The organism is Pseudomonas sp. UYEF17 (genome assembly GCF_040546125.1).
Lineage (GTDB): Bacteria > Pseudomonadota > Gammaproteobacteria > Pseudomonadales > Pseudomonadaceae > Aquipseudomonas > Aquipseudomonas putida_Z.
In genome coordinates this window covers 171,021-221,972 of the sequence record NZ_JBEPNE010000008.1, presented here as the reverse complement: position 1 = coordinate 221,972, position 50,952 = coordinate 171,021, and the positions used below count along the sequence as shown (strand labels likewise).

Here is a 50,952-nt window from a genome sequence, read left to right as displayed (position 1 = left end):
CACAGCGGCCCCGGCAATCTCTGCAGCGACGCTGAAACCTGGGGCTGCTGCGCAGCCCTTTCGCGACGCAAGGCCGCTCCTACAAGGGATCGCGTCAGATTGCCAAATCCTGTATCGCCGCACAGTTCGTCAGATCCCGCTACCTGCCAGCATCCACCGTCGGCCGGTGGACGAGGTTCTTGTAGGAGCGGCCTTGTGTCGCGAAAGGGCCGCACAGCGGCCCCGGCAATCTCTGCAGCGACGCTGAAACCTGGGGCTGCTGCGCAGCCCTTTCGCGACGCAAGGCCGCTCCTACAAGGGATCGCGTGAGATTGCCAAATCCTGTATCCCCGCACAGATCGTCAGATCCCGCCACCCGCCAGCAATTGCGTCATCACCTCGGCCAACGCCTTGACCATCACATCCGCCGTCGGCCGGTGGACGATGACGATTTCATAGCTGTCGACCTCCGGCAACCCTTGCCCTGCCCCCAGCACCCGGTGCTCACCAGTGGCCGCCCGTGGCGGCAGCAGGCTGATACCCATGCCATCGGCGACCGCTGCCTGGATGCCGCTGAGGCTGGAGCTGGTGAAGCTGATGCGCCAACGCCGGCCCATGCCTTCGATGGCGGTGATCATGTCGTCGCGGTACAGGCCGCGGGGCGGGAAGGTCACCAGCGGGATCGGGTCCAGTTCGAAGGCGGGCGTGCGCGCGCTGTCGATCCACTGCAGGCGTTCGGGCCAGCAGGCCACGCCTTCGCGGCTGTTGCGCCGCTGCTTGAGCAACACCAGGTCGAGCTCACCGTTGTCGTAGGCCTGGCTGAGGTCGCGGCACAGGCCGCTGGTCACTTCCAGCTTCACCTGCGGGTGCAGCCGGCTGAACGCCGACAATGCATTGGTGGTACGCCCGCCCACGAAGTCCTCGGGCACGCCAAGGCGCACGGTCATGCCAACCATCGCCCCGGCCAAGGCTTCGAGCATCTGGTCGTTGAGGGCCAGCATGTGCCGGGCATAGCCGAGCAAGGTCTGCCCGGCGTCGGTCGGCAGCACGTCGCGATTGCCACGCACCAGCAGACGGTGGCCAACCATATCCTCCAGCCGGCGCACCTTCTGGCTGATGGTCGATTGGGTGGAGTGCAGCCGCGCAGCAGCCGTGGTGAAGCTTCCGCAATCGGCCACCACGACAATGGCACGCAACAGGTCGAGGTCGAACAGGGCCCTATTCGATTTCACGCTGATGGACATCTTGATATTCAACTTCTGAATGGCAAGACTGACTTCTACCACGCCACCTGCTGCACCGCAACGCGCACCGCTAGTCGCCGACTGCCACGCCTTCGCGCCGAGGGTCGGCACCGCCCGACCAACCCTCGCCACTGCGCTGGATGATCTGCATGCCACTGGTCATGGTCATCGGCGTCACCTCATGCCCCCAGGCTGCCAACTGGCGGATCAGTGCCGGGCTGGCCAACCCCGCCTCTACTTCGGTGCCGGCATTGCGGCTGCCGAAGTTGGGCAGGCCGGCGGCCTGCTGCGGGTCGAGCTGCCAATCCAGCAGGCCGATCAGCGCCTTGTTCACGTAGCCGATGATCTGCGAGCCGCCGGGCGAGCCCAGGCTGGCCACCAGCTCGCCGGAAGCTTGCGAGAACACCAGGGTCGGCGCCATGGCCGACAGCGGCCGTTTGCCCGGTTGTACCCGGTTGGCCACGGGCTTGCCTTGTTCCCGGGGGATGAACGAGAAGTCGGTCAGGTGGTTGTTGAGCAAAAAGCCCTTGACCATCAGGTGCGAGCCGAACGCCGCTTCCACCGAAGTGGTCATGGCCAGGGCCTGGCCGCGGTCGTCCACCGCGCTGAGGTGCGAGGTGGATATGCGCAGCGGCGAGCGGTCTGGCGCCAGGGCCAGATCGGCCCCCTGCGGCCGGCCCGGGCGGGCGCGTTTCATGCTGTACTCGCCGACCTGCGCAGCGCGGCTGGCCAGGTATGCGGAGTCGGTCAGGGCCTTGAGCGGCACCGGCACGTAATCGCTGTCGGCCAGGTACTGGGCGCGGTCGGCATAGGCCAGGCGCTCGGCCTCGGCAACCAGGTGCACGGCCAGCGGCGGGGCTTCCAGCCCGGCAACCGACGAAGTACGCAGCGGCCGCATGGCGGCAAGGTCGCGCTGTGGCGAAGCCCGTTGCAGTGCCTCCAAGATGCCCAGGGTCTGCAGCACCGTCACCCCGCCCGACGACGGCGGCGGCATGCCACAGATGCGCCAGGCCTTGTAGGGGCCGCACAGCGGTTCGCGCATCTTGGCCCGGTAATGCTGCATATCCTGCAACGACAGGTAGCCGGCATTGGCATGGCTGCGCACCTTGGCGACGATGGCGTCGGCGATCTCGCCGCTGTAGAACACTTCGGGGCCCTGCTCGGCAATCTGCTCGAAGGTTTGCGCAAGCTCGGGGTTGCGCAAGGTAGCCCCCACCGCCAGTGGCTTGCCCTGTTCATCCAGGAAGTAGCGGGCCATGGCCGGTGAACGGGCAATGAACGGGTCGCCCGCCACCAGCGTGTGAAGGCGTTCGGAAACCGCGAAACCGTTACGTGCCAGCGCAATGGCCGGGGCGAACAGGTCGCGCCAGGGCAGCTTGCCGTGCTGCTCATGGGCCAGCTTCAGGGCACGCAGAACTCCCGGTACGCCCACCGAACGCCCGCCGATCTGCGCCGCCCTGAATGGCATCGGTGAACCATCGGCTTGCAGGAACAGGTTTTCCGTCACCGCCGCCGGGGCTGCCTCGCGGCCATCGTACGCCTGTACGCGCTGCCCATCCCAGTAGAGGATGAACGCCCCGCCGCCAATGCCGCTGGATTGCGGTTCGACCAGGGTCAGCACCATCTGCATGGCGATGGCCGCGTCGATGGCGCTACCACCGGCACGCAGCATCGCCCGCCCCGCCTCGCTGGCCAGCGGGTTGGCGGCGGCGGCCATGTGCCGGCTGGCATGCACCGGCTGCAGGCCGGTGCGGTAGCCGGAGGCCAGTTCCGGTGGTGCGGGCAGCACCTGGTCGGCACAGGCCCAGCCACTGGCAGCTACCAGGCACAAGGCGCCCATCAGGGGGGTGGAGAATGTCATCGTAGTGCTTCCTGCCATTACCTATTCAGCAAGGCACTGTCTGTCATGCGCAAACTTAACTTCAAGCCCTGGCGTGTTTTTTCTAGGATGCGGGCAGGTCATCGAGGAGCCTGCCCCATGCGTTCACTACTTGCTGCGATACTGTTCGCCCTGTGCACCAGCCTTGCCGCCCACGCCGAGAGCACTGCCATGGACAACCGCCTGCACAACGCTGCCCGTCACGATGATGTGCGCACCCTGCAACAACTGCTGGCACAAGGTGCGCAGCTGGAGAGCCGTGACGAGCAAGGGCGCACAGCCCTGCTGGTGGCTACCCATGGCAACCAGGTTGCGGCCGCGAAAACGCTGATCGAGGCCGGTGCCGATGTGAATGCCAAGGACAACATCGACGACAGCCCGTACCTGTATGCCGGGGCACGTGGCCTGAACGACATCCTGCGGCTGACCTTGAACCACGGTGCCGACCTCAAGAGCACCAACCGGTACGGAGGCACTGCGCTGATACCCGCCGCCGAACGCGGGCATGTCGAGACCGTGCAGTTGCTGATCGATGCCGGGGTGGACGTGAACCATCTCAACCGCCTGCACTGGACTGCGCTGCTGGAGGCGGTGATCCTCGGTGACGGCGGGCCGCGGCATGTGGAGATCGTGCGCCGGCTACTGGCGGCCGGGGCGGATCGGCAGATTGCCGACAAGGATGGGGTGACCGCGCTGGAGCATGCGCGGCAGCGGGGGTATCGGGAGATGGAGGCGTTACTGGCCCGCTAGGCAATGCTGGCTTTCGAATGCCGGGGCTGCTTTGCAGCCCAATCGCGACGCAAGGCCGCTCCCACATGTAATCGTTTGCGTCACAGGCGCTGCTGTACCTGTGGGAGCGGCCTTGTGTCGCGATTGGGCCGCAAAGCGGCCCCGGCAATTTTGCAGGAATGCGAAGAACCTGGGGGCGCTTCGCACCCCTTTCGCGACACAAGGCCGCTCTACAGGTCAGGCCACTTCTTCGAACGGCAGCCCTACATAGTTCTCGGCAATGTTCACCAACCCCGCCGGCGAGGTCAGGAAGTACTCGCGGTCGGCCTCCTGCATCTTCTGGTCCCAGGCGTCCTTGTGGCTGCCGAAGTCGTGCAGCAACTGGGTCATGAACCAGCTGAAACGCTCGCCTTTCCACACCCGGCGCAAGGCCAGCGGCGAATACTGCTGCAGCAGGTCAGTGCGCCCTTCGCGGTACACCTTGACCAGGATGCGGTACAGGTAGTTGACGTCCGATGCCGCCAGGTTCAGGCCCTTGGCGCCGGTCGGCGGGACGATATGCGCAGCATCCCCGACAAGGAACAGCTGGCCATACTGCATCGGCTCGACCACCAGGCTGCGCAGCGGCGCGATGCTCTTCTCCAGCGCCGGGCCGGTGACCAGGCGCGCAGCCACGTCTTCGGGCAAGCGTGCCTTCAGCTCCTCCCAGAAGCGCTCGTCGGACCACGCCTCCACCTGCTCTTCCAGCGGGACCTGCAGGTAGTAGCGGCTACGGGTGTGCGAACGCTGGCTGCACAGCACGAAACCGCGTTCGTGGTGGGCGTAGATCAGTTCGTGGTTGACCGGTGGCGTGTCTGACAGCATGCCCAGCCAGCCAAACGGGTAGACCCGCTCGTACTGCTTGAGGATGCCCTCGGGGATACTCTGCCGCGAGACACCGTGGAAGCCGTCACAACCGGCAATGTAGTCGCAGTCCACCCGGTGCACCTGGCCATCTTTTTCATAGGTCAGGTAGGGCCGTTCGCCCTTGAGTTCGTGCGGCTGGACATTGCTTGCCGAATAGATGATCGGCGCGCCGCTGGCTTCACGTGCCTGCATCAGGTCACGGGTGACTTCGGTCTGGCCGTATACCATCACCGTCTTGCCACCGGTCAGGGCCTTGAGGTCCAGGCGTTGGCGGCGCCCGCCGACCAGCAGTTCGACACCCTCGTGAACCAGGCCTTCACGGTCCATGCGCTCGGCCACACCGGCTTCACGCAGCAGGTCGACCGTGCCTTGCTCCAGCACCCCGGCACGGATGCGGCCAAGCACGTATTCGGGCGTCTGGCGTTCGACGATGACCGTATCGATACCGGCCTTGTGCAGCAGTTGGCCCAGCAGCAGGCCAGACGGACCTGCACCAATAATTGCGACCTGAGTTTTCATTGTTGTTGTCTCTGTGCGGACGATGCCGGCCCTGGACTGGCAGTGGGGCGGCATCTGCTGTTAGGGTTTGCCCTTGCATTTTTACTGGCAAAAACAGCCATTGAAGTGTGCTATTCCATGCATAACCTGCACTTTTACAAAAGACGTTCGATTAACGGACAGGCCTGCACGCATGAAATCCACCCTCCCCGGCGTCCCCTTGTTCAAGCTGTATGGCGAAAACCAGGCCTGGCCCGGCACCGACCTGCTGCACTGCGAGTCGATCCCGGCGCGTAGCCGTTTGCACCACTGGGAAATCAAGCCGCACCAGCATGCCGAGCTGTTCCAGTTGCTGTATGTGCAACGCGGCCGGGCCGAGGTGGAGGTAGAGGGGGTGCGCAGCGCCATCAGCGAAGCGGCGATCCAGGTGGTGCCGCCGATGACCGTGCATGGCTTTCGCTTCAGCGCCGATATCCAGGGGCATGTGCTGACCTTTGGCACGGCACTGGTGGCCAACCTCGAGCAGCGCCTGGGCGCGCCGCTGGCGGTGCTGGCGAAGGCGGCGTGTTACCCGCTGGGCCGGGACCGGGTGCACCTGCGCAGCCTGATCGAGACCCTGCAGCAGGAGTACCAGGGCAACGCCCCGGCGCGGGCGGCACTGCTCGAGGCGCTGGTGACGGCGCTGATGGTGTGGATCAGCCGCCGCCAGCAGTTGGGGCAGCCGCCTCGCAACCGCGATGAACGCGACCGCCAGTTGCTGGGGCAGTACCTGCGCCTGGTCGAGGCGCATTACCGTGAGCACCTGTCGGTGGAGGACTTTGCCGCGCGGCTGAATATTCCGAGTTTGCAGCTGAACCAGCTGTGCCGGGCGCTGAGTGGGCAGACCGCGCTGCAGGTGGTGCACCAGCGGTTGCTGCTGGAGGCGCGGCGCAACCTGATCTATACGCGGATGAGCATCGGGCAGTTGTCAGATAGCCTGGGCTTTACCGACCCCACCTATTTTGCCCGGTGGTTCAAGCGGTTGAGTGGGCAGACACCGAATGGGTATCGCAGGTCGGGGTTGTCTGAGTAATTTTTTCGCCTGTGCTGGCCTCTTCGCGGGTGAACCCGCTCCCACAGGGACGGCGGTGCCCTCAAGGCCTGTGCACTTCCTGTGGGAGCGGGTTTACCCGCGAAGAGGCCAGCACAGGCAACACACATCCCGCGCCCCTGCTTGACGTATACGTCAACCTGCCCTCAGGATACCCGCATACCCCACGCCGAGCCCCAGCATGAGCACCCAGACCTACAGCATCTCCGACCTGTCCCGCGAGCTGGACATCACCACCCGCGCCATCCGCTTCTATGAGGAACAGGGCCTGCTGAGCCCCGAGCGCCGTGGCCTGGAGCGTATCTATTCGGCGCGTGACAAGGTCAGCCTGAAGCTCATCCTGCGCGGCAAGCGCATCGGCTTTTCGCTGGCCGAATGCCGCGAGCTGATCGAGCTGTACGATCCCTCCAGCGGCAACCTCAAGCAGCTCAACAGCATGCTGGCGAAAATCGCCGAGCGCCGCGCCCAGCTGGAACAGCAGATGCTCGACATCCACCAGATGCAGCTGGAGCTGGACACCGCCCAGGAGCGCTGCGAACAAGCCCTGGCCGCCACCCTGAACAACAAAGACAACCGCTGAACGCCACAGGAAACCCGCCATGTCCTTGCCCAAACACGTCCGCCTGGTCGAAGTAGGCCCCCGCGACGGCCTGCAGAACGAAGCCCAGCCCATCAGCGTCGCCGACAAGGTGCGCCTGGTGGACGACCTCACCAAAGCGGGCCTGGCCTATATCGAAGTGGGCAGTTTCGTCTCGCCCAAGTGGGTACCACAGATGGCCGGCTCCGCCGAAGTGTTCGCCGGCATCCAGCAGCGCCCGGGTGTCACCTATGCGGCGCTGGCCCCCAACCTGCGCGGTTTCGAGGACGCCCTGGCCGCCGGTGTGAAGGAAGTGGCGGTGTTCGCGGCCGCCTCCGAAGCCTTCTCGCAACGCAACATCAACTGCTCGATCAGCGACAGCCTCAAGCGCTTCGAGCCGATCATGGAAGCCGCGCGCAACCACGGCGTGCGCGTGCGCGGCTATGTGTCGTGCGTGCTCGGCTGCCCCTATGAAGGCAAGGTCAGCGCCGAGCAGGTCGCCCCGGTGGCCCGAGCCCTGCACGACATGGGCTGCTACGAGGTATCGCTGGGCGACACCATCGGCACCGGCACCGCCGGCGAAACCCGGCGCCTGTTCGAGGTGGTCGCGGCGCAGGTACCGCGCGAGCAACTGGCCGGGCACTTCCACGATACCTATGGCCAGGCCCTGGCCAACGTGTATGCCAGCCTGCTCGAAGGCATCAGCGTGTTCGACAGCTCGGTGGCCGGGCTGGGCGGCTGCCCCTATGCCAAAGGCGCTACCGGCAATATCGCCAGTGAAGACGTTGTGTACCTGCTGCAGGGGCTGGGCATTGAAACCGGCATCGACCTGGACCTGCTGATCGCCGCCGGCCGCCGCATCAGCAGCGTGCTGGGCCGCGACAACGGGTCGCGGGTAGCGCGGGCGCGCAGCGCGCAATAAGTCATACGGGTGTCACATTGGCGTGGGTGAAGTGTTACCGCCCCCACGTTTTGCAGCAAAAAATCGGGTAACAGGGAAACAAATCGGCAGAATTTCAGGCCGGTCGATTTCGACCAAAATCGCCAAGTGCTTGATTTTAAAGGGTTTGCAAAAGTTGGCACGCACCCTGCTATATCTCTGGTACAACAACAAAAAGAATGTGACACCCAATAAAAACAACAGGTAACGGCTCTGACATAACAAGAACAACACGGCAGAGGCGTAGCAAGCAGATTTTTTTGGAGTCGACACGCTTTTCAGGGGTACGCCCCGCGGTCTGGCACAGAACAATAAAACTACCTCCAGGTAGCGGCAGCCAGGTTCGGATCAGCAATGATGAAGGCAGGTCAGCGCTCAAAAAAATACGTTTGCTCTTGACCCCGCATGGGGGTCGCCCGCAACACCAGGACAGGCTGACAAAAACAACAACAGGCCGGTCCCAATAATAAAAAAAGAGCAGGCAACAACGCTTTGAGGGGAGCTTCGGCTCCCCTCAGTGCTTCCTGCCCTCTTCCTCCTCCTGCTTTCCCTCATCCTGCCCTTCGAGCTTGTCCACCAACAACGGCATCGTGCCCAGCACCAGCAGGGCCAGTATCGTGCTGATCAACGCCGTGGCTTCACGGCCCATGCCGGCTGCCGTACCGATGGCGGCGGTCATCCACAATCCGGCGGCAGTGGTCAGGCCCTTCACATGGCTGGCGTCCTGGCCGTTACCCTTGAGAATGGTGCCCGCACCCAGAAAACCGATACCGGCGACAATGCCCTGGATCACCCGGCTCAGCGCCTGCTCATCGGCCCCGGCCATGCTCGGTGCCAGCACGAACAGCGCGGCGCCCAGCGAAACCAGCATATGCGTGCGCACCCCGGCGGCCTTGCCCTTGTGCTCGCGCTCGAAGCCCAGCACGGCGCCGAGCAGGGCTGCCATCAGCAGGCGTACGAGGATTTGCGTGACCTCGCGCTCGTCGGTGATATCGGCGAATTCGGCCTGGATTGCTTGCCAGATGAGGTCCATTGCTTTTCCCCTGCCTGAGTATTGCATTGCCAGGCCCGGCCTCTTCGCGGGTAAACCCGCTCCCACAGGGTTTGCACAGGTTTCAATGCAATGCAGTACCTGTGGGAGCGGGTTCACCCGCGAAGAGGCCGGGCCTGCCATCTGCAAGGGTTGACCTCCGGGCAAATGACAAAGTGCCGCTCAGCTTCCGGATGCAGCAACCCGCCCTGCCCTGTGGTCCACCCCTGTAACCCCCAGGAGGACCACCCCATGCCCATTGAAATCGACGAAACCACCCGCCGCTGCACCCTGATCGCCGAAGACCTGCGCATCGAGGGTGATGGCCCATCCATCGAAATCGTCACCGACGAACAGCTGCGCATGTCCGTGGCCCTCCTCGCCGGCCAGCGTGTGCCCATCACCGAAGCCGAGGCCGATGCACTGACCGTGGCGGGTGCGGTGGATAGCCGCAGGCATCTGAAGGCCAGCACGCCAGGCTCGGTAATCTGAGGCCTGGCGGGGCCTGCCCGGAAATCTGATACGGTTTTTATCGCAAAATCTGAGCCTGTGCTGATAACAGCCTCAGGGCCATAGTGCTCATGCCTGATCGAGGCCTGATGAGCACCGAGCCATGAACGATAGAATCCCTTTCACAGAGATCGCCACCGCCCCAGCCAGCCCCCTGCCGCGCCGCGCCGACAATGGCATCCATACCCGCAGCTTCACCGGGCTGTACCGCAACCTGCGCATCGGCTTCGCCGGCGCCCTGTTCGTGCTGTTCTTCGGCACCGCCTGGCTGAACTGGAATGGCCGTCAGGCCGTGCTGTGGGACCTGGGCAACAGCAAATTCCACATCTTCGGCGCCACCTTCTGGCCGCAGGACTTCATCCTGCTGTCGGCGCTGCTGATCATTTGCGCCTTTGGCCTGTTCGCCATCACCGTGTATGCCGGCCGCGTGTGGTGCGGCTACAGCTGCCCGCAAAGCACCTGGACCTGGCTGTTCATGTGGTGCGAAAAGGTCACCGAGGGCGACCGCAACCAGCGCATCAAGCTGGCCGCCGCGCCCTGGAGCCTGAACAAACTGGCCCGGCGCACGCTGAAGCACAGCCTGTGGCTGGCCATTGGCGTGCTCACCGGGCTGACCTTCGTCGGCTACTTCACCCCGATCCGCCCACTGGCCGCGGAGCTGTTCACCTTGCAACTGGGCGGCGTGGCGCTGTTCTGGGTGCTGTTCTTCACCGCCGCCACCTACATCAATGCCGGCCTGCTGCGCGAAGCGGTGTGCCTGCACATGTGCCCCTATGCACGCTTCCAGAGCGTGATGTTCGACAAGGACACCCTGGCGGTCGCCTATGACCCGCGGCGCGGCGAAGCCCGTGGCCCGCGCAAGAAAGGCAGCGACCTCCGCGCCCAGGGCCTGGGCGACTGCATCGACTGCACCTTGTGCGTGCAGGTGTGCCCCACCGGCATCGATATCCGCGATGGCCTGCAAATGGCGTGCATCGGCTGCGCGGCGTGCATCGATGCCTGTGACGGGGTAATGGACAAGATGGGCTACGCCCGTGGCCTGATCGGCTACAAGTCCGAACGCAGCCTGCAAGGTGGCACCACCCATTGGCTGCGCCCGCGCCTGCTGGGCTACGCCGCCGCGCTGGGGGTGATGATCGCGGCGCTGGTGGTGGCCTTGCAGCTGCGCCCGATGGTGTCGCTGGACGTGATCAAGGACCGCGGCCTGTTCCGCGAGAATGCCCAGGGCCAGATCGAGAACATCTACCTGCTCAAGGTCATCAACAAGACCGAAAGCACCCGGCACTATCAGCTGCGCCTGCTGGACGCCGACGGCTTCAGCCTGCAGGGCAAGACCTCATTCATGATCCCGGCCGGTGAAATGAGTGAACTGCCGGTGTCGGTGGCGATGCTGGCCGAGCGCCCGGCCAGCAGCTCGCAGACGCTGAGCTTCGAGATCAGCGAGCGCGACGACCCCGCCATCCGCAGCGTGGCCCACAGCCGCTTCGTCGCACCGCTGAACCGTTGATCCCTTACACTGATTCCACCTTGCCTGCCAGGCTTCGACAGAAGGCCAGAATGAAACGCTACGAACGCTTTGCCGACGACATCGCCGAACTGATCCGCTCCGGGGTGCTGGGCCCCGGCCAGCGCGTGCCCTCGGTTCGCTATGCCAGCCAGACCCACGGGGTCAGCCCGTCCACCGTGTTCCAGGCCTACTACCTGCTGGAGCGGCGTGGGCTCATCCGCGCCCGGCCGCGCTCGGGCTATTTCGTCAACGCCCACGCCCCGCGCCAGTTCAGCGAGCCGCAGGCATTGCAGCCGGTCAGCGAGTCCACCGACGTCGACGTCAGCGCGCTGGTGTTCTCGATCCTCGACTCGATCAAGGACCCCAACACCGTGCCGTTCGGCTCGGCCTTCCCCAGCCCCGAGCTGTTTCCGCTGCAACGCCTGTCGCGTTCGCTGGCCAGCGCCAGCCGCAGCATGGACCCGCGCATGGTGGTGACCGACCTGTCACCCGGCAACCCGCAGCTGCGCCGGCAGATTGCCCTGCGCTACATGGTTGGCGGGCTGATGCTGCCGATGGAGGAGCTGCTGATCACCAACGGCGCGCTGGAAGCCTTGAACCTGTGCCTGCAGGCCGTCACCCAGCCCGGTGACCTGGTGGCCATCGAAGCCCCCGCCTTCTATGCCTGCCTACAGGTACTGGAGCGGCTCAAGCTCAAGGCCGTGGAAATCCCTGTGCACCCGCGCGAAGGCATGGACCTGGGCGTGCTGGCGCAAACGCTGGAGAAGCACCCGGTCAAGGCCGTGTGGTGCATGACCAACTTCCAGAACCCGGTGGGCGCCAGCATGCCGGAGGCGAAAAAGCAGGCACTGGTAGAGCTGCTGGCGCGTCATCAGGTGCCATTGATCGAAGACGACGTGTACGCCGAACTGTACTACTCGCAACAGGCACCCAAACCGGCCAAGGCCTTCGACACCCAGGGCCTGGTGATGCACTGCGGCTCGTTCGCCAAGAGCCTGGCACCCGGCTACCGCATCGGCTGGGTGGCAGCCGGGCGCTTTGCACAGAAGATCGAACGGCTCAAGCTGATGACCTCGCTGTGTGCCTCGATGCCGGCCCAGGCGGCCATCGCCGACTACCTGCAGCACGGTGGCTACGACCGCCACCTGCGCAAACTGCGCTATGCCCTGGAAGGCCAGCAGGCCAACATGCTGGCGGCCATTGCCCGGCACTTTCCGGCGCAGACGCGGGTCAGCCAACCGTCCGGCGGCTACTTCCTGTGGCTGGAGCTGCCCGAACAGATGGACGCCCTCAAGCTGTTCCACATGGCCTTGGCCCAGGGCATCAGCATCGCCCCCGGGCCGATCTTTTCGCCCACCCGGCGCTTCGGCAACTGCATCCGCCTGAACTACGGCAGCCCCTGGCACGAGGATGCCGAACGGGCCATGGAAACCCTGGGGCGGATCATCCGCTCGTTCTGATGGCTGGTGCCCCGGTGGGCGGCTATAGTTGCCCGATCCGCTCACCGGGCCCTCGCCATGCAAGCAGATTCGCTCCCGTCATTGGCACAGCTGCAAGCGCGTGTCGCAGAACTGGAAGCTCGCCTGGCCGAGCGCGACGACACTGCACAGGCCCACAACCGGCTACTGGGCGAATTGCTCGACAACAGCCTGGCCAACGTGTTTGCTGCCGACCGCAGCATGCGCCTGATAGCGATCAACCGCATGGCCCGGGAAACCTTCGCGCATTACCGTGGCTTCGTGCCGCAGATCGGCGATTACGTGCCACAGTTCCTGCTCAACCAGCCTGACATCATGGGCCGCCTGGCACCGGTGTGGCCACGCGTGCTGGCCGGCGAAGCCTTCATCGATACCATCACCCTCGGCCCACCTGACGCCCCGCGCCATTACGAGATTCGCTACCACCCGTTGCACGATGCGCAGCAGCAAGTCCAGGGCGGGTACCTGTTCGCCTATGACATCACCGAGCGCGTGGCCGAGCAGGAACGCCTGCGCCAGGCCGAAGAAGCCCTGCGCCAGTCGCAGAAAATGGAGGCGGTCGGCCAGTTGACCGGTGGCATCGCCCACGACTTCAACAACTTGCTGGGCAGCCTGCTTGGCGCACTGGAGCTGGCAGAGCAACGCCTGGGCCAGCAACGCCTTGCCGACACCGCCCGCATGCTCGACCTCGGCCGCAGCAACGCACTGCGCGCCGCAGCCTTGGTGCAGCGGTTGCTGGCCTTTTCGCGCCAGCAGACGCTGCTGCCACAAGCGGTGGATGTGCAGCGCCTGGTCGCCGATATGCATGACCTGATCCGCAGCTCGACCGGCCCGCACATTGACTTCCAGGACCGCACGCTGACCGCGCAATGGTCGATCCGCATCGACCCGCAACAGCTGGAGAACGCCCTGCTCAACCTGTGCATCAACGCCCGTGACGCCATGCCGCTGGGCGGCACGTTGCGCATCGGTTGCGAGAACGCCGATCTCGCAGCGGCCGAGGCCAAGCGCCTGGACCTGCCGACGGGCCACTACCTGCACATTCGAGTCGAGGACACCGGCGTGGGCATGTCCAGTGAGGTGCTGCAACGCGCCCTCGAACCCTTCTTCACCACCAAGCCACTGGGCCAGGGCACCGGCCTGGGATTGTCCATGGTCTATGGCTTTGTTCGCCAGTCCGGGGGGCAGTTGCTGATCGACAGCGTCGCCGGGCAAGGCACTTGCGTTCACGTGTACCTGCCCCGAGACCGGAGCGCTCCCGCAACCTGCAACGACGAGCCAGCCACATCCGCCACCGCGCCCCTGCATGCGCGCGGGTGCCGGATCATGCTGGTGGAGGACCAACCGGCCTTGCGCCTGGTGCTGCTCGAAGTGCTGACGGAGCTGGGCTACCAGGTGCAAGCTTTCGAGGGCGGCCACTCGGCGCTTGAGTCGTTGCAGCAAGGGCCACCACCGGACTTGCTGATCACCGATGTCGGCCTGCCTGGGCGGGTTGACGGTTATCAGCTTGCAGAGGCCTACCAAAACCTGGTGGAGCATGCCCCGGTATTGCTGATTACCGGCTACGACGCTGCCGATACGGTGCACTTTGCCCGGCCCGACAGGCGCACCGAACTGCTGCACAAACCCTTCGACCTGAGCACCCTTGGCGAACGGATCGAGCGGCTGCTGGGCATTGCGCCACACCCGCGTTGACTGGCTATTCGCCTGTTGCCGAACACGCTAAAGTCTGGGCTTCATCCACTGTCGGACGTCGGCATGCCCTCCCGCGACCTGCTTTCACTGCGCCAACAAGTCGAAGCCCTGCAGCAACAGAACGCGCTGCTGGAAGCCCGCCTGGCAAGCCATCAGCAACACGACCAGGACTTCTACCGCTCGCTCTTCGACACCATGGACGAGGGCTTCTGCATCATCGAGTTCTTCGACGGCCCGCACGGCCCGCTGAGCGACTATGTGCATGTGCTGGCCAATGCGGCCTATGCCAAGCACGCCGGCATCCCCAACGTGGTCGGGCAGAAACTGCGCGAGATGGTGCCCGATGAGGCAGACGACTGGGTCGCTCGTTATGGCGCGGTGCTGCGCACGGGCGAGCCGCTGCATTTCGAGCAGGAGCTGGTCGCCACCGGCCATGTGTTGTCGGTGACCACCTTCCGTGTAGAGCCGGCCGAAAAGCGCCAGGTGGCGGTACTGTTCAAGGACGTCACCGCACGCCGACGGGCAGAGCAGGCCCTGCAGCGCCTGAACGAGGAGCTGGAACAACGGGTGGATGCGGCACTGGCAGAACAGGCCAAGGCCGAGGAAGCCCTGCGCCAGGCACAGAAGATGGAAGCGGTCGGCCAGCTCAGTGGCGGCATCGCCCACGACTTCAACAACCTGCTGGGCGGCATCCTCAGTGCCCAGGAGCTGATGCGCCAACGCCTGGAACAATCCCGTTTCGACGCCCTGGAGCCGTTGCTGAAGCTGTCCAGCGACTCGGCGCAGCGGGCCTCTTCGCTGGTACACCGGCTGCTGGCATTCTCCCGTCAGCAGACCCTGCAGCCCTGCTCCACGCAGGTGGCCACGCTGGTGGGCGGCATGGAAGAGCTGCTGCGCCGCACCATCGGTCCCTCCATCACCCTGACCAGCCAATTCCCCTGCCAGCTGTGGCCGACCTTCATCGACCCGCCGCAACTGGAAAGCGCCCTGCTCAACGTGTGCATCAATGCCCGCGATGCCATGCCCGCCGGCGGCGTGATCGATATCCTCGGTGACAACCTGCTGCTCGACGACCAGCAAGCCCGTGCACTGGAACTGCCAGCTGGCGAATACGTACGGCTGAGCATCAGCGACAACGGCAATGGCATGTCGGCGGAGGTGGCCGAGCGTGCCGTCGACCCGTTTTTCACCACCAAGCCGATGGGCCACGGCACTGGGCTGGGCTTGTCGATGACCTATGGTTTCGTGCGCCAGTCGGGCGGGCAGCTACGGGTGTTGTCGACACTTGGCGAAGGCACCCGCATCGAGCTGCTGCTTCCCCGCCACCACCAGCACCCCGAAGCCCTGGCACCCAGGCCACCGCGCACATTGCTGGAAAAAAGCAGCAGCGCCACGCAGCGTATCCTGCTGGTCGAAGACCAGGCCGCCTTGCGCGTGGTCGTCTGCGAGGTGCTGGAAGAACTGGGTTATCGGGTCGATGCATTCGAGAACGGCCCGGCCGCCCTCGCCCACCTGCAAGCTGGCGAGCGGCCAGACCTGCTGTTGAGCGATATCGGCCTGCCCGGCGGCCTGAATGGCCGCCAGTTGGCTGAACGTTGCCGCGAGCGCCACCCCGACCTCAGGGTGCTGTTCATCACTGGCTACGACGAAAGCGCGGCGCTCAGTGACGGCCAGTTGCTGCAAGGCACTCAGGTGCTGACCAAGCCGTTCGAGCTGGAAGTACTGGCCGAACGGGTACGCACGCTGCTGGAGGATTGACCGGCGCGCTCAGCGCCCGCCGCCCAGGTCGATGAAGCTGCCGGTGGAGTACGAGGCTTTGTCCGAGAGCAGCCAGAGGATGGCCTCGGCCACTTCCTCGGGGCGCCCGCCGCGGCCCATGGGCAAGCCGGGCTCGAGCTTGCTGACCCGGTCGGGGTCGCCCGACAGCGCGTGGAACCCGGTATGGATGTAGCCTGGCCGCACACCATTGACCCGCACGCCCTCGCCTGCCACTTCCTTTGCCAGGCCAATGGTGAAGGTGTCGAGGGCGCCCTTGGAAGCGGCATAGTCCACGTATTCGTTGGGCGAGCCCAGGCGTGCGGCCACCGACGACACGTTGACGATGGCCCCGCCCGGCCCGCCGTACCGGCGTGCCATGCGCTTCAGTGCGTGCTTGGCGCAGAGCATGGGGCCGACGACGTTGGTCTTCATGACCTTGAGCAGGCGGAACTCGGACATGTCCTCGACCCGGCTTTGCTGGCCGATGGTGCCTGCGTTGTTGACCAGCGCGGTGACCGGGCCGAGTTCTTCGTCCACGCGCTGGAACAGCTGGATGACCTCATCCTCGACACTGGCGTCGGCGCGCACGGTGATGGCCTTGGCGCCCAGGGCGCGGACCTGGCCGAGGATGTCCTCGGCGGCCTGGTCGTCGGCGTGGTAGTTGATGCAGATGCGGTAGCCCTGGCGGGCGGCCAGCAGCGCCGTGGCGGCGCCGATGCCGCGGCTGGCACCGGTGATGACGATGACTTTCTCCATGGGTCTGCCAATCGTTTGGAAAGGGAGCATCGACAATAGGGGAAAAGGCTGCGCGTGGGAATGACCTTTCCTGCTGCTACTGCCTGGGCGTGCCCTGCTGGGGAAACAACGTCTCGAATCGCGGCGTCGCCCGCGCAACGAAACCCAGCCCCTGGTGCATGATGAAGTAGGCAGCTATTTCATGCCGCTCGGCGAAGGCATAGCCTTCCTCCGGGCCGAGCACCATCAACAATGTATCGAGGGCATCGGCACGCAGCACCGAAGGGTCGACCACCGACACTGCCGCCAGCGCGTGCTTGACCGGCCTGCCGACACGGGGGTCGAAGGTGTGCGAGTAGCGCTGGCCACCTTCCTCGAAATAGTTGCGATAATCGCCGGCGGTGGCAACGCCGTAGCCATCCAGGGCGATGGCGCGCTCCACTTGCTGCTCGCTCCCGCCACTCGGTACCTCGAGGGCGATGCGCCAGGGCGAGCCATCCGGCTTGCGGCCGACGCCCTTGAGTTCACCGGTGATCTCGACCAGATAGGCCTGGATACCCAGGGCCGCAAGCCTGTCACCCACCCGGTCCACTGCATAACCGGCGAGCATGCTGTCGAAATCCAGCTGCGCTGCCACATCCTTGCACAGCTTTTCTCCATCCAGGTGCAAGTGCTGCAGGCCTACCCGTGCCTGCTCTCGCGCCAGTGCGCTGGCGTCCGGCACCTGCCTGCCGCGTGACTGCGGGCCGAAGCCCCAGAGGTTCATCAATGGCAGGACCGTCAGGTCGAAAGCCCCGCCACTCTCGCGGAACAGGGACACACCGTACACCAGCAAGTGCTGCATCTCTTCCGGCACCGCCTGACAGGCGCCGGCCGGCAGAGCGTTGAAACGGGCAACCACGGAATCGCCGCGCCAGTTGGAAAACTGCTTGTCGAGCGCCTCGAGAATCCTCTCGACTTCGGCCTTTACCTGCTGCGCGCCGGGCGCCTGCGCGGTGGGTACGTACTGGATCGAATACGTGCTGCCCATGGTCGGCCCGCCAAAGCGTTCGATCCTTTCGCCGCAGCCATACAGCAACGTCACCAGCATCACCAGCAGGCTTGCGCGCATCATTCGACACCTCGCCGACTCTGGCCGCCCGTTCGCGGCGCAGGCTATTTCACCAGAATTGCGAGATGGCAATTGGCCTACCGTTCATCAGCAAACCTGGTCAAAAACCGAACAAAATCCTCATTGAGCACTCTGATCTGCGCGGGTGATCAATCATCCCCCCTCCCTTTCCGCTTAACGTCCCGGAAGCAATAAAACAACCATGTGCATAAGCGCACAGGGGCGTTCTTTGCCCAAAAATTGGAGGACAGTAAATGTCTAGCCATTCGTTGCAGAGCGTCGAACGCCTGCAGAGCCGCATCCGCGCCCAGCGTCAGCCGCAACAGAAAACTTTCTGGCGCCGTCTGCTGGCCATCGCCTCATCCTCTCAGCGTAGTTGGCATGGAGGGATCGAGCTCAGGGGATACAAGGAACTGTCCAACGCCAACCCTGTTGCCCCCGTCGCAATCGGAAAAATCCAGCTGGCGATCCCGCTCGGGCGGGGTCGGCGGTTTGTCCAGCCTTGCGTGCAGCCGGGGCAGCATGTGCGCAAGGGCGAAGTGATCGGTATTGGCGACAACACCACCGCCTGGGTGCATGCCAGTACCTCCGGCATCGTGGACCGGATCGATCACGTCTTCGCGGCCGACTCGGCCGAGCCGGTCATGGCCGTCATCCTGAACGCAGATGGCCTGGATGAGTGGCTCGAGCGCCCGGCGCCGAGCCTGCCGCAAACGCCAGAGGCGCTGGTCGAGCGCGCATTGCAAATGGGCATAGTCGGCCTTGGTGGTGCGGGTTTCCCGACTGCCCTCAAGCTGGCCGGCGCACAGCAGCCCGATCTGCTGCTGATCAACGGTGCCGAATGCGAGCCCTTCCTTACCTGCGATGACCGCCTCATGCGTGAGAATGCCGAAGCGTTGATCGAGGCCGCCGACTATGTCGCCGCGCTGCTGGGAATAACGACCACCCGTTTCGGCATCGAAACCAACAAGCCGGAGGCGATGGCCACGTTACGTGCCGCCGCTCGCCAGGCGCGCACCCGGGTCGAGATTTGTCCACTTCCGGAGCGTTACCCGGCAGGTGGGCAGCCGTTGATGATCAAGAGCCTCAGTGGCCGCAACCTGGCCCCGGGGAGCCGCCCCGCCGATATCGGCGTGCTGGCGCTGAATGTCGCAACCCTCTACGCACTGGGCCGGGCCGTCTTCCAGGGCGAACCACTGACCAGCCGCGTGCTGACACTCACCGGTGACTGCGAGCGCCCGGGCAATGTGCGGGTGCCGGTGGGTTACCCGGTCAGCGAACTGCGCGCGATTGCTGGCGCGTCCCCCACTGGGCAGCTGACCCAGGTCGGCGGCCCGATGATGGGGCAGCCGCTACCGAACGCCAACGCCTTCGTCAGCAAGACCAGCAGTTGCCTGATATTCGGCGCCGAGCGCTACCTGCCGGCTGCTCGCCCCGCCAGCAGTTGCATTCGCTGCACGCGCTGCGTGGATGTCTGCCCGATGTCGCTACGGCCGCTGGACCTCTACGCTGCCGCCGAACGCCTGGACAAGGCCAGCCTGCAGGAGCTGCGCCTGGACGCCTGCATCGAATGCGGCAGCTGCAGCAGCATCTGCCCAAGCAATATCCCGCTGCGCGAACGCTTCCGCCAGAGCAAGACGGAGGTCCGCGCATGAGCCTGATACGCCACCCCATCCCGCAACGACTGCGCACGGTGATGCTGCTGGTCGTCCTGTGCCTGCTGCCGGGCACCGTCCTGTATGCCTGGCAATTCGGCGTCGTGGTCTGGTTGCAGGCCTTCTGGTGCGTGCTGTTCGCCCTGGGCTTCGAAGCCGCCCTGCTGCGCCTGCGTGGGCATGACGTACGCAAGGGTTTGAGCGACCTCAGCTGGCTGGTGCTGGGCCTGATACTGGCTCGGGCATTGCCGCTGATGGTGCCGTTGTGGATGATCGCCCTGGCCAGCTTTGCCGCTCTGGCACTGTGCAAGCACGCCAGTGGAGGCCTTGGTCGCAACCGCCTCAACCCTGCCATGGTTGGCCTGGGGGTGGTTGCCATCTGCTTCTACCAGCAGTTGTACCCCGCGCCATCGAACCATGCCCCCTGGACCGCAGCCCTGGACGCCAAGGCGGTTCTGCTGCAACAGCTACAGTTGGTGCCGCGCCTGGATCTCGATGCGTTCGCCGGCGCCACGCAACTGGCGCAGAACGACTTCACCCATGTCACCCACAATCTGTCGGGGTTCGGCTACATTGCCGGCGGTTTGCTGCTGGCTTCGCTGCGGGTGATCCGCATCGAGATTCCGCTGGCGATGCTCGCGAGCACGGTATTGCTGTGCATGGCCGCCGGCCACAGCCTGCAGGAAGCCGTGTACAACCTCAGCCTCGGCGGCTACCTCTTCACCGCCTTCTTCATCGCCACCGATCCGGTCACCAGCCCCAATACCCGCGCCGGTCGCATCCTCTTCGGCGTGACCATCGGCACGTTGACCGAACTGATTCGCGAATTCGGGCTGTATGCCGATGGCCTCTGCTTCGCCGTGCTGGCCGGCAACCTGCTGGTGCCGCAAATCGACCGGTTGGTGCTGCGCATGCAGCGGCCCTGGTACGCAGCAGCGAGTGCCTGACATGGCATTTGGCAAGGGCAAGAGCCTGGGCCCTGTTCTGGCCCGGCTCAATGCCCTGCCGACGCCGGCCCCGCCTTGGCGGTAAAGGGCGGTTTGGCGAACCACACCAGCAGGATCAACCCGGCAAACACCCAGGTCATCAGGGTGAAGTAGTCCACCGTCGACATCATGTACGCCTGCCCGTTGAGTATCTGCTCCAGCTGCGCATAGCTTTGCGGGCTGGCCCCGCCCAACTGCTCCAGGGTATGCCGCGTGGCCGGGTCGAACTGGCTGATGTGCTCGCTCAGGTAGGCATGGTGCTGGTCCGCCCGGCGAATCCAGATCCAGGTGGTCAGCGACGCCGCGAAACTGCCGCCCAAGGTACGCAGGAAAGTCGCCAGGCCCGAGCCATCGGCAATCTGCTGCGGTGGCAGGTCGGACAGCAGGATGCTCAAGGTCGGCATGAAGAACAGCGCCACGCCAATGCCCATGAACAGCTGCACCAGCGCCACATGCTGGAAGTCCACCTCGCTGGTGAACCCGGCACGCATGTAGCAGCTGCTGCCGATCGCCAGGAACGCCAGCCCGGCCAGCACACGCAGGTCGAAGCGGTGCGCGTACTTGCCCACGAACGGCGACATGAGCACCGGCAACAGGCCGATCGGCGCCACCGCCAGGCCGGCCCAGGTAGCGGTATAGCCCATCTGCGTCTGCAGCCACTGCGGCAGGATCAGGTTGATGCCGAAGAACCCGGCATAGCCCCCTACCAGCACGATGGTGCCGACGCGGAAGTTGCGGTGCGCGAACAGGCGCAGGTTGACCACCGGGTGACGGTCGGTCAGTTCCCAGATCACGAACACCGCCAGGAACACCAGCGAGATCAGGCTGCCGACAATGATGAACGACGACTCGAACCAGTCCAGGTCATTGCCTTTGTCCAGCACCACCTGCAACGCGCCAACGCCGATGACCAGCGTCAGCAGGCCGATGTAGTCCATCGGCTGGCGGCTGGTGACCACCGGCCGGGTGCGCATCTGCTGGCGCACCACGGCGGCGGCGAACAGGCCGATGGGCACGTTGATGAAAAAGATCCACGGCCAGCTGTAGCTGTCGGTGATCCAGCCCCCGAGAATCGGCCCGGCAATCGGCGCCACCACCGTGACCATCGCCAGCAGCGCCAGGGCCATGCCGCGCTTGGCCGGCGGATAGACGGCGATCAGCAAGGTCTGGGTCATCGGGTACAACGGCCCGGCCACCACGCCCTGCAACACGCGAAAACCGACCAGTTCCGGCATCGACTGGGCGATACCGCACAGGAACGAGGCCAGCACGAACAGCAGCGTGGCCCAGATGAACAGCTTCACCTCGCCAAACCGCCGGCTGAGCCAGCCGGTCAGCGGCAAGGCGATGGCGTTGCTCACCGCGAACGAAGTGATGACCCAGGTGCCCTGCTCGTAGCTCACCCCCAGGTTGCCGGAAATGGTCGGCAAGGCCACGTTGGCGATGGTGGTGTCGAGCACCTGCATGAACGTCGCCAGCGACAGGCCGATGGTGGTCAGCAGCAGGCTCGGTGGCGTGAACTGGGCAGCAGCGTTGTTGCTCATCGCTGGGCCGTCTTGCCGGTTGCGCTGTTTTCGTGGATCAGCCGGGCGATCAGGTTGTCGGCTTCGACCAACTGGCGGTCATACACCTGGGTGGTGTAGCTGGCCTGCTGCGGTGGCTGCTGGGCCAAGGCCGGGCCGCTCTGGTCGTGCAGGTCTACCTCGACCACGGTGGACAGGCCGATGCGCAGCGGGTGGTCCTTGAGCTGGTCGGGGCTGAGGTGGATGCGTACCGGCACGCGCTGGACGATCTTGATCCAGTTACCGGTGGCATTCTGCGCCGGCAACAGGGCGAAGGCGCTGCCGGTGCCGGCGCCAAGGCTGTCGACCGTGCCGCTGTACCTGACCTCGCTGCCGTACAGGTCGGCGCTGATCTGCACCGGCTGGCCGATACGCATGTCGCGCAGCTGGGTTTCCTTGAAGTTGGCGTCGATCCACACCTGGTCCAGCGGGATCACCGCCATGGTCGCGGTGCCCGGTTGCAGGCGCTGGCCCAGCTGCACGGTACGCTTGGCGACGTAGCCGGTGACCGGTGCCACCAGGGTGGTGCGGGCATGGTCGAGGTAGGCCTGGCGCAGGTCGGCGGCGGCGGCCATCACCTCGGGGTGCGAGGACACCACGGTGTCGTCGACCAGCGCGCTGCTGGTGCTGAGCTGTTGGCGCGCACTGTTGACGGCGGCCTCGGCCACGCTCAGGTCATCGCGGGCATGGGACAATTCTTCCGCGGCAATCGCACCGCTGTCGGCCAGCACCTTGCGCCGGTTGAAGTCCTGCCGGGCCTTGCGCAGCTCGGCCTGGCGGGTTTCCAGCTGCGCCTTGAGCGCGTCGACGTTGCTGTACAACCCGCGCACCTGGCGCACGCTGCGCGCCAGCCTGGCTTCGGCGGACTGCAAGGCCACCTGGCTGTCGGCCGGGTCGAATTGCAGCAATACCTGGCCGGCGTGAACCAGGTCGCCGTCATCGGCACCGATGCTGGTGACGGTGCCGGTGACCAGCGGGGTGATCTCTACCACGTTGCCGTTGACGTAGGCATCGTCGGTGCTTTCGTGCCAGCGCCCGACCAGGCTGTACCAGGCCCAGGCACCGACGCCGGCAAGGATCAGCAGCAACACCAGGCCAAGCAGCCAGGCCTTGCGCTTGCGCGACGGTTCGGGCGCGGCGGAGGGAGTCGGGGTGTCTGCGGGAGTGGCCATGACAATACCTTGGATAATTCGTGACAGGGTTCAACGATCGCCGAAGCGGCGGATCGTCAACGGGTCGCCGGCAGCGAGCAGGACCTTGGCCAGCAGGCCTTCCAGGGTCTCGAGCTCTTCGGCTGCCAGCGCCCCGCACAACTCGTTCATGGCCGCCGCGCCGATTTCCGGCAGGCGGTCAGCCAGGCGCTGGCCATCGGCGGTAAGGGCCAGGCGCACCTGGCGGCGGTCGTCGGCGCAGCGGTTGCGTACGATCAGCTCCTTCTGCTCGAGGCGGTCGAGCATGCGGGTCATCGACCCGCTGTCCAGGCCCAGGTAGCGGCACAGCTCGGCCGGGGTGTCCACCTGGTACTGGGTGACGATGATCAGCACCTTGAACTGCGCGGCGGTGACGCCTTCGGATTCGAGGTGCCAGTCGAGAATGCGGTCCTTGAGGATCGCCGCGCGGCCAAGCAGCATGCCGATGGCGCAGGTCTGGAAGTTTTCGGGGGAGAAATGGGCCATCGGAGGCTGCTCGGGCAATTGTGTAAAAATATTACTGCCTAGGCAGTGAATGTCAAAGCTTTGATTAGGTTGCTATGGAAAATTTCATGATTTCTGCCCCTTGCGCTGCCCCTGTAGGAGCGGCCTTGTGTCGCGATGGGCCGCAAAGCGGCCCCGGCAATTTCTGCTGGGGCACAAAACCTGGGGCCGCTTCGCGACCCATCGCGACGCAAGGCCGCTCCTACAGGCCATGCGTCAAGGCCTGCTACGGTGTTCGCAGGCCCAGTGCCTCCACCGCCCCGCAGGCAATGGCCATGCCCACCAACTCCGCCAGGCTATCGGCCTGCAACCGCTTCATCACCCGCCCCCGGTACAGGTCCACCGTCTTCACGCTGACGCCCAGCCGCTCGGCAATCTCGCGGTTGCTCAACCCTTGGGCCAACGGCACGAACACGTCACGCTCGCGCGGGGTCAGGCCGTCGATACGCGCTTGCACCCGGGCCAGCGCCTGGTCGTCCTGGCGTGCCCGCCCGGCGTTCTCCAGCGCGGCCTGTACGCTGTCGAGCAGCAACTGGTCGTTGTAGGGCTTCTCGATGAAGTCGCAGGCGCCGGCCTTGAATGCCCGCACCACGATCGGCACATCGGCATGGCCGCTGACAAAGATCACCGGTAACCCCAGGCCACGCTCCCGCATCGCCTGCTGCACCGCCAACCCGCCCAGCCCAGGCATGCGCACATCCAGCAGCACACAGGCCGGCCCATCGTCGACGCAGGCGTCGAGAAACGCCTGCCCGCCGGCGAACGGCAAGGCCTGCAAGCCCACCGACTGCAGCAGCCACACCGTCGAGTCGCGCATACCCTGGTCATCATCGACCACATACACTTTCGCTTGCACCGCCATCTCCCCTTATCCCCTGCTGACCGCCAGGCGGCAGCACAGTACCAGACCGCCATTGTCACCGGCACGCGCCCACAGGCTGCCGCCAAAGCCCTCGATCAGGCTGCGGCTCATGCTCAGGCCAAGGCCCAGGCCGTCGGCCTTGCTGGTGGTGAACGGCGTGAAGATTTCATCCAGGCGCTCGGGCGCCACACCCGGGCCCTGGTCGGCCACCTCGACCAGCACGCCATCGCCATCGCGCGCGGCGCCCAGCAGGATACGTGACGGCCGCTCGCCATGCTGCTCGCGGTTGGCATCGATGGCGTTGCGCAGCAGGTTCAACAGCACCTGCTCCAGCAGTACCCGGTCGGCATACACCAAGGGCAACTGCGCGCTCATGCGCAACTCGACCACCACCTGGTCACGCGCGGCTTCCCAGGCACACAGGCGCATGGCTTCGCCGGCCACCTCGGCCACGTCCAGCGCCTGCAGGCGGCGCGGCCCTTTGCGCAGGAAGGCGCGCAGGCGGCGGATCACTTCAGCGGCATGGGTGGCCTGTTCGCTGATGCGTTGCAGGCCCTGCGCCACCCGCTCGCGGGCCTGCGGGTCGCGCTCCAGGCCCTGCAAGTAGCGCTGGCTGGCATTGGCATAGTTGACCACTGCGGCCAACGGCTGGTTGATCTCGTGGGCAATGCCCGAAGCCAGCTCGCCCAAGGTGGCCAACCGGGCGCTGTGCGCCAGGCTTTCCTGGGCTTCGATGCGCAGGGTGATGTCGCGGGACACGCTGACCACCTCCACCACCGCGCCGGTGTAGGTTTCGCGAATGGCCCGGCTGGCGATTTCGAACCAGCGGTAGCCGCCTGCGGCCTGGCGCACCCGGCAGGTCATGGTGTGGTAGCCGTCCTGGTCCAGGGCGGCGGCGGCCTGGCGCAGCACCTGGCGGCGCTCGCGCGGGTGCAGCAAGGTATGCACGGCCATGCCGCGCAGTTGCTCGGGCCACAGGCCAAGCAGGCGGAATGCCGCCGGCGAGGCATCGAGGAAACGGCCGTCGGGGCTGTGCCGGGAGATCAGGTCGGTGGTGTTCTCGATGATCAGCCGGTACAGGCGCCGGGCGCGGCTGGCCTCGCGTGCGCCATGGCGCTCGTCGCTGGCATCGCGGCAACGCGCCAGCACCTGCTGGCCCTGGTCGTCAGGGATGAAGCTCCACAGCACGATGCGTTCACCGACCTGCACCTCGACATCGGCGATTGCCCGGCGCTGGCGCAGGCAGGCGCGCACCAGGGCGGCGCAGTTGCCCGGCAGCCAGCTGGCCAGTGCCGGGCCCTCATCGACCCAGGCCTGCAGCGCCGGGTTGAGTGCCAGCGGCCTGGCGTCGCCGGCCAGCATCAGGCTGGGTTGCGGGTCCTTGGCGAGCAAGGGATAGGCAGTGTTGTCCACGGTAGGCGGCTCGTTGTTATAGTAGTTTTACTATATTGCTATAGTCGATATTCCTAATACCATAGCGACTCGCGTAAAACTGCGACAAGGGGGAGCGGCCCACCGTCCGCCTCCCTGCACCCTGAACAGAGCTAACAATCAGCCACCGGGGGTCAAGCGCACAGGTTGTGCCTGCCTCCCCTACAGGATTACCGCATGTCGATCTATGCCCAGGGCCTGATGCCCGCTGCCGTCAACCATGTCGCCCTCACCCCGCTGAGTTTCATCGAACGCACCGCTGCCGTATACGGCAACTACCCGGCGGTGATCCACGGTGCCATCCGCCGCAACTGGCAGCAGACCTACCAACGCTGCCGACGCCTGGCCAGCGCCCTGGTGGGCCGGGGTATCGGCCGTGGCGACACCGTGGCGGTGATGTTGCCCAACATTCCGGCCATGCTCGAAGCCCATTTTGGCGTGCCCATGACCGGCGCCGTGCTCAATACCCTGAACGTACGCCTGGACGCCGAGGCCATCGCCTTCATGCTGCAGCATGGCGAGGCCAAGGTGCTGATCACCGACCGCGAGTTCCACAGCGTCATCGAGGCGGCCCTGGCCTTGCTCGAGCACCCGCCATTGGTGGTGGATGTGGATGACCCGGAGTACGGCGAAGGCCGTGCGGTCAGCGAACTGGATTATGAGGCGTTCCTCGCCGAAGGCGACCCGGACTTTGCCTGGGAATGGCCCGATGACGAGTGGCAGGCGATCTCGCTCAACTACACCTCCGGCACCACCGGCAACCCCAAGGGCGTGGTCTACCACCACCGTGGCGCTTACCTGAACGCCCTGGGCAACCAGATGGTCTGGGGCATGGGCCATCGCCCGGTGTACCTGTGGACCCTGCCGATGTTCCACTGCAACGGCTGGTGCTACCCGTGGACCATCACCGCACTGGCCGGCACCCATGTGTTCCTGCGCCGGGTCGACCCGCAGAAGATCCTGACCCTGATCCGCGAGCACCGGGTCAGCCACCTGTGCGGCGCGCCGATTGTGCTCAACGCCCTGGTCAACATGCCCGAGGCGGCCAAGGCGGCCATCGAGCACCCGGTGCAGGCCATGGTCGCCGGCGCCGCGCCACCCGCCAAGGTCATCGGCGCCGTGGAAGAGATGGGCATCCAGGTCACCCACACCTACGGCCTGACCGAAGTCTACGGCCCGGTGACCGTGTGTGCCTGGCATGACGAATGGGATGAACTGTCGCTGGAAGAGCGCGCACGGATCAAGTCTCGCCAGGGCGTGCGCTACCCGACCCTCGACGGCCTGATGGTCGCCGACCCGCAAACCCTCGAGCCGGTACCGCGCGACGGCAACACCCTGGGCGAGATCTTCATGCGTGGCAACACGGTGATGAAGGGCTACCTGAAGAACCCCGAGGCCACCGTCGAAGCCTTCCGTGGCGGCTGGTTCCACACCGGTGACCTGGCCGTGTGGCACGCCGACGGCTATGTCGAGATCAAGGACCGGCTCAAGGACATCATCATTTCCGGTGGCGAGAACATCTCCACCATCGAGGTCGAGGACGCCCTGTACAAGCACCCGGCGGTACTGGAAGCCGCGGTGGTAGCGCGCCCGGATGAAAAATGGGGGGAGACCCCGTGCGCCTTCGTTGCCCTCAAGCCGGGCCGCGAAGACACCCGCGAAGCCGACATCACCAGCTGGTGCCGCGAGCACCTGGCCGGGTTCAAGGTGCCGAAGACCGTGGTGTTCGGCGAACTGCCCAAGACCTCCACCGGCAAGATCCAGAAGTACGTGCTGCGCGACCGGGCCAAAGCCCTCTGAACCCGTAGCGGCCTCTTCGCGGGTAAACCCGCTCCCACAGGTACAGCAATGTGCTCAGGTTTGGCGCGATCCCTGTGGGAGCGGGTTTACCCGCGAAGAGGCCAGCCCAGATTTCCCACTTTTCAAGAGCTACCGATGACCACCTACTCAGCCCCCCTGCGCGACATGCGCTTCGTCCTGCATGATGTGTTCAACGCCCCGGCCCTGTGGGCCCGCCTGCCTGCCCTGGCCGAGCGCATCGACGCCGATACCGCCGATGCCATCCTCGAGGAAGCAGCCAAGGTCACCGGCCAGCTGATTGCCCCGCTCAGCCGCAACGGTGACGAGCAAGGCGTGCGCTTTGCCGCAGGCGAAGTCACTACCCCTGACGGCTTCCGCGAGGCCTGGCACACCTACCGCGAAGGCGGTTGGGTCGGCCTGGGCGGCAACCCCGAGCACGGCGGCATGGGCATGCCGAAAATGCTCGGTGTGCTGTTCGAAGAAATGCTCTACGCCGCCGATTGCAGCTTCAGCCTGTATTCGGCGTTGAGCGCCGGCAGCTGCCTGGCGATCGATGCCCATGCCAGCGAAACGCTCAAGGCCACCTACCTGCCGCCCCTGTACGAAGGCCGCTGGGCCGGCACCATGTGCCTCACCGAACCCCATGCCGGCACCGACCTGGGGCTGATCCGCAGCCGCGCCGAGCCCCAGGCCGACGGCAGCTATCGCATCAGCGGCAGCAAGATCTTCATTACCGGCGGCGAACAGGACCTGACGGAGAATATCGTCCACCTGGTGCTGGCCAAGCTGCCGGATGCACCCACCGGCGCCAAGGGCATCTCGCTGTTCCTGGTGCCCAAGTACCTGGTCGAGGCCGATGGCCGCCTGGGGGCGCGCAACGCCGCCCATTGCGGCTCGATCGAACACAAGATGGGCATCAAGGCCTCGGCCACCTGCGTGATGAACTTCGATGGTGCCGTCGGCTACCTGGTGGGCGAACCGAACAAGGGCCTGGCGGCGATGTTCACCATGATGAACTACGAGCGCCTGTCCATCGGCATCCAGGGCATCGGCTGTGCCGAGGCGTCCTACCAGAGCGCCGCCCGCTACGCCAACGAGCGCCTGCAAAGCCGCGCCGCCAGCGGCCCGCAGGCACAGGACAAGGCTGCCGACCCGATCATCCACCACGGCGATGTGCGGCGCATGCTGCTGACCATGCGCACCCTCACCGAAGGTGGGCGGGCGTTTGCCGCCTACGTCGGCCAGCAGCTGGACCTGGCGCGCTACGCCGAAGACGCCGGCGAGCGCGAGCATGCGCAGCGCCTGGTGGCGCTGCTGACACCGGTGGCCAAGGCGTTCTTCACCGACAACGGCCTGGAAAGCTGCGTGCTCGGCCAGCAGGTGTATGGCGGCCATGGCTATATCCGCGAATGGGGCCAGGAGCAGCGGGTGCGCGACGTGCGCATCGCGCAGATCTATGAAGGCACCAACGGCATCCAGGCCCTCGACCTGCTCGGGCGCAAGGTGCTGGCCGACGGTGGCCAGGCGCTGGCCAGCTTTGCCGCCGAGGTGCGGGCCTTCAGCGTGGATGCGCCGCTGCACCGTGAAGCCCTGCAAGCGAGCCTGGCGCGGCTGGAGGCCACCAGCGCCTGGCTGCGGGGGCGGGCCGGCGAGGATGCCAACCTGGTCAGCGCGGTGGCGGTGGAATATTTGCAGCTGTTCGGGCTGACTGCGTATGCCTACATGTGGGCGCGGATGGCGGCGGTGGCGTTGGCCAGGCGTGACGAGGATGCCGCGTTTCATGGGGCCAAGCTTGCGTGTGCGGAATTCTTCTTCCAGCGGGTCTTGCCGCGCGGGTTGGGGCTTGAGGCCAGTATCCGGGCGGGTAGTGGCAGCCTTTATGGTTTGGAGGCGGCGCAGTTCTGATGAGCCGCTGGGGGCGCTATGCGCCCCTTTCGCGACACAAGGCCGCTCCCACAGGTATCGCACCAACCCATCGGGCAGCGCTGTACCTGTGGGAGCGGCCTTGTGTCGCGAAAGGGCTGCGCAGCAGCCCCAACGATTTCAGCCTGAATTTACCTGCGCGAAGGGTTCTCAAACGCTGGAAAACCATCACCAATCCGACGAAAACCGGCACAACTGATAGTCATTCGCCATTACCTCGGTTCTCGGGAGCCCTCCAGCAAGGGTAGAATGCGCAAAACCCGGAGCCGCAATGAACCACGACCGCCTCAATCCCAGCCCAGACGATGCCATCACCGACGCCGCCGCGCACTGGTGCATGCGCCTGCACGCCGAAGATTGCACGGCGGGCGAGCGCGAGGCGTTCGCCCGCTGGCTGGCGGCCGACCCGCGGCATGCCGAGGAATACCAGGCGATGCTGGAAATCTGGCAAACCGCCGACCTGCTGCCGCGCAATGCCACCGTCATCGACTTCAACCCGCCCGTGCAACAGGCCGCGCGCCCGCGCAACTGGCGGCCGCTGGCATCCGCTGCCGCAATCGCCCTGGCGGTGCTGCCGCTGGCCGGCTGGGTGGGCTGGGAGCAAGGCTGGCTGCCCAACCACTACCAGCACTTCGAAGCCGGCGCGCACATGCAGACCGTGCAGCTGAGCGACGGCAGCACGGTGCAGCTCAACCTCAACACCGAGCTCACCTACCTCAACTACAAGGACCAGCGCCAGGTCACGCTCAAGCGTGGCGAGGCGTTCTTCAAGGTGCAGCACGACAGCAGCCACCCGTTCATCGTGCATGCCGGTCGCGGCCAGACCCGCGTCACCGGCACCCAGTTCAACGTGTGGAAGTACCAGGACCAGGTCAAAGTCACCCTGGTGGAAGGTTCGGTACTGGTATCCAGCGACGGCAGCGCCGGTGGCTACCGCCTGGGCCCGGGGATGCAGGCCAGCTATCACAAGGGCGACTTCGAGCCGCAACTGGAGCAGAGCGACGACTACGGCAACAGCCTGGCCTGGCGCGACGGCAAGCTGGTGCTCGACAACCTGAGCCTGGAACAGGCCCTGCCGATTATCAACCGCTACCTCGACGCACCGCTGTTGCTGGCCGACGCCAGCACCGGCCGCATCCGCATCAGCGGCATCTACAACACCCGTGAGGTGGGGCGCCTGGTCAACAACCTGCCCAAGGTGCTGCCGGTCTACCTGACCCGCAGCAAGGACGGCAGCACCGTGCTCAACCGCATCTCGCCGCCGCCCGACAAGGGCTGACGCCCTCCCCCTACAGCGTCATCGCCGCCAACCAGCCGAACGCCAGCAGTGGCAGGTTGTAGTGGATGAAAGTGGGCACCACGGTGTCCCAGATATGGTGGTGCTGGCCATCCACGTTCAACCCCGAGGTCGGGCCCAGGGTCGAGTCCGAGGCAGGCGAGCCGGCGTCGCCCAGGGCACCGGCGGTACCAACGATGCACACGGTGGCCAGCGGGTCGAAGCCCAGCTGCACGCACAGCGGCACGAAGATCGCGGCCAGGATCGGCACGGTGGAGAACGACGAGCCGATGCCCATGGTCACCAGCAGGCCCACCAGCAGCATCAGCAAGGCACCGACGCCCTTGCTGTGGTCGATCCACTGCGCCGAGGTTTCCACCAGGCTCTTTACCTCACCGGTGGCCTTCATCACGTCGGCAAAGCCCGAGGCGGCAATCATGATGAAGCCGATCATGGCCATCATCTTCATGCCTTCGGTGAACAGGTCGTCAGTGTCCTTCCAGCGCACGATGCCCGACAGCGAGAAGATCAGGAAGCCGACCATGGCGCCGATGATCATCGAGTCCAGCCACAACTGGACGATGAACGCCGAGGCAATCGCCAGCCCGGCCACCAGCAGGGTCAGCGGGTTGTACTGCACGCTCACCTGCTCCACCTGCTCGATGCGCGCCAGGTCGTAGTCACGCTTCTTGCGGTAACTGATGAATACCGCCAGCAACAGGCCAGCCAGCATGCCGGCTGCCGGGATGGCCATGGCGTGGGTGACATTCACGCCACTCACGTCGACACCCGCGCGGGCAACGTTGGCCAGCAGGATTTCGTTGAGGAAGATGTTGCCAAAGCCCACCGGCAGGAACATGTACGGGGTGATCAGGCCGAAGGTGATCACGCAGGCGATCAGCCGGCGGTCGATGCGCAGGCGGGTCAGCACGTACAGCAGCGGCGGCACCAGCAAGGGGATGAAGGCGATGTGGATAGGCAGGATGTTCTGCGACGACACCGCCACCACCAGCATCAGGCCGACCAGCAACCATTTGACCTTGCCGCCATTGGCATGGCCCTGGCGGTCGATCATGGCCAGGGCGCGGTCGGCCAGGGCATGGGCCAGGCCGGACTTGGCGATGGCCACGGCAAAGGCGCCCAGCAGTGCATAGGACAGGGCCACCGTGGCCCCGCCGCCGAGCCCGCCGTTGAAGGCCTTGAGCGTACCCTCGATACCCAGGCCGCCTACCAGCCCACCGGCCAGGGCCCCGATGATCAGGGCGATGACCACGTGCACGCGGGACAGGCTGAGTATCAGCATGATGCCGACCGCGGCGATCACTGCATTCATGGTTGGCTTACCTCATTGCGACAGAAAAAAAGCGCGCACTCTGAAGCAGTGGGCAGCAGATGTCAAAAGCGCCATGTTGCGGCGGATTACACGGAGGGCTGAAATTTAAATTGAATGTTTGAATAAAGAAAAAATGGGATGGGCCGATATGGTGGGAAGGCTGGGAGATGCCTGGCTGGAGATTTCTGTCGCCTGTGAGATCGAGCGCCGCCCGCGCGGCGCTTCGCAGCACAAGGCTGCTCCTACATCTGTTTCGGGCCAGTTATTCCTGAGGTAGGGGCGCGCGGGCCCTTGGCGTCCACCTCGATACCGTGTCGGACAAACAAGGCGGTCGCGCGCGCTGGCGCAGGCTTTACTGGCCCGAAACAGATGTAGGAGCAGCCTTGTGCTGCGAAGCGCCGCGCGGGCGGCGCTCGATCTCACAGGCGACACACATCCCCAGCCAGGCACCTCTCAACCCCGCCCAGCCCCAAAGCCATAACCCTTACTGCCCAAAAAAAGGGACCCACCCCATGCCTTTGCGACAACTTTCCATCCAGTGGAAGATCACCCTGCTCGCCGGTCTCTGCCTGGCCGGCATCGTCACCCTGCTCGTCGGCCTGTCGCTGTACCGCATGGACCACAGCTCGGACCTGGTCAAGGCCAGCAGCATGCAGATGCTGACCGAGTCGGCGCAGTCGCGCATCGAGTCGCAGGGCGAGGTGCAGGCGCTGAACATCCGCCGCCAGTTCATGGACGCCTACCAGTACGGCGCCGGTTTCGCCCGCCAGGTGCTGTTCCTGCGCGAGCAGGCGGAAAAGCGCTTTCTCGATGCCTTCGACCTGCGCGAGGACATGACCCGCCAGGTGCGCGCCGCCCTGCAAGCCAACCCTGAGCTGCTCGGCCTGTCGCTGGTGTTCGAGCCCAACGCCCTGGACAACAAGGACAGCCTGTTCGCCGGCAAGGCGGATCTGGGCAGCAACGAAACCGGGCGCTTCGCCCTGTACTGGTCGCAGCCGCGTGTCGGCCAGTTGACGGCCATGGCCCTGCCCGAGCATGACATGGCCAACACCGAGATCGGCCCCAGCGGCCAGCCAGCCAATACCTGGTGGGTGTGCCCGCGCACATCCGGCAAGGTGTGCGTGGTGGAGCCCTACTTCTACGACATCGATGGCCAGCAGGTGCTGATGACCAGCATCGTCTTCCCGCTGGCAGTCGACGGCAAGGTGATCGCCACCCTGTCCATCGACATCAACCTCAACAGCCTGCAAGCCCTGAGCCAGGAGGCCAGCCGCAGCCTGTACGAAGGCCGCACCACGGTCGGCATCCTCAGCCCGGTCGGCCTGCTGGCCGGCTACAGCGCCGACGCCAGCAAGCTGGCCCAGCGCTTCGACCAGGTCGACACCGCCAAGGGTGCCGAACTGGTGCGCAAGCTGGCCGACGGCAAGATGACCATCGTGCACGACCAGCAGCGCCTGAAAGTGCTGGCCGCGTTCCGGCCGATTCCGGATGCCCAGCCCTGGGGCGTGCTGCTGGATGTGCCGGAAAACGCCCTGACCGGGCCGGCCGAAGCGCTGAAACAGGAACTGGACGCGCTGAACACCAGCGGCACCCTGCTGGAACTTGGCCTGGGCCTGGCGGCGGCGATTGCCGGCCTGCTGATGGTGTGGCTGATGGCCCGCGGCGTTACCCGGCCGATCCTCGGCGTGGCAAGCATGCTCAAGGACATCGCCAGCGGCGAAGGTGACCTGACCCGCCGCCTGACCTACCAGAAGCAGGACGAACTGGGCGAACTGGCCGGCTGGTTCAACCGCTTCCTCGACAAGCTGCAGCCGACCATCGCCGAGGTCAAACGCTCGGTGCAGGCCGCCCGTGGCACCGCCGACCAGTCTTCGGCAATTGCCACCCAGACCAGCGCCGGCATGGAGCAGCAGTACCGCCAGGTCGACCAGGTGGCCACTGCCTCGCACGAGATGAGTGCCACCGCCCAGGACGTCGCCCGCAGCGCCGCCCAGGCCGCGCAGGCCGCCCGCGACGCCGACCAGGCGACCCGTGAAGGCCTGGCGGTGATCGACCGCACCACCCACAGCATCGATGCCCTGGCCGCCGACATGAGCAACGCCATGGCCGAGGTGGAGGGCCTGGCGCAGAACAGCGAGAAGATCGGTTCGGTGCTGGAAGTGATCCGCTCGATCGCCGAGCAGACCAACCTGCTGGCGCTCAATGCCGCCATCGAGGCGGCCCGTGCCGGTGAAGCCGGCCGTGGCTTTGCCGTGGTCGCGGACGAGGTGCGCAACCTGGCCCAGCGTACCCAGGAATCGGTGGAAGAAACCCGCCAGGTGATCGAGGCTTTGCAGAACGGCACCCGCGAAGTGGTCGGTGCCATGGACAACAGCCACCGCCAGGCCCAGGGCGGCGTGCAGCAGGTTGGCCAGGCCGTCACCGCGCTGCAGCGCATCGGCCAGGCAGTGACGGTGATCACCGACATGAACCTGCAGATCGCCTCGGCCGCCGAGGAGCAGAGCGCAGTGGCCGAGGAGATCAACAGCAACGTGGCAACCATCCGTGATGTCACCGAATCGCTGTCGGGGCAGGCCAACGAGTCGGCGCGCGTAAGCCAGTCGCTGAACAGCCTGGCCAACCAGCAACAGGCGCTGATGGACCAGTTCCGCGTCTGAGCCGCCTGCAGGCCGCTGCCAATCGCGTGCAGCGGCCTTCCTGCCGGGCCTGGAGCCGGTCGTCTACACTTGCGGCAACTCAGTAGCGCCACTCCAAGAGGCCCCATGAAAAAGATTCCGACGTTGCTGGCCGGCCTGTTGCTCGCCGTAGGCCTGGCCAGCACCGACAGCGCCGCCTCGGCAGAACGCACCACGCCCATTCGCTTTGGTGCCATCGGCTGGGAAAGCGGTGCCCTCACCACCGAGATCCTGCGGCTGATCGTGGAGCGTGGCTACGGCTACACCACCGACACCCTGCCCGGCAGCACCGTCAGCATGGAAGTGGCCCTGGCGCGCAACGACCTGCAGGTAATCGCCGAGGAATGGGCCGGGCGCAGTCCGGCCTGGGTCAAGGCAGAACAGGCCGGCCAGGTGTTCGCCTTGGGCGACACGGTCAAGAACGCCGAAGAAGGCTGGTGGGTGCCGGCCTACGTGATCGAAGGCGATGCGGCACGCAAGCTGAACCCCGTGGCGCCGGAATTGCGCAGCGTCGAGGACCTGAAGCGTTACCCGCAGGTGTTCCGCGACCCCGAGTCACCCGACAAAGGGCGTTTTCTGAATAGCCCCAGCGGCTGGACATCCGAAACCGTCAACAGCCAGAAACTCAAGGCCTACGGGCTGAATGATCTCTATACCAACTTCCGCAGTGGCTCCGGGGCTGCAATGGATGCCGAAATCGGCTCGGCCATCCGCCGTGGCCAGCCGGTGCTGTTCTACTACTGGAACCCGACCCCTTTGATGGGGCGTTACAAACTCATACGCCTGCAAGAGCCGCCGTTCGATGCCCAGGCCTGGGCCACCCTGACTGATGCCGGCAACCCCGAGCCCAAGGGCAGCAGCTCGCTGCCGGCCAAGTTGTCGATTGGCGTATCCAAGGCCTTTCGCGAGGGCTACCCGGAGCTGGTGAGGGTGTTCGAGCGGGTCGACCTGCCCATCGACCGTCTGAACAAGGCACTGGCCGACATGAGCGAAAAGCGCACGCCGCCCCGCGACGCTGCCCTCACCTTCCTGCGCGATAACCGCGAGGTGTGGAAAGCCTGGTTGCCTGCGGACATTGCCAGCAAGGTCGAGGGCAGCCTGTGAGCGGCGGCTTCCCCGAAGCCCTGCGATTCTCCTTTGCCGACAGCGTCAACCGGCTGGTCGACTGGCTGGTGCTGCATTACGGCGATCACCTGCGCAGCGTCTCGGACCAGTTGCTGCAACTGCTGGTCGGCCTGGAAACCCTGCTGCGCCTGCTGCCGTGGTGGCTGCTGCTGTTGCTGATCGGCCTGCTGGCCTGGCATGCCAGCCGCAGCGTACTGCGCAGCGCGGTACTGGTGGCGCTGCTGGCCCTGATCGGCATGCTCGGGTTGTGGGACAAACTGCTGCAGACCATGGCGTTGGTGCTGGTCAGTACCGGCCTCTGCGTGCTGGTGGGCGTGCCGCTGGGCATCCTGCTGGCTGCCCGGCCGCTGGCGAAGCGGTTGCTGTTACCGGTACTGGATGTGATGCAGACCTTGCCGGCCTTTGTTTACCTGATCCCGGTGCTGATGCTGTTCGGCCTGGGCAAGGTGCCCGCCGTGTTCGCCACGCTGATCTATGCCCTGCCACCGCTGGTGCGGCTGACCGAACTGGGCCTGAGCCAGATCGACCCTTCGCTGCTGCAAGCCGCCCATGGCCTGGGTGCCAGCCGCTGGCAGCGGTTGCGGCGCATCGCCCTGCCGCTGGCGCTGCCGAGCATCATGGCCGGGCTCAACCAGTCGGTGATGATGGCCCTGTCGATGGTGGTGGTGGCTTCGATGATTGGCGCCCGCGGGCTGGGCGAGGATGTGCTGTCGGGGATCCAGACCCTGAATGTCGGCCAAGGCGTCGAGGCCGGGCTGGCGATCGTCGCCCTTGCCATGGTGATCGACCGGATCAGCCAGGCTTATGGGCGTGGTGGGCGTTGAGCAGTGCTGCCTGCCCCGGCCCTATCGCCGGCAAGCCAGCTCCCACAGGGTGCCGTACCTGTGGGAGCTGGCTTGCCGGCGATAGGGCCGGGCCTGACAATGCAGCTCTGTCAGCTTGAAACCGGACCTCACCCGCATGTCCCTCAAAGCCTTGCGCACCCTGGTGACCATCGCCCGCCACGGCACCTTCGCCCGTGCCGCCGACCTGCTCAGCCTCACCCCTTCGGCGGTGAGCCTGCACATCAAGACCCTCGAAGACGAACTGCAGGTGACCTTGTTCGACCGCAGCCGCAGGCAGGTGTCGCTGACCGAAGCCGGCCAGCTGGCGGTGGCCCGCGCCGAGACCATCCTGGCTAGCTATGACGAACTGGCCGACGCCCTGGCCAGCGGCCCGAGCCTGCGCGGCCGCCTGCGCCTGGGGGCGATCCACACGGTGCTGGCGCGGCGCCTGCCCAAGGCGCTGGTGTGGATCAAGGCGCACCATCCGCAGCTGCATGTCAGCGTGGCCTCCGGCATGTCGGCAGAACTGGCACGGCGGGTGGAAGACGGCGAACTCGATGCGGCGATCACCACCGAGCCGGTCAGCCCCTACCCACAAAGCCTGGACTTCACGCCGTTGTTCGAAGACCGCTTCTGGGCCATCGCCAGCCCCGACCTGGCCGGGTTAAGCGTGCCGCAGTTGCTGGCCAGCCAGCCGTTCCTGCGCTTCGACAAGCGTGCCTGGGCCGGGCGGCAGATCGAGCAGGAGCTGCGCCGCCAGCATCTGCAGGTGAGCGAGCAGATGGAGCTGGACAGCCAGGAAGCGCTGGCGCGCATGGCGGTGATGGGCCTGGGCGTGGCAATCATCCCCATGGCCGATGACGACCTGCAACGCTTGCCACCGGCCACCTGCCTGCCGTTTGGCGACCCGCAGCTGACCCGGCGGGTGGTGTTGCTGGAGCATGAGAAGAGCCAGCGGCGGCATTTGAGTGCGGTGCTGAAGACTGCGCTGGAGGCGTGAAGGTTCGCAGGGCCTTGTAGGAGCGGCCTTGTGTCGCGAAAGGGCCGCAAAGCGGCCCCGGCAATTTTGTGGCGATGCCGATATCCTGGAGGCGCTTCGCCCCCCTTTCGCGACACAAGGCCGCTCCTACAAGAGCCAGTGTCGACTTCAACCATGCATTTTTTCTCAATGGTCAGTGCAGAAAACAACGTTTTTACAGATCGATCCGCACCAGTAGTCTGTGCCCCGTACCCGACCACGGAACGTCGATCATGCTCCACCTGCTGCTGACTACCCTGCTGCCGATCATCCTGCTGATTGCCCTGGGCACTTTCCTGCGCCTGCGCGGCTTCCTCGCCGATAACTTCTGGCCCGGCGCCGAGCGCCTGAGCTATTACGTACTGCTGCCGTCGCTGTTTCTCCATGGCCTTGCCACCGCCAACCTCGATGGCGTGCCGGTGCTGGGCATGGTCGGCGTGCTGATGCTCTCGACCCTGGCCGGGGCCGTGCTGCTGGTGCTGTACCAGGGCGCAATCAACCACGACGGTGCCGACTTCACCTCGGTGTTCCAGGGCGGCATCCGCTTCAACAACTACATCGGCGCCACCCTTGCAGCGGGTATCTACGGCAGCGCCGGCATCGCCCTGGCGGCGGTGGCCAACGCCGCCATCGTGCCACTGGTGAACCTGCTTTGCGTGCTGGTGTTCGCCCGCTTCAGTGCCCGCCATAGCTCACCGGCCACAGTGCTGCGGGCCATCTTCGCCAACCCCTTGATCGTCGGTTGCGCCGGCGGGTTGCTGCTGCGCGCCAGCGGGCTGGGCCTGCCAGCGGGTATCGAACCCACGGTCAAGGCCCTGGGCCAGGCCGCCCTGCCGCTGGGCCTGCTGTGCGTCGGCGCAGCCCTGGGTGGTGCCCGCCTGGGCCAGCAGGTGCGCCCGCTGATGGCGGCGTCGGCATTCAAGTTCCTGGTCATGCCGCTGACCACCTGGGGCTTGTGCCGCCTGCTTGGCCTGGGTGGCCAGGCAGCGGTGGTGGCGGTGCTGTTCCAGGCACTGCCGACCGCGTCATCTTCCTATGTGATGGCCCGGCAAATGGGCGGTAACGCACCGCTGATGGCCACCATCATCGCCCTGCAGACCGTGTTGGCCGCCGCCACCCTGCCTTTGGTGCTGATGCTCGCGCTTGGCTAGACTGTGAACCAGCCCACAGTTCGGGAGCTTGCATCATGCGCCTTTCGTGGATGGTGATCGGCCTGGTTTCGGCCCTGCTCGCAGGCCCCTTGCACGCGGCCGACCCGGCCAAGGCTGCCGTCGCCGAGGACAAGGCCGAGGTGCTCGAGGAAAAAGTGGTGAATGACACACCACCCCCGAAAAAGGCCGAGACCCTCACACCGGGCGAAGCGCAGGCAGTGGACCCGGCCGGCCAGGCGCCGCTGGATGACAGCATCACCTGCCTGGCCCGCACCATCTACTGGGAGGCCAAGGGTGCCGACGCCGAAGACATGGCCGCCGTGGCCAACGTCGTGCTCAACCGCCTGGGCCACGATGGCTTCCCGGATACCATCTGCGGCGTGGTCAAGCAGGGTGTGGAAAGCAAGGCCTGCCAGTTCTCCTGGTGGTGCGACGGGCGCCCGGACCAGGTCGAAGAAGCGCAACGCTACGGCATTGCCAAGGAAATCGCGCGCAAGGCGCTCAACCAGCAGTTGAAAGACCGCACCGGAGGTGCCTTGTACTTCCATGACCGCAATGTGCGCCCGGACTGGGCCAAAGCCTACCGCCGGACGGCGCAGACCCGGCATTTTCTGTTCTACAAACCGAACCAGGCGGTGGCGCGCTGATACCCGCCGGGGCGCCGGCAAACGGGCTGACCGCTGTGCTTCGATAAGAATGATTACCAACTGTTCGCACTTTTCCGATGATCAGTGGTCTACTCCCTCTTTTGCCGCCAGCAACGAATGCCGGCGTTTTCATTGCTTTGCACGATCCCGGGCCAAAAGCCCCGGGCTTGTGTAGGATGAGCAGCGCAAACCACGACGCTGCCAGTCATAGGGAGATCCACATGCGCGTCCTGTCATCCGTTGCCGCCTTGTCGCTGGGCCTGGTCGTTTCGGCCGGGGCACTGGCTGCCACCGGCGAAGAGGCGCAACTGATCGATTCGATCAATGTCTACCGCAGCAAGGCCCAGCCCTGCGGTGGCGAAGCGTCGTTGGAGCTGCCGCCGCTCAACAGCGATACCCGCCTGGCGCTGTCGCCAGAGGGTACCCGCGACCTGCAGCAGGCCATGACCCGCGCCGCCTACCCGATGGTCAATGTGCAGGCCATCAGCCTGTCGGGGCCGCGTGATGCGCGCGCTGCCATGCACGCCATCGAAGAGAGCTTCTGCCAGGTGGTGCTCGACCCGCAGTTCGTCGATATCGGCGTCAGCCAGGAAGGCCGCGACTGGCGCATCGTGCTGGCCCGGCCGCTGCTCAGTGGCCGCCTGGGCGACTGGCAGGCCGAGGGGCAGAAGGTGCTGCAGGAGATCAACGCCGCGCGCAAGGTGCCGCGCCAATGCGGTGGCCAGCCCTTCGCCGCCGCCCCCGCGCTGAGCTGGAGCACGGTGCTGGCCGGGGTTGCCGCCAACCACACCCGGGCCATGGCCAACCAGAACTTCTTCGACCACATCGACAAGGATGGCCGCACCCCCGGTGACCGGGCAGAGCTGGCCGGCTACCTGTACCAGCAGATCGGCGAAAACATCGCCGCCGGGCGTGACACCGCGCGCAAGGTGGTCGATGGCTGGCTGGATAGCCCGGGGCATTGCGCGACGCTGATGAACCCGGACTTCCGCGAGCTGGGCGCAGCTTATGCAGTGGACCCGAAGAGTGATGCGGGGATTTACTGGACAGGGTTGTTCGGGACGCCGCAGTAGACCCGGCTGACGCGCTTTATGTAGGAGCGGCCTTGTGTCGCGAAAGGGCCGCAAAGCGGCCCCGGCAGTTTTGCATTGATGCCAAGATACCGGGGGCGCTTCGCACCCCTTTCGCGACACAAGGCCGCTCCTACAGAGTGCGCGCCGGGCTTCAGGGCGAGATATTGCCGTCACGCAACGCTTGGGCCGTGCAACCAAACCGTCGCCGCACGCACTTGCCCAGGTAACTGGCATCGCCCAGGCCCACTTCATCGGCAATCTGCGCCAGGCTGTGGCTGGAATTGAGCAAGCGCCAGCGCGCCTGTTGCAGGCGCATCTCCAGCCACCAGGCCTTGGCGCTCATGCCGTGGCTGGCGTGAAACTGCCGGTCCAGCTGGCGCCGGCTGATGCCCAACTCCGCCGCCAACTGCTCCACCGCCAACGGCGTTCCCAGGTGATGACGCATCAACGCCTGCGCGCGCTGCACCTGCCGCCCCTGCCCCGTCCCCAGTTCCAGGGAACGCAAGGCATGGCGGCTATCGCGGGTTTCATCCACCAGCATGTCGGCCAGGCCCTTGAGCGCCCGGGCCCGCCCGCAGGCGCGTGACAACAGGGCGACGGCCAGGTCGATGGCCGCGGTGCCGCCAGCGCAGGTGATGCGGCTACCGTCGATGCAATACAGCTGCTCACTCAGCACCTGCAAATGCGGGAAGGCCGCACGAAATTCGGCTTCGTGGCGCCAATGCACCACTCCCTTGTGCCCCTGCAGCAACCCGCAGGCGGCCAACAGGAAAGCACCGTTGTCGACCCCCACCAGCTTGACGCCAGCCTTGCCGGCCTGCCTGAGCAAGGCCCGGTAGCGAGGCGCCAGCGCGGCAGTGGCCATGGCGTTGCGCCCGCCGAACACCACCAGGTAGTCGAAACTGGCCAGCTCGAGCTGGCCAGCCACGGCCTCGACCTGCACCACAGCGCCGCTGCTCGACGGCACCGGGTCGAGGGTCAGCCCTGCCACGGTCCAGCTGCAGTAGCGCTGCTGGCTGTAGTCCTCGTCGTCGGCGCTGAAACGCAACTTGTCGAGAAAGGCGCCGAACGGCAGCAGGGCAAAATCCGGTAATGGCAAGATCAGCAAGCGGATATCGGGCAGCATTGGCATCGCGTCCAGAAACGACCATTCAATGTCCGGATCATACCCTTGCCGGCCAAGGTCGGCGCCATAGACTGACGCCCTCCCCATCAACAAGGCATTCCCCACCATGGCACTCGACACCTGGCTCATCTACCTGCTGGCCAGCATCGGCCTGTCGCTGACCCCGGGCCCCAACAGCCTGCTGGCCCTGACCCACGGCGCCCTGTATGGCGCACGCCGGACGTTGTTCACCATCGTCGGCGGGGTGTTTGGCTTCAGCGCCCTGATCGCCTTGGCCATGTTCGGCCTCAGCGCATTGCTGCAGGCCTCGGCCTCGGTGCTGAGCGTGCTCAAGTGGATGGGTGGCGCCTATCTGATCTGGCTGGGTATCCAGCTGTGGCGCAGCCCGGGCCTGCACCTGGAACTGACCGCGCAAAGCGCGCGGCTGGGCAATGCCGGCCTGTTCCGCCAAGGCCTGCTGTCGGCCATGGCCAACCCCAAGGTGCTGCTGTTCTACGGTGCTTTCCTGCCACAGTTCATCGACCCGCAGCGTGGGTTGCTGCTGCAGTTCGTGGTGATGGCGGCAACCTTTGCCAGCGTCGAGTTCCTGGTCGAATACCTGTTGGCACGCCTGGCGTTTCGCATCCGGCCATGGCTGGCCAAGGGCGGTAAAGGCTTCAATCGCTGCTGCGGCAGCCTGTTTGCCTTGATTGGTGTGGCGTTGCCGCTTGGGCGGTAGCACTACGCAAAGGCTGTCGCGATCCTTGTAGGAGCGGCCTTGTGTCGCGATGGGGCGCGCAGCGGCCCCGGGATATCGGCTTCGCTGCTGATATTGCCGGGGCCGCTGCGCGCCCCATCGCGACACAAGGCCGCTCCTACAGGGATCGCGACAACCTGTGGGCTCGCATTCAACCGCGGCGCGCTTTGGCCAGGAAGATGAGCAAGGCCACGCCCGGCAACCCCGCCCCCACCAGCGCCACACCCTGCCAGCCAAACTGGCTGAACACCGCACTGGCCACCGCCGAACCCAGCGCCCCACCCAGGAAGATGCTGGTCATGTACACCGCGTTCAGCCGCCCGCGGCTGGCCGGGTCCAGCGCGTACACTTCACGCTGGCCGATGACCATGTTCATCTGCACCGCAAAATCCAGCAGCACGCCGGTCAGGCCCAGGCCGATCACGCTGTAGCCCGGCACCGTCAGCCCCAGCAACAGTGCCGCCGGCGCCAGCAACAACGCCAACAGCGAACCGGCCCGGGCATGCCCGGCATCGGCCAGGCGGCCGGCCATGGGTGCGGCAACGGCGCCCACCGCGCCCACCAGGGCGAATACCGCGATCTGGCTCTGCGACAGGCCATGCTCGGTTGCCAGGGCCATCGGCACCGCCGTCCAGTAAAGGCTGAACGCCGCGAACATCAACGCCTGGTACAGCGAGCGCTGGCGCAGCAAGGGATAACGGCGCAGCAGCGTGAGCAGCGACAGCATCAGCCCGGCATAGCTGGCCTTGTGCTCGGGCACCCGCCGCGGCAAGGTCAGAGCCAACAGCAGGATGATCGCCAGCATCACCCCGGCAGCGCCAATGAACACCGCACGCCAGCCGAGGTAGTCGGCCACCAGGCTGGACAACGGCCGCGCCAGCAGGATACCCAGCAGCAGGCCGCCCATGATGTTGCCGACCACCCGCCCACGCTGCTGCTCCGGCGCCAGGTGCGCCGCCAGCGGGATGAGCATCTGCACCGCCACGGAACTGAAACCGATCAGCAGTGCATAGCCGAGGAACAGCTGGCCCTGGCCGCTGCTGCTGGTGCCCGCCAGCAGCAGGCTGACGCAGGCCAGCACGGCGGTAGCCACCATCAAGCGGCGGTTTTCCAACAGGTCGGCCAGCGGTACCAGCAACAGCAGGCCCAACGCATAGCCCAGCTGCGTGAGCGAAACGATCAGGCTGGCATGCTCGGTGGACAGCCCCAGGTCCGGGGCGATCAGGCCGACGATGGGTTGGGCATAGTAGATATTGGCGACGATCGCGCCGCAGCAGAACGCCAGCAGGGCGACCAGGGCCCGGCTGAGGCCGGTTACTGCAGGCTGCGCGGCGGCAAGGGAGGGATTCATGCGAGTGTCCTCGGCAATGGCTGGAATATGCCGGCCACCTTACCCAGACGCGCTCCTGGCGAGAATCCAGCGCTGGCGCAACAGGGCTTTGCGCACTGCGCAACACTAGGTGCTGCGCTGCAGCAAATTTTCGCAAAAGTCGATAAAGGCATTCACCCGCCGCGAACCACGATGGTTGGGCAGGTACAGGGCGTTGATGCTGTCATTGGCCGCGCCGGGGCTGGCCTGCCAATCGGGGAACAAGCGTTGCAGGCGCCCGGCCGCCACATCCTCACGTACCAGCCAGTCGGCCAACAATGCGATACCGCTGCCCGCCAGTGCGGTTTCGCGCAGCATGTCGGCATTGGCACTGCGCAAAGGCCCGCTCACATCCAGTTCCAGACTGTCCTGCCCACGGGCCAGGCGCCAGGGGCGCCCTTTCTGCCCGTAGCGAAAGCGCAGGCAGGCGTGCTCGAGCAGCTGCCGCGGATGCTCCAGCGCGTCATGCCCGGCCAGGTAGCCCGGGCTGGCCACCAGCCAACGCTGAAAGCGACCCAGCTGGCGGCATACCAGCTCGTCATTGGGCGACGGGTCGCCCAGGCGGATCGACAGGTCATAGCGCCCGTCAAGCAGGTCATCCAGGCGGTCGCTGAGGTCGATGTCCAGCTCCAGAGCTGGATGTTGCGCCAAAAACGGCCCCAGGTGCGGGGCGATGACCCGCCTGCCGAACTCCACCGGCAAGCACAGGCGCAGCACACCGACAGGCTCCTCGCCCCGATCGGCGACACTGGCATCGGCCTCGTCCAGGGCCTCGAAAATACCCCGCGCGCGCTCGTAATAACGGGCGCCGGCCTCGGTCAGGCTGACCTGGCGGGTGGAGCGGTTGAGCAAGGTAGTGCCCAACGCTGCTTCCAGGGCATCGACCAGGCGCGTCACCGACGATGTCGCCAGCCCGAGCCGGCGTGCGGCGGCAGAAAAGCCCTGGGCATCGACGGTGGCCACGAACATCTTCATCGCCAGGAGTTTGTCCATTTGTTGCCCGTCTTCCAAATCCCGGAAAGTTCTTACAAACAGCCGGGCCGGTCAAGAAGCGCGGCGTACGGCAATTGCGTCCATAGTGGAACCACCCCCTTCCAAACGAGGTTTTCCATGATCCCGACCAACCTGCTGACTGCCCTGCCCCCTTGCGACCCCACCAGCGCCGAATGGGTCGACCAACTGCTCAGCCGCCCGGGCGTGCGCGTGGAACGTATCGTCTCCAGCGGCCAGGCCAGCCCGCCCGGTTTCTGGTACGACCAGGCCGAAGGCGAATGGATCGTGCTGCTCAGTGGCGCCGCCGGCCTGCGCTTCGAGCACGAGAGCCACACCCGCCTGCTGGCGCCGGGCGATTGCCTGGATATCCCGCCGCATTACCGCCACCGCGTGGAGTGGACCGCCCCCGGCACCGCCACCATCTGGCTCGCGGTGTTCTACAGCAGCGGCACTCCTTGGCCGGCGTGAATCCGGTAATCGAAACTCGAACGTGGGTTACCCAACCGACATGAACACCCTGTTTACTGCAATTTTAAACGCATGATCTAGACTTTTAGCCACACCTTGCAGAGTTCAGCCCTGCGACAATCCGCCCCACAAAATTATGTACCAACTTGTTAATTAGCAAGCTAAGAGATTACACTGCGCGCATTCCACCTGCTGAGATCCCTGGCATGAAAGAAACACCGCGCGCCTCTGGCGCCACAAACATCATCCTGGTCGGCCTGGGCGTGATCATCGCCCTGCTCGGCCTCCTCCTGGCTGCGGGCGGCGTCAAGCTGGCCGGCCTGGGCGGTTCCTGGTACTTCCTGGTCGGCGGCCTGGCCATGGCCATCGCCGGCGTCCTCATCGCTCGCCGCAAACCGGCTGGCGCCTGGCTGTACGCGGCGTTCCTGGTCGGCACTGCCATCTGGGCGCTGATCGACGCTGGCCTGGTGTTCTGGCCGCTGTTCTCGCGCCTGTTCATGTTCGGCGCAATCGGCATGGTGGTGGCGCTGGTCTACCCGCTGCTGGCCCGCGCCAATGGCACCAGCGCCGGCCGCGGTGCCTATGGCGTTGCCGGGGTGATGGCCGTGCTGCTGGTGATCGCCGCCGGCAACATGTTCGTCGCCCACCCAAGCGTCGCCCCCACCGGCAAAGGCCCGGGCATGACCCCGGTCGAGGCCGACAAGGCGCAGAAGGACTGGGCCCACTACGGCAACACCGAAGGTGGCAGCCGCTTCGCCGCGCTGGACCAGATCAACCGCGACAACGTCAACAAGCTGAAGGTAGCCTGGACCTACCACACCGGTGATGTGGCGCTCAGCGACGGCAACGGTGCGGAAGACCAGCTGACCCCGCTGCAGGTCGGCAACAAGGTGTTCATCTGCACCCCGCACAACAACCTGATCGCCCTCGATGCCGACACCGGCAAGGAGCTGTGGAAGAACGCGATCAACGCCCAGTCCAAGGTCTGGCAGCGTTGCCGTGGCATGGCCTACTTCGACGCCACTGCCGCCATCGCCCAGCCGACCCAGCCGAACAGCTCGCCAATCACCGCGGCCAGCGTACCGGCCGGTGCCAACTGCCAGCGTCGCCTGCTGACCAACACCATCGATGGCCGTCTGATTGCCGTCGACGCCGACACCGGCGAGTTCTGCCAGGGCTTCGGCAACAACGGCCAGGTCGACCTCAAGGCCGGCCTGGGCGATGTGCCGGACTCCTACTACCAGCTGTCCTCGGCCCCACTGATGGCCGGTACCACCGTGGTGGTCGGCGGCCGCGTCGCCGACAACGTCCAGACCGACATGCCTGGTGGCGTGATCCGTGGTTTCGACGTGATCACGGGTGAAATGCGCTGGGCCTTCGACCCCGGCAACCCGGAAGATCGCCAGGCGCCGCAGGGCGACAGCACCTATGTGCGCAGCACCCCCAACAGCTGGGCCCCGATGTCCTACGACCCGGCGATGAATACCGTGTTCCTGCCGATGGGCTCGTCGTCCACCGACATCTACGGTGTCGAACGCAGCAAGCTGGACCACACCTATGGCGCTTCGGTACTGGCCCTGGACGCCACCACCGGCAACCAGAAGTGGGTGTTCCAGACCGTGCACAACGACCTGTGGGACTTCGACCTGCCGATGCAGCCGAGCCTGATCGATTTCACCAAGGACGACGGCCAGTCGGTGCCTGCAGTGGTAATCGGCACCAAGGCCGGGCAGATCTACGTGCTCGACCGCGCCACCGGCAAGCCGCTGACCCAGGTCGACGAAGTACCGGTCAAGCCAAGCAACATCCCCAACGAGCCGTACTCGCCAACCCAGCCGAAGTCGGTGGGCATGCCGCAGATCGGCGCGCAGACCCTGACCGAATCGGACATGTGGGGCGCAACCCCGTACGACCAGCTGCTGTGCCGCATCGACTTCAAGAAAATGCGCTACGACGGCCTGTACACCGCGCCGGGCACCGACCTGTCGCTGAGCTTCCCGGGTTCGCTGGGTGGCATGAACTGGGGCAGCATTTCCACCGACCCGGTACATGGTTTCATCTTCGTCAACGACATGCGCCTGGGCCTGTGGATCCAGATGATCCCGTCGCAGAACAAGGGCGGCGCCGCTTCCGGTGGCGAAGCGCTGAACACCGGCATGGGCGCAGTACCGCTCAAGGGCACCCCGTATGCGGTGAACAAGAACCGCTTCCTGTCGGTGGCCGGCATCCCGTGCCAGGCGCCGCCATTCGGCACCCTGACCGCCATCGACATGAAGACCCGCCAGGTGGCGTGGCAGGTACCGGTGGGTACGGTCGAGGACACCGGCCCGCTCGGCATCCGCATGCACCTGCCGATCAAGATCGGCCTGCCGACCCTGGGCGGCACCCTGTCGACCCAGGGTGGCCTGGTGTTCATCGCCGGCACCCAGGACTTCTACCTGCGCGCCTACGACAGCAGCAACGGCAACGAAATCTGGAAGGCTCGCCTGCCAGTGGGCAGCCAGGGCGGCCCGATGACCTACGTCTCGCCGAAGACCGGCAAGCAGTACGTGGTGGTCACGGCTGGCGGCGCGCGCCAGTCGACTGACCGTGGCGACTACGTGATTTCTTACGCGTTGCCGTAACACCGCGTCGCCCCCTTCGCGGGTAAACCCGCTCCCACAGGAACTGCACAGTTTGCAAGGGCAGTGAAAATCCTGTGGGAGCGGGTTCACCCGCGAAGAGGCCTTAGAAGACAACCCGAGATTCAGCAATGCCATCCGCAATTCGCATCACCCCCACCCTGCTGCTGGCCCTGGCCAGCAGCACCGCCCTGGCTGACGGCGACCTGATGACCCGCAGCACCCTGACCGGTGACTGGGGCGGCCTGCGTCACCAACTGGAAGAAGACGGCGTCAAGTTCACCGGCGACTACAGCGGCGAAACCGCCTACAACGCCCACGGTGGCCTGCACCGCTCGGCGCGCTACTCGCAAAACCTGAAACTGGGCGTGCAGTTCGACCTGTCGAAACTGTATGGCCTGGACAACGGTGGCAAGGTCCAGCTGACCATCAACGACCGCCGCGGCAACAGCGCCTCGGAAGACCTGGTGGGCAACCGCCTGCCGATCCAGGAAAACTTCGGCGGCCTGTACACCCGCCTGACCGAATTGAGCTACGAGCGCACCCTGTTCACCCCGGCACTCAACGTCAAGCTCGGCTACATGGCCATGGGCAACGACCTGGGCGGCCTGGACAGTGGCATCCTGTGCAACTTCATGAACGCCGGCTTCTGCGGCCACCCGCTTAACATGTCTGGCGGCAGTGGCTGGACCAATTACCCCAATGCCCACCTGGGCGTGCGGGTGAAGTACGACCTGTCGCCGTCCTGGCAGTTGCGTGTGGCGGCGTTCAACGTCGACCCGGAAAGCAACGGCAACTCCAGCCGCGCCTGGCACCTGGGCCCCAAGCACACCACCGGCACCGTGGTACCGGTAGAGCTGGTCTACAAGCTGCAGGGAGAGCTGCCTGGCGAATACAAACTGGGCTACTACTACGACAGCTCCGATGTGAAGCGCATCGGCAGCGACGAGGAAGTGTCCGGCCGCGGCGGCCACTATCTGCTGGTCGACCAGGCCGTGTGGAACGACCAGGGCTTGCCGGGCCGCAGCCTGCATGCCTTCGGCCAGTACTCGGCGTCGAGCAAGGCCGCCTCGCCGTTCACCAAGTGGTATGGCGCCGGCGTGGTGCTGTACAAGCCGTTCGCAGGCCGCCCGAAGGATACCGTGGCCCTGGGCTATGGCCGTGCCGTGCCCAACCCGCGTAGCCGCGACGTGCTGGAAGATGCCGCGTTCGATGCCGGGCAGCAGTTCCCCGATATCGACAGCGCCGAGCAACTGGTCGAGCTGAGCTATGGCTACCAGGCCACGCCGTGGCTGAACCTGCGCCCGGATGTGCAGTACATCATCGAGCCGGGCGCGTTCTCCGGGAAGGACATCGACAACGCGCTGGTGGTTGGCCTGCAGGTCAAGGCTACCTTTTGAAACCTTGATTGGGGCTGCTCTGCAGCCCTTCGCGGGCACGCCCGCTCCCACAGGTATATCACCGGCTGTCCTGGCGGTGCTGTACCTGTGGGAGCGGGCGTGCCCGCGAAGAAGCCAGCGCGATCAACCCTGCCTGAGGTAATCCACCAACCTCAGCAACATGGCATCACACCCCCGCAACTGCTCGACACTGACGAACTCATCCGGCTTGTGCCCCTGGTCCATGCTCCCAGGCCCACACACCACAGTCGGGATGCCCGCCTGGTCGAACAACCCACCTTCGGTACCAAACGCCACCGTACCGAACTCATCCGAACCACTGAGCAACGCCACCAGGCGAGCCGCCTCGCTATCCGCTGGCGTGGCCAGCCCCGGATACGCACTCAACGGCTGCAGGCGAATGGCGCTGGCGGCATTGACCTTGCGCATGCGCGGCAGCAATTCGGCCTCGGCATAGGTTTGCAACTGGTCGGCCACTGCCTGCGCCTCGAACCCCGGCAAGGCCCGCACTTCGAAATCGAATTCGCACTCCGCCGGCACGATGTTCAGCGCCCTGCCCCCTTTGATCACACCGGTCTGCACAGTGGAGAACGGTGGGTCGAAGCGCTCGTCGTGATGCTCCGGCAACGCCAGGGCATCACCGATATCACCCAGCTTGCCGATCAGCTTCGCCGCATACTCGATGGCATTCACCCCATACGGCGCGTACGCCGAGTGGCAGGCCGCGCCATGTACCTGGCAACGCATCGCCAGCTTGCCCTTGTGCCCCAGCACCGGCTTGAGTTCGGTGGGTTCGCCAATCAGGCACAGCCGTGGCTTGTGCGGGCGCTGCTCGAGCGCGGCCAGCATCGAGCGCACCCCCAGGCAGCCGACTTCCTCGTCGTAGGAGAACGCCAGGTGCACCGGCATGCGCAACGGCCGGGCGAGAAACGCCGGTACAGCCGCCAGCACCGAAGCGATGAAACCCTTCATGTCGGCCGTGCCGCGGCCATACAGGCGCCCGTCGCGCTCACTCAGGGCAAACGGCTCGACTGTCCAGGCCTGGCCGTCCACCGGCACCACATCGGTATGCCCGGACAGCACCACGCCGCCAACGTCCCGGGGGCCGATGGTGGCGAACAGGTTGGCCTTGGTGCCTTCCGGGTTATGGAACAGTTCGCTTTCCACCCCCAGCTCGGCCAGGTAGTCGCGGATGAAGCTGATCAGTTCGAGGTTGGAATCCCGGCTGACCGTGGCAAAGCCGATCAGGCTGGCCAGCAGTGCGCGACTGGCAAATTCACTCATCGCCCGGCACCCCGTAGCTTGGCGCGGCAGTCGGGTTGAGGGCGCGGGTGACGTAGTCCTGCATCTGCGGCCGATACGCCTGCCACAGGCCATCGAGCACGCCGATCGGGTCGGCCTCGGCCCAGTCCACGCGCAGGTCCACCAGCGGCCAGGTCAGCTCGCCGGCAATTTTCAACGCCGCCGAGTGCACAGGCCCCGCCTCGCCGCCTGCGGCCATCGCCGCGTGCATGGCCGCCAGCAGGCGGTCGGCCAGA

At 65.6% G+C, this 50,952-nt stretch carries 42 protein-coding genes and 1 pseudogene (1 of these 43 cut by a window edge); 26 read left to right on the top strand and 17 right to left on the bottom strand.

What is annotated here, in order from left to right; genetic code table 11:
- Positions 1-341 precede the first annotated feature (341 nt).
- Positions 342-1,223 carry a LysR substrate-binding domain-containing protein gene (locus tag ABIB24_RS15290; RefSeq protein WP_085591441.1) on the bottom strand — a complete coding sequence of 294 codons (882 nt, stop codon included), beginning with the start codon at positions 1,221-1,223 and terminating at the stop codon, positions 342-344.
- A 70-nt stretch (positions 1,224-1,293) separates the two neighbouring features.
- A complete protein-coding gene (gene ggt, locus ABIB24_RS15285) occupies positions 1,294-3,084 on the bottom strand; it encodes a gamma-glutamyltransferase (protein WP_137163750.1) in 1,791 nt (596 codons plus the stop codon).
- A gap of 117 nt (positions 3,085-3,201) precedes the next feature.
- On the opposite strand from ggt, the gene ABIB24_RS15280 reads away from it, so the two are divergent.
- On the top strand, positions 3,202-3,852 hold the full coding sequence (locus ABIB24_RS15280) for an ankyrin repeat domain-containing protein (RefSeq protein ID WP_274120685.1): 651 nt from the start codon (positions 3,202-3,204) through the stop codon (positions 3,850-3,852).
- A gap of 216 nt (positions 3,853-4,068) precedes the next feature.
- On the opposite strand, the gene pobA is transcribed toward ABIB24_RS15280, so the two are convergent.
- Entirely contained in the window at positions 4,069-5,256 is a 1,188-nt protein-coding gene (pobA, locus tag ABIB24_RS15275) for a 4-hydroxybenzoate 3-monooxygenase (RefSeq protein WP_075045032.1), read from the bottom strand.
- Between the two features lie 172 nt (positions 5,257-5,428).
- Here pobA and ABIB24_RS15270 point away from each other — a divergent pair, with 172 nt between their 5' ends.
- From ABIB24_RS15270 to ABIB24_RS15260, 3 genes are all read left to right on the top strand, one after another.
- Positions 5,429-6,307, top strand: coding sequence for a helix-turn-helix domain-containing protein (locus ABIB24_RS15270; protein WP_274078813.1), 879 nt, complete (start codon positions 5,429-5,431; stop codon positions 6,305-6,307).
- Positions 6,308-6,506: 199 nt separating this feature from the next.
- Positions 6,507-6,905 carry a MerR family transcriptional regulator gene (locus ABIB24_RS15265; protein ID WP_013972930.1) on the top strand — a complete coding sequence of 133 codons (399 nt, stop codon included), beginning with the start codon at positions 6,507-6,509 and terminating at the stop codon, positions 6,903-6,905.
- Positions 6,906-6,924: 19 nt separating this feature from the next.
- Positions 6,925-7,824 carry a hydroxymethylglutaryl-CoA lyase gene (locus ABIB24_RS15260; protein ID WP_137163749.1) on the top strand — a complete coding sequence of 300 codons (900 nt, stop codon included), beginning with the start codon at positions 6,925-6,927 and terminating at the stop codon, positions 7,822-7,824.
- Between the two features lie 532 nt (positions 7,825-8,356).
- Here ABIB24_RS15260 and ABIB24_RS15255 read toward each other — a convergent pair.
- A complete protein-coding gene (locus ABIB24_RS15255; protein WP_013972932.1) occupies positions 8,357-8,875 on the bottom strand; it encodes an MgtC/SapB family protein in 519 nt (172 codons plus the stop codon).
- Between the two features lie 249 nt (positions 8,876-9,124).
- On the opposite strand from ABIB24_RS15255, the gene ABIB24_RS15250 reads away from it, so the two are divergent.
- The 5 genes from ABIB24_RS15250 (at position 9,125) to ABIB24_RS15230 (ending at position 15,820) form a co-directional block, all read left to right on the top strand.
- Positions 9,125-9,364: a DUF3203 family protein gene (locus ABIB24_RS15250; RefSeq protein WP_013972933.1), complete on the top strand. Its 240-nt coding sequence runs from the start codon at positions 9,125-9,127 to the stop codon at positions 9,362-9,364.
- Between the two features lie 121 nt (positions 9,365-9,485).
- Positions 9,486-10,889: a cytochrome c oxidase accessory protein CcoG gene (gene ccoG / locus ABIB24_RS15245; RefSeq protein WP_286919339.1), complete on the top strand. Its 1,404-nt coding sequence runs from the start codon at positions 9,486-9,488 to the stop codon at positions 10,887-10,889.
- Between the two features lie 50 nt (positions 10,890-10,939).
- The gene (gene mapR / locus ABIB24_RS15240) at positions 10,940-12,349 is read left to right on the top strand and encodes a GntR family transcriptional regulator MpaR (protein ID WP_025338884.1); all 1,410 of its coding nucleotides are present in this window, start codon (positions 10,940-10,942) and stop codon (positions 12,347-12,349) included.
- A 57-nt stretch (positions 12,350-12,406) separates the two neighbouring features.
- The gene (locus tag ABIB24_RS15235; RefSeq protein WP_354316831.1) at positions 12,407-14,062 is read left to right on the top strand and encodes a PAS domain-containing hybrid sensor histidine kinase/response regulator family protein; all 1,656 of its coding nucleotides are present in this window, start codon (positions 12,407-12,409) and stop codon (positions 14,060-14,062) included.
- A 63-nt stretch (positions 14,063-14,125) separates the two neighbouring features.
- The gene (locus ABIB24_RS15230; RefSeq protein ID WP_137163745.1) at positions 14,126-15,820 is read left to right on the top strand and encodes a response regulator; all 1,695 of its coding nucleotides are present in this window, start codon (positions 14,126-14,128) and stop codon (positions 15,818-15,820) included.
- Between the two features lie 9 nt (positions 15,821-15,829).
- Here the strand turns inward: ABIB24_RS15230 and ABIB24_RS15225 are convergent, their stop codons facing one another.
- Complete coding sequence (locus ABIB24_RS15225; RefSeq protein WP_061305325.1) at positions 15,830-16,576, bottom strand: SDR family oxidoreductase; 747 nt, start codon at positions 16,574-16,576, stop codon at positions 15,830-15,832.
- Between the two features lie 76 nt (positions 16,577-16,652).
- Positions 16,653-17,669, bottom strand: a complete 1,017-nt coding sequence (locus ABIB24_RS15220) for an FAD:protein FMN transferase (protein WP_137163744.1) — start codon at positions 17,667-17,669, stop codon at positions 16,653-16,655.
- A gap of 251 nt (positions 17,670-17,920) precedes the next feature.
- Between ABIB24_RS15220 and rsxC the strand changes: the two genes are divergently transcribed.
- Both rsxC and ABIB24_RS15210 read left to right on the top strand, forming a co-directional pair.
- Entirely contained in the window at positions 17,921-19,321 is a 1,401-nt protein-coding gene (gene rsxC, locus ABIB24_RS15215; RefSeq protein ID WP_354316830.1) for an electron transport complex subunit RsxC, read from the top strand.
- Positions 19,318-20,268 (top strand): RnfABCDGE type electron transport complex subunit D, encoded by a 951-nt coding sequence (locus tag ABIB24_RS15210; protein WP_354316829.1) that lies wholly within the window; start codon positions 19,318-19,320, stop codon positions 20,266-20,268. The genes rsxC and ABIB24_RS15210 overlap by 4 nt, the downstream gene beginning before the upstream one ends.
- 47 nt (positions 20,269-20,315) lie before the next feature.
- Here the strand turns inward: ABIB24_RS15210 and ABIB24_RS15205 are convergent, their stop codons facing one another.
- The 5 genes from ABIB24_RS15205 to ABIB24_RS15185 all read right to left on the bottom strand — a co-directional run bounded on the left by ABIB24_RS15205 (position 20,316) and on the right by ABIB24_RS15185 (position 25,838).
- On the bottom strand, positions 20,316-21,851 hold the full coding sequence (locus tag ABIB24_RS15205) for a DHA2 family efflux MFS transporter permease subunit (protein WP_025338877.1): 1,536 nt from the start codon (positions 21,849-21,851) through the stop codon (positions 20,316-20,318).
- Entirely contained in the window at positions 21,848-23,041 is a 1,194-nt protein-coding gene (locus tag ABIB24_RS15200; protein WP_137163741.1) for an HlyD family secretion protein, read from the bottom strand. Before ABIB24_RS15200 ends, ABIB24_RS15205 begins: the two co-directional genes overlap by 4 nt.
- A 30-nt stretch (positions 23,042-23,071) precedes the next feature.
- Complete coding sequence (locus ABIB24_RS15195; RefSeq protein ID WP_025338875.1) at positions 23,072-23,545, bottom strand: MarR family winged helix-turn-helix transcriptional regulator; 474 nt, start codon at positions 23,543-23,545, stop codon at positions 23,072-23,074.
- Between the two features lie 244 nt (positions 23,546-23,789).
- On the bottom strand, positions 23,790-24,425 hold the full coding sequence (locus ABIB24_RS15190; RefSeq protein WP_038408108.1) for a response regulator transcription factor: 636 nt from the start codon (positions 24,423-24,425) through the stop codon (positions 23,790-23,792).
- Between the two features lie 6 nt (positions 24,426-24,431).
- Complete coding sequence (locus ABIB24_RS15185) at positions 24,432-25,838, bottom strand: sensor histidine kinase (RefSeq protein WP_137163740.1); 1,407 nt, start codon at positions 25,836-25,838, stop codon at positions 24,432-24,434.
- A gap of 195 nt (positions 25,839-26,033) precedes the next feature.
- On the opposite strand from ABIB24_RS15185, the gene ABIB24_RS15180 reads away from it, so the two are divergent.
- The 3 genes from ABIB24_RS15180 (at position 26,034) to ABIB24_RS15170 (ending at position 30,858) form a co-directional block, all read left to right on the top strand.
- The gene (locus tag ABIB24_RS15180) at positions 26,034-27,656 is read left to right on the top strand and encodes an acyl-CoA synthetase (protein ID WP_274078802.1); all 1,623 of its coding nucleotides are present in this window, start codon (positions 26,034-26,036) and stop codon (positions 27,654-27,656) included.
- A gap of 135 nt (positions 27,657-27,791) precedes the next feature.
- Positions 27,792-29,561: an acyl-CoA dehydrogenase C-terminal domain-containing protein gene (locus tag ABIB24_RS15175; protein ID WP_354316827.1), complete on the top strand. Its 1,770-nt coding sequence runs from the start codon at positions 27,792-27,794 to the stop codon at positions 29,559-29,561.
- Positions 29,562-29,850: 289 nt separating this feature from the next.
- Complete coding sequence (locus ABIB24_RS15170) at positions 29,851-30,858, top strand: FecR family protein (RefSeq protein WP_274078800.1); 1,008 nt, start codon at positions 29,851-29,853, stop codon at positions 30,856-30,858.
- Between the two features lie 10 nt (positions 30,859-30,868).
- On the opposite strand, the gene ABIB24_RS15165 is transcribed toward ABIB24_RS15170, so the two are convergent.
- Positions 30,869-32,188 (bottom strand): Na+/H+ antiporter family protein, encoded by a 1,320-nt coding sequence (locus ABIB24_RS15165; protein WP_025338869.1) that lies wholly within the window; start codon positions 32,186-32,188, stop codon positions 30,869-30,871.
- A gap of 512 nt (positions 32,189-32,700) precedes the next feature.
- On the opposite strand from ABIB24_RS15165, the pseudogene ABIB24_RS26870 reads away from it, so the two are divergent.
- From ABIB24_RS26870 to ABIB24_RS15130, 8 genes and pseudogenes are all read left to right on the top strand, one after another.
- Positions 32,701-33,987: pseudogene (locus ABIB24_RS26870) on the top strand (methyl-accepting chemotaxis protein); the annotation flags it as partial.
- A 102-nt stretch (positions 33,988-34,089) separates the two neighbouring features.
- On the top strand, positions 34,090-34,845 hold the full coding sequence (locus ABIB24_RS26865; protein WP_370290277.1) for a methyl-accepting chemotaxis protein: 756 nt from the start codon (positions 34,090-34,092) through the stop codon (positions 34,843-34,845).
- A 105-nt stretch (positions 34,846-34,950) separates the two neighbouring features.
- Positions 34,951-35,967 (top strand): ABC transporter substrate-binding protein, encoded by a 1,017-nt coding sequence (locus ABIB24_RS15155; protein ID WP_354316826.1) that lies wholly within the window; start codon positions 34,951-34,953, stop codon positions 35,965-35,967.
- Positions 35,964-36,812, top strand: coding sequence for an ABC transporter permease (locus ABIB24_RS15150; protein WP_137163736.1), 849 nt, complete (start codon positions 35,964-35,966; stop codon positions 36,810-36,812). The genes ABIB24_RS15155 and ABIB24_RS15150 overlap by 4 nt, the downstream gene beginning before the upstream one ends.
- 136 nt (positions 36,813-36,948) lie before the next feature.
- A complete protein-coding gene (locus ABIB24_RS15145) occupies positions 36,949-37,812 on the top strand; it encodes a LysR family transcriptional regulator (protein ID WP_085705253.1) in 864 nt (287 codons plus the stop codon).
- 251 nt (positions 37,813-38,063) lie between these two features.
- A complete protein-coding gene (locus tag ABIB24_RS15140; protein WP_075045014.1) occupies positions 38,064-38,981 on the top strand; it encodes an AEC family transporter in 918 nt (305 codons plus the stop codon).
- A 35-nt stretch (positions 38,982-39,016) separates the two neighbouring features.
- The gene (locus ABIB24_RS15135; protein WP_075045013.1) at positions 39,017-39,628 is read left to right on the top strand and encodes a cell wall hydrolase; all 612 of its coding nucleotides are present in this window, start codon (positions 39,017-39,019) and stop codon (positions 39,626-39,628) included.
- A gap of 221 nt (positions 39,629-39,849) precedes the next feature.
- Entirely contained in the window at positions 39,850-40,701 is an 852-nt protein-coding gene (locus ABIB24_RS15130; RefSeq protein WP_025338862.1) for a CAP domain-containing protein, read from the top strand.
- A gap of 151 nt (positions 40,702-40,852) precedes the next feature.
- On the opposite strand, the gene ABIB24_RS15125 is transcribed toward ABIB24_RS15130, so the two are convergent.
- Positions 40,853-41,827, bottom strand: a complete 975-nt coding sequence (locus ABIB24_RS15125) for a GlxA family transcriptional regulator (protein ID WP_354316825.1) — start codon at positions 41,825-41,827, stop codon at positions 40,853-40,855.
- Between the two features lie 106 nt (positions 41,828-41,933).
- On the opposite strand from ABIB24_RS15125, the gene ABIB24_RS15120 reads away from it, so the two are divergent.
- Positions 41,934-42,545 (top strand): LysE family translocator, encoded by a 612-nt coding sequence (locus ABIB24_RS15120; protein ID WP_137163735.1) that lies wholly within the window; start codon positions 41,934-41,936, stop codon positions 42,543-42,545.
- 169 nt (positions 42,546-42,714) lie between these two features.
- On the opposite strand, the gene ABIB24_RS15115 is transcribed toward ABIB24_RS15120, so the two are convergent.
- A complete protein-coding gene (locus tag ABIB24_RS15115) occupies positions 42,715-43,914 on the bottom strand; it encodes an MFS transporter (protein ID WP_025338859.1) in 1,200 nt (399 codons plus the stop codon).
- A 105-nt stretch (positions 43,915-44,019) separates the two neighbouring features.
- Entirely contained in the window at positions 44,020-44,925 is a 906-nt protein-coding gene (locus ABIB24_RS15110) for a LysR family transcriptional regulator (protein WP_025338858.1), read from the bottom strand.
- 117 nt (positions 44,926-45,042) lie between these two features.
- Between ABIB24_RS15110 and ABIB24_RS15105 the strand changes: the two genes are divergently transcribed.
- From ABIB24_RS15105 to ABIB24_RS15095, 3 genes are all read left to right on the top strand, one after another.
- Positions 45,043-45,393, top strand: a complete 351-nt coding sequence (locus tag ABIB24_RS15105) for a cupin domain-containing protein (protein ID WP_046615410.1) — start codon at positions 45,043-45,045, stop codon at positions 45,391-45,393.
- Between the two features lie 206 nt (positions 45,394-45,599).
- Positions 45,600-48,017 (top strand): glucose/quinate/shikimate family membrane-bound PQQ-dependent dehydrogenase, encoded by a 2,418-nt coding sequence (locus tag ABIB24_RS15100; RefSeq protein WP_274078794.1) that lies wholly within the window; start codon positions 45,600-45,602, stop codon positions 48,015-48,017.
- 128 nt (positions 48,018-48,145) lie between these two features.
- Positions 48,146-49,414, top strand: coding sequence for a carbohydrate porin (locus tag ABIB24_RS15095; protein ID WP_137163730.1), 1,269 nt, complete (start codon positions 48,146-48,148; stop codon positions 49,412-49,414).
- Positions 49,415-49,537: 123 nt separating this feature from the next.
- Here ABIB24_RS15095 and argE read toward each other — a convergent pair whose 3' ends face one another.
- Both argE and ABIB24_RS15085 read right to left on the bottom strand, forming a co-directional pair.
- Positions 49,538-50,698 carry an acetylornithine deacetylase gene (argE, locus tag ABIB24_RS15090; protein WP_137163729.1) on the bottom strand — a complete coding sequence of 387 codons (1,161 nt, stop codon included), beginning with the start codon at positions 50,696-50,698 and terminating at the stop codon, positions 49,538-49,540.
- On the bottom strand, positions 50,691-50,952 hold the 3' end of the coding sequence (locus ABIB24_RS15085; RefSeq protein ID WP_025338853.1) for a DUF1028 domain-containing protein. The gene runs 416 nt beyond the window's last position; the window shows 262 of its 678 coding nt (coding positions 417-678); the start codon falls outside the window, past its right edge — the gene reads right to left on this strand; its stop codon occupies positions 50,691-50,693. Before ABIB24_RS15085 ends, argE begins: the two co-directional genes overlap by 8 nt.

What these genes read in the sequence shown, in the direction of transcription:
- ABIB24_RS26865 (WP_370290277.1), top strand. Translation starts at nt 34,090, where the DNA reads ATGGAGCAGCAGTACCGCCAGGTCGACCAGGTGGCCACTGCCTCGCAC.
- ABIB24_RS15260 (WP_137163749.1), top strand. Translation starts at nt 6,925, where the DNA reads ATGTCCTTGCCCAAACACGTCCGCCTGGTCGAAGTAGGCCCCCGCGAC.
- ggt (WP_137163750.1), bottom strand. Translation starts at nt 3,084, where the DNA reads ATGACATTCTCCACCCCCCTGATGGGCGCCTTGTGCCTGGTAGCTGCC.
- ABIB24_RS15155 (WP_354316826.1), top strand. Translation starts at nt 34,951, where the DNA reads ATGAAAAAGATTCCGACGTTGCTGGCCGGCCTGTTGCTCGCCGTAGGC.
- ABIB24_RS15170 (WP_274078800.1), top strand. Translation starts at nt 29,851, where the DNA reads ATGAACCACGACCGCCTCAATCCCAGCCCAGACGATGCCATCACCGAC.
- rsxC (WP_354316830.1), top strand. Translation starts at nt 17,921, where the DNA reads ATGTCTAGCCATTCGTTGCAGAGCGTCGAACGCCTGCAGAGCCGCATC.
- ABIB24_RS15130 (WP_025338862.1), top strand. Translation starts at nt 39,850, where the DNA reads ATGCGCGTCCTGTCATCCGTTGCCGCCTTGTCGCTGGGCCTGGTCGTT.
- ABIB24_RS15250 (WP_013972933.1), top strand. Translation starts at nt 9,125, where the DNA reads ATGCCCATTGAAATCGACGAAACCACCCGCCGCTGCACCCTGATCGCC.
- ABIB24_RS15175 (WP_354316827.1), top strand. Translation starts at nt 27,792, where the DNA reads ATGACCACCTACTCAGCCCCCCTGCGCGACATGCGCTTCGTCCTGCAT.
- ccoG (WP_286919339.1), top strand. Translation starts at nt 9,486, where the DNA reads ATGAACGATAGAATCCCTTTCACAGAGATCGCCACCGCCCCAGCCAGC.
- ABIB24_RS15270 (WP_274078813.1), top strand. Translation starts at nt 5,429, where the DNA reads ATGAAATCCACCCTCCCCGGCGTCCCCTTGTTCAAGCTGTATGGCGAA.
- ABIB24_RS15105 (WP_046615410.1), top strand. Translation starts at nt 45,043, where the DNA reads ATGATCCCGACCAACCTGCTGACTGCCCTGCCCCCTTGCGACCCCACC.
- ABIB24_RS15225 (WP_061305325.1), bottom strand. Translation starts at nt 16,576, where the DNA reads ATGGAGAAAGTCATCGTCATCACCGGTGCCAGCCGCGGCATCGGCGCC.
- ABIB24_RS15205 (WP_025338877.1), bottom strand. Translation starts at nt 21,851, where the DNA reads ATGAGCAACAACGCTGCTGCCCAGTTCACGCCACCGAGCCTGCTGCTG.
- mapR (WP_025338884.1), top strand. Translation starts at nt 10,940, where the DNA reads ATGAAACGCTACGAACGCTTTGCCGACGACATCGCCGAACTGATCCGC.
- ABIB24_RS15280 (WP_274120685.1), top strand. Translation starts at nt 3,202, where the DNA reads ATGCGTTCACTACTTGCTGCGATACTGTTCGCCCTGTGCACCAGCCTT.
- ABIB24_RS15145 (WP_085705253.1), top strand. Translation starts at nt 36,949, where the DNA reads ATGTCCCTCAAAGCCTTGCGCACCCTGGTGACCATCGCCCGCCACGGC.
- ABIB24_RS15255 (WP_013972932.1), bottom strand. Translation starts at nt 8,875, where the DNA reads ATGGACCTCATCTGGCAAGCAATCCAGGCCGAATTCGCCGATATCACC.
- ABIB24_RS15210 (WP_354316829.1), top strand. Translation starts at nt 19,318, where the DNA reads ATGAGCCTGATACGCCACCCCATCCCGCAACGACTGCGCACGGTGATG.
- ABIB24_RS15120 (WP_137163735.1), top strand. Translation starts at nt 41,934, where the DNA reads ATGGCACTCGACACCTGGCTCATCTACCTGCTGGCCAGCATCGGCCTG.
- ABIB24_RS15180 (WP_274078802.1), top strand. Translation starts at nt 26,034, where the DNA reads ATGTCGATCTATGCCCAGGGCCTGATGCCCGCTGCCGTCAACCATGTC.
- ABIB24_RS15220 (WP_137163744.1), bottom strand. Translation starts at nt 17,669, where the DNA reads ATGATGCGCGCAAGCCTGCTGGTGATGCTGGTGACGTTGCTGTATGGC.
- ABIB24_RS15110 (WP_025338858.1), bottom strand. Translation starts at nt 44,925, where the DNA reads ATGGACAAACTCCTGGCGATGAAGATGTTCGTGGCCACCGTCGATGCC.
- ABIB24_RS15290 (WP_085591441.1), bottom strand. Translation starts at nt 1,223, where the DNA reads ATGTCCATCAGCGTGAAATCGAATAGGGCCCTGTTCGACCTCGACCTG.
- ABIB24_RS15200 (WP_137163741.1), bottom strand. Translation starts at nt 23,041, where the DNA reads ATGGCCACTCCCGCAGACACCCCGACTCCCTCCGCCGCGCCCGAACCG.
- ABIB24_RS15095 (WP_137163730.1), top strand. Translation starts at nt 48,146, where the DNA reads ATGCCATCCGCAATTCGCATCACCCCCACCCTGCTGCTGGCCCTGGCC.
- pobA (WP_075045032.1), bottom strand. Translation starts at nt 5,256, where the DNA reads ATGAAAACTCAGGTCGCAATTATTGGTGCAGGTCCGTCTGGCCTGCTG.
- ABIB24_RS15165 (WP_025338869.1), bottom strand. Translation starts at nt 32,188, where the DNA reads ATGAATGCAGTGATCGCCGCGGTCGGCATCATGCTGATACTCAGCCTG.
- ABIB24_RS15195 (WP_025338875.1), bottom strand. Translation starts at nt 23,545, where the DNA reads ATGGCCCATTTCTCCCCCGAAAACTTCCAGACCTGCGCCATCGGCATG.
- ABIB24_RS15230 (WP_137163745.1), top strand. Translation starts at nt 14,126, where the DNA reads ATGCCCTCCCGCGACCTGCTTTCACTGCGCCAACAAGTCGAAGCCCTG.
- ABIB24_RS15115 (WP_025338859.1), bottom strand. Translation starts at nt 43,914, where the DNA reads ATGAATCCCTCCCTTGCCGCCGCGCAGCCTGCAGTAACCGGCCTCAGC.
- argE (WP_137163729.1), bottom strand. Translation starts at nt 50,698, where the DNA reads ATGAGTGAATTTGCCAGTCGCGCACTGCTGGCCAGCCTGATCGGCTTT.
- ABIB24_RS15235 (WP_354316831.1), top strand. Translation starts at nt 12,407, where the DNA reads ATGCAAGCAGATTCGCTCCCGTCATTGGCACAGCTGCAAGCGCGTGTC.
- ABIB24_RS15140 (WP_075045014.1), top strand. Translation starts at nt 38,064, where the DNA reads ATGCTCCACCTGCTGCTGACTACCCTGCTGCCGATCATCCTGCTGATT.
- ABIB24_RS15125 (WP_354316825.1), bottom strand. Translation starts at nt 41,827, where the DNA reads ATGCTGCCCGATATCCGCTTGCTGATCTTGCCATTACCGGATTTTGCC.
- ABIB24_RS15135 (WP_075045013.1), top strand. Translation starts at nt 39,017, where the DNA reads ATGCGCCTTTCGTGGATGGTGATCGGCCTGGTTTCGGCCCTGCTCGCA.
- ABIB24_RS15100 (WP_274078794.1), top strand. Translation starts at nt 45,600, where the DNA reads ATGAAAGAAACACCGCGCGCCTCTGGCGCCACAAACATCATCCTGGTC.
- ABIB24_RS15190 (WP_038408108.1), bottom strand. Translation starts at nt 24,425, where the DNA reads ATGGCGGTGCAAGCGAAAGTGTATGTGGTCGATGATGACCAGGGTATG.
- ABIB24_RS15265 (WP_013972930.1), top strand. Translation starts at nt 6,507, where the DNA reads ATGAGCACCCAGACCTACAGCATCTCCGACCTGTCCCGCGAGCTGGAC.